Below are 57,671 nucleotides of genomic sequence, written 5' to 3'. Positions count from 1 at the left end.
ATAGGCTTTGACTTGGCGTACCTCGCGCGCAACCTCAAAGATCAGCAATTGCTGCGGAGCGAACCGGACCGCATCCCGCTCGCAACCGAAGAATTGCTGCGGGCCTATCCGCCCATTCAGTTGATCCGTGTGGCTACGAAAGATATCGACTTCGAAGGCGCGCCGATCCGGAAGGGAGACTATGTTTCCTGCGCCACGATGATTGCCAATCGTGACCCGGCGGAATTCGAATGCCCCAACACAATCGATTTGGAGCGGGAGGACAACCGCCACGCAGCGTTTGGCTATGGTCCCCACCGTTGCCTTGGCTCACACCTTGCGCGGCGGGAGATTGTCATTGGCCTGGAGGAGTGGTTGGCGCGCATCCCGGCTTTCAGGATCAAGCAGGGTACGGCACCCATAACCTCTGGCGGCCATGTGTTCGGGATCGAAAATTTGATCCTGGACTGGTCCTAGGCACGCCCCGAGCCGGGGCACAGACAATGGAGGCAGCGCCATGCGCATCATCGTCCAAAATGCCAAATGCCAGGGTCACGCGCGATGCGCGGCGCAAGCGCCGGACATCTTCAAGCTTGATGACGAGGGTTACATCCTGCCTGGTGACATTGAAGTTGCGGAAGGGGAGGAGCTGCCTGCATCGCGAGGCGCGCGATCCTGTCCTGAACGTGCGCTGGAACTCACCCGCTGACGCTTTGAACCGGACCTCATTCAACCGAGAGTCTGGCGGGCCTGAATGGGGTCGACCATTTGGCCGCACTGGAAAGAACAGCACGCGACCTCTGTCCCAGCACAGTCCACGTCCAACTCCGCGGGGGCATTTCCGGCGCCGAGGTCCCCATGAGGCGCAAACGGCAGGGCGGGGGTTCGCGAAACCCTCTTCCAATCATAGAATTTGCGACAGAGCCGAGGACCAGACGAAAATTACCGAACTACTCGACCGCGAGGCGATCCGCGACTGCCTCTACCCGAAGAACTCCCCGACCCATGTTGCGGCCGGCCGGGTCGCTGCATTACTTGATAGGACAACCCAGGAGAACGGCACCATATTTGCCCAACACTATGCCCGGCTCAGCACCGGCCGATGGCCGCAAATCGAGCTGGAGAGGAGGTTCGACCAGCATGTGCTTGCCTGTGTGCTTTCACGTGCGCTCGAGGAGATCGAGGCCGGCGAGGCGACGGCAACGGAGGCAACCGGCCTTTCGCGCGCCGAGCTGCGCGATGTCCTGGCCCGCTGTTTCCCTGCTATTCCTATCAACCCGTTTGCCTTGGAAGAGGTGAGCGAGCCCGAGCCGGATCTGGAGGAAGAACTTCTGCGCGGACTGCTGCTGGCGCATGCCCGGCCGGGCGACCCGGCGAGCGCCCGCTTCGCCAAGATCATCGCCCGGCGTGCCATGCGCAATGACCATCTCTGGCAGGACCTTGGCCTTTTTAATCGAACCGACCTCGGCCGCCTGCTCGCCTCGCATTTTCCCACGCTGGCGGCCGGCAACACCCAAAACATGAAATGGAAGAGATACTTTTACCGCAAGCTCTGCGAGGCCGAAGGTTTTTCGCTGTGCAGCGCGCCCAGTTGCCGGGAATGCAATGATTTCGAAAGCTGCTTCGGCCCGGAGGACGGCGAAAGCCACCTCACACGGATCAAGAACGGCATCGCCTCGGATTGAGAGCCGATTTCGTCAGTCGTACAGCCCCAGCTCTCGCGCCGCGCCATATGTCTGTTGTCGAATGTCGACGGACACCTTCGAGGATTTGAATGCTGTGCCTGCTGTCCGATTGCTCGCGATGCTCGCTTCGGCGGACGCCTTTGTCATGGCGGTGCAGGACCCGACCCGCACCATCGCCGCCGAGCAACTGGTGTTCTCCGGGCCGTTGCTGCTCGCCTGCCTGGCTGGGTGCTATTCGGAGCGGGCCGGCGTCTTCGACACCGGGATCGAGGGCAAGATGCTGGCCGGCGCCTTTGCGGCGCCTCGCGGCCGCGGTTACAGGCTCGGCCCGGCTCGGCCTGGGCGCCACCGTAGCCACCGCCGTCGATTTTTCGCGCTAGTGCACGGTTTCGCCTGGAACACCCATCGCGGCGACCAGATTGTCTTCGGCCTGGCCATCAATTTCATTGCTGCCGCTCCACCATCATTCTCGGCCAGGCTTAGTTCCGGCAGGGCGCGCGCCGGCGCCAACCTCCAGCTCCATCAGCCGCTCGGCGGCAAAGCCAATCATCTCGCGCAAGAGATCTAGCCATACGCATCGGCGGCGAAGCTCCGGGCGGTGGGCCCATTCTACAGCGCGGCGTCGTAAGCCATGTGAGCGACCGGGATCACCACCACCTCGGATCGTTATTGGCAGACGCTATTGCAGCTGCCAAACTTCAATGCTCGTCCTGTCGAACGCTCCTCCATGCTTTATACCGGACGCAGGGCTACTCCCGTCGGGATCTCGCCGGTCGTGACAAGTCGCCAGAAGGCAATCAGTAGCTTGCGCGCCAAAGCCACGATCATTGTCTTGCGCGTACCGCCACGGCCATCGGCGGTTCTCGCGCAAAACCAGTGCGCCAGCGCGCTGTTCTTTTGGAATTGGAGGAACCGCCAAGCCAATAGGATCATGCCGTAGCGGACGCGAGCGTTGCCGGCCCGCGCAAGACCTTTCTCGCGCCTGCGTTGGCCGCTCTCATCCGGCGCCCCGGTAAGTCCGGCATAGCGGGCGACGGCTCGCCGATCACGCAGCCCGCGTGAGAGAATCTCATTCACCACATGTCCGCAGTCTCGATACCGACACCGATGATCCGCGCAAGAAGGCGAACCATCGCGAGCGGACCCTTCTCCGTGTCCGGAACCACCGAGAGCTGCCGCAACCGCTCCTGTTCTATCTCGTGGATTTGTTTACGCAACAGGTGAAGCCGTCCGAGATTACGGCGCAACTCGGCTCGGCTTCGTTCCGGTAGGGGCATACCTTCCGCCGTATGCAGAGCCTCCAGTTTCTCGGCAGCTTTGCGCAGATTGGGTTTGAAGGCGCGAATGCCGAAGCGAGCGAGGATTGCCTTGATGCGGTTGACGATCCGTGTAGGTTCGCGGACGAGATTGTCTCGTTCACGGTTCGGACGGCGGGCCTCCTCCTCATTGATGGTTGGGATGGCTGCCATGCTGCAGTGGCGCTTCTCGCCCCGCAGCCAGCCAAGAAAGGCGCGCATCAGCAGTTCGGTATCGAGGCGATCGGTCTTGGCACGCCGATGTTCACGGGAAACCGCGACGCTCGACGGATGTATGACATAAGCTTCGACAGCGCGCGCCTGGAGCCAGCGCGCCAACCAAAAGCCGTCGCGTCCAGCCTCATAGGCGACAACGATGCGCCGGACTTCACGCCCGGCTTGGATGGCTTCGCTGCGCCAGCGGCGCAACAGCCTGAACACCGAATCCGGGTCGGCATCGAGCTTCTTGAGAGGGTTACGTTCAAAGCCAGGGACCGTCGCAGCAATGAGCCACTTTGTCTGGCTCATCTCAATCACTGCGACCAACGTGCTGTCCTGATCAAGGGCGGTAAGGGATTTGCTTGCATCAAAGGATGGTGACATGGGGCGCTCCTTAGGTAGCTGCTCAACAGCGTCGAGGGTGCCACACGCTCGCCGCCGCCCATAGCATCTACAGCGCCGTTGGAGGGCACGCTCGCGAGCGGCTTCGCTACCGCCGAGCTACACCACCTGTGGGGACGCGACCGATAACCCTCCAGAGGCGCACATGAAATACGTTTTGGCCGTGCTATTGGCCATCGCCTGTTCGGCTAGCAATGCAGCACCAGCGTGGTGCAATTCGATCAACGGAAAGGGCGAGCGCGTTCACGCAGCGAAGATACGTCAGCAGGCCTCAGAGCCATCGAGGTTCGATCCAAACAAGTCGGCACTCTACAAACCGAAAAATTTCAACGCAAATTCAACGCAGGCTTTGCGTAGCTATGTGAGTACCCGGACGACGTAAATAAATTTAGGAGCCTCATGGCAGCTAACGAACGGCAGGCGGCGCAGAATATGCAAGGCTGTGTCGCCACCGACGAAGTCACAGATGTTGTTCAGGTTGATAAAATCGGTGATCGTCTTATCCGGGTATCCTTTGTCAAAAACGGCAAGACATTAGATTTCTGGATTGAAAGCGCTCTTTTCAAACACCGAAACGATTGGCTGATGACCGAGTGTCGAAACGCAGGTGAGAGCTTCTCGGATTGTCTCGATAGCGTCTATCATTAGGTGCGCCTCAACGGTCTCTAACCTCCGATAATACCCACTTATCGCGACCTACATGGCGTATTTGAATGCTCGAAGTCCAAACTCTCCTTTATTGAGGAGCGAGAGTTCTAAACAAGATTTTGAGCCGCGCTGACGTTTTAGCGAAAGACGATTTGAACTCGTCTACCAACTTCGGATTCCGTTGGACGTCAGACTCAAGCTGCTCCAACCTCTGATAACTCGTTTTCAAATGCTCGCGAGTAGTATCGGAGATTCCTTTTCGAGCCCGGAGCTTGGTCAGCCACGCCTCTAGAGCCGACAACGCTGAAAGATATGACCGTTCGGGTCGAAATTTGTAGGTCATTATAGCTTTGTGATGAACTCCGAACATCCGCCGATCGCCGTCGCTTTGTCCATCCGCGTCCATTCCAACTGCGCCTAGCCAGCGGGAAACGAGTGTCCCGTTCAATCTCCATAGTTCCGATCTGTCGGATTGATTGTTATATGTGGCCAAAGCAGCACGAATGTTGTCAAGCCCAAGCGCATAGCTATCGCTTGCTTCTCTGTAGCGTCCCCCTCGTGCAAACTCGTCGCCAATGTGTGAGAAGGCTTTGTTTCTGAGCAAGCTGTACCGACAGCTTTTCAGCTTAGCCTCGGCAACGTCGCAGATTGAGACTATCCCGCGCCAGTCTTTTGAACGCTCACGAAGTGCCAGCCAGCCGTCGAAAAGGTCCCGTTTTTCGCATCCAAGTTCGAATGCGCGTTGAAATGCATCCTCCGCTCCTGGCTCTCGCGCTTCGGACAGGCAACGTCCAAACAGACAATGAAGGTCCGGACTGTCGGGAAGCGATTTAAGTGCCTGCTCGGCTGTGGCCTTCGCTTCTGAAACAGACCCGCCACGTAATAACCCTATCGTTCGAGATATCGCCTGCGCAATAAACGGCCTCTTATGTTGACGTAAGGAAGAAAGTCGATCGCATTCTGACTTAATTTGCTCCCAACCCGCTACCCTTGCTTCTAGGAGCGAGCTGACAAGAAGGAGGGCAACCGGAAGCTTAAACACAGGTCCGCCCGGCAAAGAAGTTTCTATCTCTGTCATGGAAAAGGCCTGCAGGCCTTCTAGAGCTGTCTGAACCTCGAAACGATTAAGCTTGAGAACGCCAGATAGTTCTGTGGACGAAGCCGAATCGAGATAGCTGAGTGCAAGCAAGACCCTACCTTGGTGCGCGGTAAGACGGGATATCTCTTGCTTGAAAGCTGCGACCCTCACGGCCTCTCCATCACTGCCTTTCCAATTCTTGATGGCGTCTCGATACGTATCGCCTAACGAGACAAGTCGAAGGAGAGAAAGTGCGAACAGCGGGGAGCCGCCACTTGCAGTTTCGAGATTCTGTAACTCCGTTGGGCTCGGCTCTTTGACGCGCACTAGCCGCGACTTGTCACCGACGAAAAGCTTAAAATGCTCCCCGTGAAGCCCTTCGATTTGGGTATAAACAGACCGTGATGCTCCAAGATTTCGGCGGGCGGTGACAATGGCCTTCGTTTTAGACATGGAACACATCTGAGTCAGCAGGTGAAATACAAGCTGCTGTTCCTCATCAGCCAAGGTGTCAACATTGTCGACTAAAAGAAGGTAACGGTATTCACTTAAGTGATTGATACAAAGAGACAGAAGTTGATCACGTGACGGTAGCTCTGGGATCTGCTCGGGAGGGCAGCCTGTCTGTCCCAAGAGCTCATACAACATTTTGTCAATATCGTTGAAGTCCACTCTCTGAAGCGGAATATATTCGTTCATTAAGCCAGAATACGTTTCTGCCTTTGCACCAAGCCAAATTACCCTATCAAATTCTGGCAGCGAGTTGAAAATGACACGTTCTGCAAATGTGTAAGCTATAGACGTTTTCCCCAACCCACCCAGACCACAAAGAATATGCACTGGGCTGAACTGATCTGAAAGCCACCGCCACAAGCTTGTTATCTCTGCATCTCGCCCTCGAAGTTCCCCGAGGTCTGGGTCCCTCGCAGGAAGGTTGTTGTCCAAAAAAGGTACAAGGCTTCCGACCTCTGAGACCTGGCGGTCTCCATACAAAAATTCAAAATCCTCTGGAGTCGCAGCCGGGCGACAGGTGTCTCTATCACGGAGATAGAAATCACTTTGGCTGAACGCCTTGCGTCCGTACTGACTTGCAGGCGCGGACTTCTTGAACTGGGCTGGATTCTTGCCGGCAGAACGCTTCGGAATGAAAAGCAACCCTATGTCGACAGCACCGTTCGCGGCAGGATAGGATACTGTGCGATATATAGTTTCTAAGCTGACGCCAGTCGCTCCAGAAATCCGCTTATTAAGGTCTGGCGCGTCAAAGCCTGAATCAAAGCCGGTGAGCGCGCCGCTAGCATCGTCGATCCCAACAACAAGATAGCCGCCGTAGGAATTGTAAAAAGAAACGCAATCCTTAACGATTTCAGAGAATCTCGCACCTGACAATTCTTTTTCCGAAGCAGATTGCTTCGTTTGTGAATTGCGTGGAAGTTCCCTCTTGAAATCCCAGAGAATGGCCTCTTCAGATGAAGCCATGCCGTCTTTGATCAATTCCCTAAGAACGGACACGTCTACCGTTCCGGACGCGATCATTTTCGACATGGTGGAACGACGCTGATATACGCTGTCAATTTTCATAAGCTGATCTCAACGGGGATATAAGTAGACGGCTTGCCGCCTCGGGTGGTGCGGCCTTGAGCATTTGATATTCTTGAGCGTCTCATGTCATGCGTCGATTTCCCCGGGTCGTGTATTCTTAGAGAGTTCCGCTCACCGTTCAATTGCGATAAATCACTGGCTCCGCGAAATACACGGTTATTTTGCGCGCTCGTTTCATTCGCAATTCCCATTCCGCAATATGAAAGATTCAGGATGGACGAAGACCGCGATTGGACTAGGACGGCATAGTGCGTCCTCAGCCAGCACCCAACTTCCTGTGGAATGCCCTGCAGAATTGGCCGGTTGAGCTCGCTTCCCTCCCGCTACCCGGGGAATTTCTTTGACAGCGGTAAACCGGCTTTGGTCCATAGCAAGTTGCCGCTGCCTTCCTGGGTCCCTTGGCCGGGAGGAGGGTGAACGGATTTGGAAGCTTCAACTAAGTATCGAGCGCGATCATCGGATAGCGGCAGAGGCGAGCGGCTTAATGCTGTGACCAATGGCGAGATCAAATGCGAAGCATGCGGGTTCTTCCATAGCGACAGGGCAATGTTTGACGCCCATCACCCCGCCCCGCTCGCCGTTGGCAAGCGGGTCACTCTGCCAGAGCACCTTCAAATTTTGTGTCCCACCTGGCATCGAAGGGCTCACCGAAATCTCGTAATCCCCCTTTCAGCTTCATGAACTTAGAGAATGAATCTCGCTCGGAAGACTGTGACGCATCAACTCGAACGACGACCATAAGTTGGGGCTGGCGACGATCAATGGGGAGGGAAGAAATTTGCAATTGCAAAATTACTTTCCAATGACAAGTTCTCGAGGCGGTCTCGCGGCGCTGCGGTGCTAGGAGGCAAACGCGGGGGACGTGATAGCGTCCCATGCCTAAGAAAGCTTGCGTCTAAAAACGCACGTTCACCGCCGATTGTGACGGGTTGATGCCCAAAATATATGAGACTGTTCGATTTTAGATTGCCTTCTAGCGGCCAGAGGTGGCTATTTCGACTAAACCCCCTTTACAGCTGCCAGCCGGGAGTTGGAATCGCCTATCTCCAATGGGCTGCTGATTCGCACATGCGTGATCCCGACTGTTTCCTATGCAATCCTGATCCTAAATTGCTCGTTGAGAACCATGGTCCAGTTTTCTCCATGGTTGGTCTAGGACCGATTACCAATACCTATGCGATGATTGTTGCGCGAGGACATTCTAAATCTTTCGCGGACTTTGTGTTAGAAAATCCAGAGGCTGAGCTCAGCATTAACTCGTTGAGAGCCCGTCTAGAGCTTATGCGAGGCACTCTCTTGCTGACCGAGCACGGACGAGTTCCGGTATGTCGTGACAATGGCGATCAGCACGACACGCACTGTTTCCACGCCCATGCCCTGCTGTTCGGTACATCTTACGCAATGATCGATGATGTGCGAAGCTTCTATACAAACGAAAGCTCATTTGGGACGCTTGGAGCAGCTCTTGAGTTTGCAAGATATGCATCCAATTATCTCTTAATATCGGGGCGGCCCGGAATCTATAGCGTCCTCACAGAACAACTCAACGCCCCACGGCAGCTGACCAGAACCCTCGTCGCGTTGAAATGCGGGACACCGTACCTGGCTGATTGGCGGAGACACCCTCAGCAAGGAGAAGCGGAAGCAATGGCCGATAGTCTTAGGGCTGGCTTGGAGAGCCATCATGACTGATATTGATGACCTGCTGGGCGCTGTCAAGCGATCAGCGACGAGCCTTCAGGACTCGCTTCGGACGGAACCTACTAACTATTCGTATGCGGGTTGGGGCAAGTTCGTCGATAGCAACTCTCCTGTGTTTCAGATTGGGCCCTATGGGACATGCTCCGGTGTGCTGGCAAACCAGATTGCTTTTCCCGCCACGGACGTAGAGGCGCGCATAAGGGCACAGCTACGGCACTTCTGGGATCAGAAGCCGCATGGAAAGCTTTTCCCACAGAATGTTCGACTGGCCTTCGTCGTTATGACACTCGCCAAATCTACCGACACCGAGTTGGTGGCACTGCGTGATGAGATTGTTGCCGAACTTTTGAATCGCCAAAACGGTGATGGGTCGTGGGGCGACGCCCTTCCTCATGCTAACGCGCCTGCAGGCGGTAGGCCTGATTCAACGGCTTGGGTGACGTTGGCATTTGCGCGAATGAACCGAAATCACTCCGCTGCTCGGAAGGGCGCCGAATATCTGGTGAGTCGGTTAGTTAGGGACAATAAAGCTGAGTTGCTTTCTCCGATAGCGATTGCCGCGGCTGTGTACGCCATTGGTGGTGAAAAAATATCTCCTGAACTCCGCCGACAAGCTATCGCGATCGTCGAAAGCACAAACGTCAATAAAGAAGAGAGGATCTGTTTTTTTGATTATGAAGAATCTGGTGCAGGCGGGCCAGCGGCTGCTCGTGACTACCTCTGCTTTCCAGCTTTTCTGCCGACCTCTTATCTCCTCAATAGTTTGGGTCGGGGTTCGAATTTCTTTGAAAGCATCCGACTTGGTGCGCTTCGAGCAAACGCGGTTACCCGGTTGACCGAGTTGATGAACGGAAATCTCTATCGGCTTCCTGGCGCTCGTTTTGCATCAACGGTTGATCAAGCAGCATATGCCTTGAGCTACGAGCAGATGGCGGAGGCGGAGCGTTTCTCAAGCCTAATTCACCGGATAGCTGCTCCAATTTATCGATGGTCAAAGAAGAGCATTGTCATCAATTTCATACTACCTCTACTGATATTGGTTTCAGCCGTTTTGACTGTTGCAGACCCTACAATTATTCCAAGGTTTTCCGGGATTTTTATTGGAGATAAAGCAAAATCGATGATCGAATTGTCAGCAAAGTACGACACTGTTCTGCAGGTAGGCACAGCGATAATCCTTTATTTACTACCAGGCATTCCTAGGTTGGGGTTCGCACTGGTGAAGCAAAAGCTATTTGGCGAATGATAATTCATGACGCACTTTACGGGAGATTTGAACTCCCTTCATTTCTGGAGGGTTTGCTCTCAACCCCAGAGTTTCGGAGGCTTGCGGAGATACGGCTAATCAACATCAACTCTCCTTCCCTCTCGACGTTGGCTGACGTACGCCGGTATTCGCACACCCTTGGGACAGTGCGACTGGCTCTTCAGAATCCGCTCACCAACTTCGGTCAGGATGAATATCGCGCACTTTTAGCGAGCATAATCGTTCACGACGCTGGTACGCCTGCGTTCGCACATTTGTTCGAGTATCAGCTTCATGACAGATACGAGTGGGATCACGAAAGGGTGGTCCCGGACATATTGCAAATGAGGCATCATAGTGACGCCAGAACCCACCAATTTTTTTCCGCCAGACGACTAGAGTTCGCAAAGTTATGTGAGAAGGCCGATATCGATTTTGATATCGTTCTCGCCATACTGGAGCGACGGCACACCGGGGCAAAGTTGATTTTCGGTTCGATTGATTTTGACAATTTAGACAACGTGACGCGCATGAACTGGATGTTGGGAAACCGCTTTGACATTCAACCCATCCTCGATCTCGCTGCGTCACTCGGTGCCAACGCGTCCCCCAATTTGCTGCTTCCGGAATCGCAGAGTTCGAATCTCGCTCATTGGGCGAAATTGCGCAGGATGGCCTATGAAGTCATCGTCTTCGATGAATTGACGGTGTCAGGTCAGGCCGTCTTGTCTGAGGTCATCGCGGACGCTTTAAGTGATGACACGCTGGCGCTAGAGGATTGGTTCTACACCGACGCCGAACTGATTTCGGTTCTGAGGGCGAGTTCCGCTAGCGCGAAAACGAAATTGGAACGAGATTTCTTCGGGCGTCTCCCGCGGCTGCGAATGATCGCTCAACTCGATTTTTCAGAACATCCTGCATTCAACCTGAGCATTATTCAATTAAACCAGATGATAAAACGGTTCCTTGGCGAAAATCGCGTTTCCAGACCCTATAGCTATGTCCTAAGAGATCGAGGTACCTTCGAAAAGCGCATCGACGCTATTGATCCGTCGACAGGAAATGGATGGTCCTTCGGTAGTCGATCCGATAGCTTGATCTTCTACGGCTTTGGAGGCGGATCAGGACGCACCCTCGTGCCAAAGAAATTGGGGGCTGAATTTATAGAATGGTTGGCGCGAGTGGCATGCTAGTGCGGCGGGATCGTTCTCTTTCGCTCACAGGGGAAGCGGCACTCCGCCGCTTGGGAGAGATTGACTGGGATTTCCCGGCTCAATCTAGTGAATCGGCATTCTCCTCTTTCCACTGGCACCCATGTAGGTTTCCGTCGCAGATTCCATCGATAAGCGTCGGGAGATTTAGCGAAACAAATTCAGTTGTCCTTGACCCGTTTATGGGTTCGGGCACTACGCTGGTGGAAGCTCAGCGCTTGGGGAGGCATTCCGTTGGCATTGACGTCAATCCTGTTGCCTGTCTGTTCGCATCCGCGAAGACGCTTACGCTGACTTCGCGGGAAGTGCGTATCGCCGTAGACAAGTTGCGGCTTCGGATAGCGAGGGATTGGGGAGAGCTCGGTGTAGCTCAACCATCTACAGTCCAATCCTCAAAGTGGTATATGCCTTCCACCGGGGAGGCTTTGAGCAAACTCTGGGCAATGACCTTAACGACTGAGGACGGCCCGGGACAGACGATCGCGAAGGCGTGCTTTTCGGCAATATTACTCCCTTCATGTCGCGAGGATCGTCATTGGGGATATGTGTGCGACAACAGTCAGCCAAAATCATTCAGAGAGCCGGATGCTAAAGCACTATTTCTCACTTCTCTACACAGGCTGGCAGCTGCATATGTGGACCGTGATGAACAGACCGGGTCCTCGGCATTTCCTGCTGCCCGGATTATCAAGGAGGATGCTGCCCAAGCATTGAGGCGCTTCGACCACGACACAGTTGACTGTGTGGTAACGTCACCACCTTATTTTGGGGTTGCAGACTACGTTAAGGCACAGCGGCTTTCAATGGAATGGTTCGGAGAAGATATTGAATCTGTGCGAAAAACGGAGATTGGAGCGCGGAGTAAACGGCATCGGAATCGTGCACTTGACGAATATATAGCCGAACTGACCGCTGTTTTTGTAGAGGTTCACAGAGTGATGCGTCCAGGAGGGATAGCAACAGTTGTCTTCGGGCAGTCACCATCCCGCGCTGACGCTCAAGAAACGTTTAAAGATGCGCTGCTTTGGATTGGCTTCTCCGTCGAAAAGGAGATGATCCGGCAAATCCCAGTAGGTCGACGGCAAATGCCAAGTGTCGTGCGTGAGACGGTTTTCATCCTCGGAAAAAATTGATGAAACTGAAAATGGGAGATCTGGGTGAACGTCGAATACTCAGAGAGATTATCCCAAAGTATGTATCTTCCGTTGGAGATGATTGTGCGTCCATTGCCGTCTCGCAGCCTTACGTAGTAATAACTACCGATCCAGTACCTAGGCCCGCTGCTCAGGTGATAGGCGGGAATGGCGATCTCTTCTGGATGGGTTGGTTGCTAGTAACGATAAATGCCTCTGACGTAGCCGCTGCTGGCGCACGTCCAAGCTCCTTCCTCGCAGCCCTTGATTTGCCTACTGAGCTGGCAATCGAAGACTTTGAACGACTTCTGCTAGGAATATCCAAATCATGCGGGGCAAATGGTCTCCGCTACGCTGGCGGAAATCTAAGGGAAGCTGACACAATTAGCGCCGTCGGCACTGCTATGGGGGTCTCCGAAACGCCTCCTCTGACAAGACGTGGGGCTCAACAAGGCGACCTTTTAGTGGTGGTGGGACACGGCGGGCGGTTCTGGGCTGATGTCGAAGCTATGCGCATGGGACGGAAGCTAGTTCCTGAGCACAGCCCTGTTTTTGCGCCTGTGTCGCAGTCAAACCACATGTACCTTCTGCATGAGCAGGGACTTATACGCTGCGCTACGGACACTAGCGATGGCCTAGCGCCGAGCCTAGTTGAACTTGCTCAAGTGAATGGCATGACACTTCAAGTACGACTTGAACCGATGAGGAGAGAATCCGCTATACCGCATATCCGAGAGGAACGTTTCTGGATGGGATGGGGTGATTGGACTGTACTCGCTGCTGTACCTCCGAGGGCGCTAACTGCTCTTGAACAGACCCTAAGGGGAATCGGGTCGGCCTGGACAGTGATCGGTCATTTCGAAGCAGGCGTCCCATCGGTGTGGCTTCACGACGGCAGCGATCGTTGTGCTCTCGGTCGGCTGGAGTCAGAGCGATTCGCCGCTGATTCCTGGTTCAAGCTTGGGATCGAGGAGTATAGACGAAGGCTGCTAGAATTTCCTTTGCCGGGCGATGTCGCTGCTTGACCGGGTTCGCCGCAGCGTAACGAGGCTTGGTGCAGTGATACCATCCCTGGCCGTCAATAGGTTTCAAGCATGCGCTGATAGAGGCTGTCGACGTGGTTCGTTGTTTGCGTAGCTGAATGCCCAGATTTCAATGATTGCAAACTCCATCACACTAACTTTGGAGCGGGCAGTTGATATGGCAGAGCCGGTGCAGGTTTTGTGGGAGAATTTGTAGCGGCACAATTGAATCCAAAGGCCGCCAATCCGAGCCCCGACCACGCAAGCGTCAGTCCTTGCAGTAACCTGCTGCGAATGGAATCGCGGCGAGGTCCGCGCCAGTAGGCAACGGTTTGATTTATTGGAAAACGGCCGCGTCTGCGGCAGCTGCACAAGCTCGTGGGGCTGTGTCATTGACGAGGTGACGTTGCCCCCAGTTTCTATCCAGTTTTGAGTTCGTTTCCGGCGTGGGTTGTGCCCTGCTGGGCGGGTGAAGCGACGGGCGCTGGCGCGGAGCCTTTGGCATAGCGCAGCGCGAGCGACCGTCGCGGATTGAAGGTGGTGGCGAACTCGGCCGGTGTCTGCCAGGCGATTTGGGAATGCGGCCGCGCGGTGTTGTAGTCGGCGCGCCACAGGGCGATGGCGACGCGTGCCTGAGCCAGCGAAGTAAACAGCGTCTCGTTGAGCAGTTCATCGCGCAGTCGGCCGTTGAAGCTCTCGATGAAGCCATTCTGCATCGGCTTGCCGGGCGCAATGTAATGCCATTCGACGCGGTTCTGATCCGCCCAGGAGAGGATGGCGTTCGAGGTGAACTCGCTGCCATTGTCGCTGACGATCATTCTCGGCCGGCCGCGCTCGGTGATGAGCTGGTCCAATTCTCGGGCAACCCGCATGCCCGAGAGAGACGTATCAACGATGAGTGCCAGGCACTCTCTCGTGCAGTCGTCGACGACGGCCAGGATGCGGAAGCGGCGCCCGTCGGTGAGCTGGTCCGATACGAAGTCGAGCGACCAGCGCTCGTCGGGCCTCAGCGGCACCAGCATCGGCGCCCTGGTCCCGATCGCCCGCTTGCGGCCGCCACGGCGACGAACGGCGAGCTTCTCCTCCCGATAGAGCCGGAACAGCTTCTTGTGGTTCACGACCAGGCCCTCCCGCCTCAGCATCACGAGAAGACGCCGGTAGCCGAACCGGCGACGCTCCTGCGCGATCGCCTTCATCCGCTCGCGAAGCTCGCGGTCGTCCGGCCTGCTGGTCTCGTAGCGAACCGTCATGCGGCAACAGCCGATGGCTTTACACGCCCGCCGTTCGCTCATCCCGAAGCCTTCCTTCAGGCGAGCGACAGCTTTCCGCTTGGCCGCGGGCGTCACCATTTCTTTCCCACAAGATCCTTCAACGCGGCATTGTCGAGCATGGCGTCGGCCAGAAGCCGCTTCAGCCGCGTGTTCTCGTCCTCCAGAGCCTTCAGTCGCCGAGCCTCGGAGACATCCATCCCGCCGAAGCGGGCCTTCCAGTTGTAAATCGAGGCGTCGCTGACCCCGTGCTTGCGGCACAGATCGGCAACCGATACCCCGGCCTCATGTTCCTTCAAAATTCCGATGATCTGCTCTTCAGAGAAGCGGCTACGTTTCATGTCCTGGTCCTCTCGATGGGCCAGAACGAACTTCAAACCGGATTAGATCAGAGGGGCAAGGTCAGAGTAGCTGCGAAGGATCCGGCTGGGCTGACCACCACTTGCCTTTGTCTTGGTTGCAAAGGCAGCCAATTGGGCACCCATCCCTTGGCGATCATGTACAAAACGATCTCGCTGATGAAAGTGGTAGGCGGAAAAACAGGTTCCGAAACGCTAATCACTTGCGGTCGCATTAGTATGGCTTGGTCGTGGAATGCAAAGGCTGACCCGATGTCGTCCCGCGATGCGGTACAATCAGAGATCAAGCAAAACGTCGCCTTGTGGGCGGCTGCAGCACGCCAGGACGTAGCCTGCCGATTTGTCCTCCAAGGTCAGCCCGCCTACGTCATCCATGACGACTTCGCCGGACAGCTTGGCGATCCGGCACGTACCGCAAACTCCCTGCTGGCAGGCGGTCGGGACGTAGACGCCACATTGGCGCGCCGCTTCGAGCAAGGTCTCTCCAGGCGCGCAGTGATGCGCAATGCCGGAGCGGGCGAAGCGGACCGAAGACGAAATCTCTGAAGCCAGTACCGAACGCGAATTGTTGCGGCCTCCGAAGCTCTCCTCATGATACTGTGAAGGGGCGAGGCCGATTGCGGCCAGGCAGCCGCGTGCCGCCTTCATGTAGGATTCCGGCCCACAGGCAAAAACGGTGCGGCTGTGGAGATCGCGAACCAGGTTCAGGAGCATCTGACTGTTAATGCGTCCGGTTGGACCGGTCCAGGCTGGGTCTTCCTGACTGCAAATGCAAGTCACTTGAAGATTGGGAAAGCGAGCGGCAAGTGCGTCCAGTTCGAGCCGAAAAATGATGTCGTCCGGCGTTCTCGCACTGTGAATGAAGTGGATATCCTGGTCGGCTGCGCGGTCGGTAAGTGCCCGCAGCATCGACATGACGGGAGTTATCCCGCTGCCACCCGAAAGGAAAAGGGACTTTCCGTGCGGCAGATCGTCGAGATTGAACGAGCCGAGCGGCCCTTCGATCTCGATCCCATCGCCGGGCTTCAAATTGTCATGCAGCCAATTCGAAACGAGCCCGCCCGGCGTTCGTTTCACGGTAATCTGCAGGTCGAGCGGTCGCGTCGGCGGTGACGAAACAGAGTAGGAGCGCGTCACTGCGGCACCGTCGATCGTAAGGTGCACCAGAACATACTGGCCAGCGCCGAAGCAGAACATCCGATCTGAAACGGCTGTGAGAACGAATGTTTTCACATCGTGCGTTTCGTCGATCACGCGCCGGCAGAGCACAAGTTGCGGCGTGCTCTGTGCCCACTGCCGATGACGCTTCGTCGGGACGAAGCCGGAAGGCCCAAAGGCGGCGTGTGCGTTCATCATTCAACTCGGGTTTGAAGTCGAGCCAAGATGCCATTTCAAAACCCGCTGAACAGCCGCGCAATCCTACCTTTATGATCGGCAATTTCGATTAAACTTCCAGTGACATGACAGCCACCTGGAGAGCTCGGATGCCTTTGCGAATAATGGGTTCGTGTTTGCGGCGCGCAAGTATCGCGGTATGGACTGGCTGGTGCAGCGTCGGCGCTTCCTCGACGAGGAACGATGGAAGTTCAGCTGTGAACCTGCGCGCATCATCGCTGCGCATGTAGCAGGTGCCGCCCGTTCGCCGCAGCATGATCTCCGCGAGAGTTTCCGATCCCGTCGAAAGCCGGCAGATCGCCAGCTGGGCAAGCAGTTCTGCGTGCGTCTTTTCTAGCACGGCGGTGTAGCCCGGGCGAATGTAGGTTTCAGGATCGACGTCGGACAGCGTTCTGGCAGCCGTCGAAACCATCACATATTCCTCGACCATCAGATGTTCGTAGGCGATCTCAGGCAGGTAGCGAGGCGCATAAAGCACGGCGATATCCAGATTTCCCATGCTTAGGTCGCTGACCATCTGGTTCGAATAATCCGACTCGACATGGATCGAGGATTTGGGAAGCGCTTGGCACAGTGTCTCTACCCATCCCGGCAGGACCGAGCGGGTCATGCCCACCTGTGCGGCGATGCGTAGCGTGCCCTCGAAACGGTTGAACGCTCGCACATCGTGTCGAGCTTGCGACCAGGTCGACAGCAGGGATCTGGCATAGGCTTCGAACCGCCGCCCTGCGGCTGTCGGCTCAGCACCGGCGCGCCCGCGCTGAAAGAGCTCCGACCCGATCGCACTCTCCAGATTCTTGATGCGGGTGCTGATCGTCGACTGGGTCAATCCCAACCGATCGGCGGTGCGGTTGAAGTTTCGCGACTCGATGATGTCGAGAAAGGTTTCGATGTGATCTAGCTGCACGCGACCTCCGATCGAAAAAGTCGATCATATTGCGCAGGATCATAAGCTTGATCAAACAATACTCAAGGCCGAAGCTGCACTCGATGAAATCGGCCGGCAGATCGACCAGGCTGAAGCTACGGAGCTGAGCAACGTGTTCATAGTCGACTGCGATTGTCACAATTACTGGTCAAGCGCGACCGTATTGGAGCCTTACCTTTCAGGCCTATGGAAGGACATGTTCGTTGAAGGTGAGAAGACAGGTCCCGTTGGCGCCTTTCCGCATGGCCATCGTCCCTGGTTTCATCCGCAGGACTTCTCCCGCAAGGACGTCCGTCCGAAAACGGAAGCCGACAACTATCTCATCATGAAGGAGAAGCACCTCGACAAGTATAAGGTCGATGTGGCGATCCTGACCGGCGATGAGCCGATCGAGGCTTCCACTCTCGCCAATCCCTATTATGCCAGCGCCCTCGTCAGCGCCTATAATGACTACCAGATCGACCAATGGCTGCCGAAGGACGATCGCTTCATGGGCTCGATCATCATCGCGCCACAGGATCCGAAGCTCGCGGCCGCCGAGATACGCCGCCTGAGCAATCATCCGCGCATGGTTCAGGTTCTTGCCTCGCAAGGCTCCGTCAAGCCCTATGGCGATCCGTTTTACCATCCGATCTACGAAGCATGCGCCGAGGTGGGGCTGCCCTTTGCCATACATCTGGGCGGCCATGGCGGCGTGAATTCGACTGCGATTGCTCCGGCCCCGACGACATTCTTCTGGGAGACCCATGCCATCCTGCACATGTCGGCGATTTCGCATGTCGCAAGCATGATTGCGCATGGCGTCTTCGAAAAATGGCCGGACCTCTACTTCGTGGTCATCGAATGCGGCGTCGCCTGGGTGCCGTCGGTGCTGTGGCGCCTGGACGCCGATTACAAAGCCCTACGCAAAGAGACGCCATGGCTGAAGATGCTGCCTTCCGAATATTGCCGGCGCAACATCCGCTTTTCCACGCAGCCGCTGGAGCAGCCCGCAAATATTCAGCATCTCTGGTCCACTCTCGAGGCGATGGACGGGGAAAACACGCTGATGTTTGCCTCTGACTATCCGCATTGGGACTACGACGATGCCAACACGCTGCAAATCCCTCCTGCCTGGAAGAGCAAGATCATGGGGCTGAACGCGCTGGAGGTCTACAAGCGCATCCCCCGCGCGCAAGCGGCGAATGCCGCCTGAGGAAGCACACGATGCCCGAGAAGACATACATCTGCAGAGTCGACGAGATCGAAACTGGATCTCCCTTCATCGCCAAGATCCGCAGCCTTTCGGTCGGCGTTTTTCGCATCGGAGATTCATTCCACGCGCTGCTGAATGTTTGTCCGCACCGTGGAGCTCCGCTTTGCGAGGGGCCGCAATGCGGAACAACTGCACCGGTCGAAGAGGCGCAATTCATCTATCACCGCGAAAACGAGATCGTGCGCTGCGCCTGGCATGGCTGGGAATTCGACATCAAATCAGGCGCGGCCCTGGTCGATCCGTCCGTTCGCGCGCGCACATTTCCAGTCACTGTCGAGGCGGGCAGCATCTATGTGACGGCCTGATTGAGGTGCGGATTTGAGCAGTCAGAAGAAAGGGTGATCGCAGCTAACAAGCAGATTTCTACACAGGGTGCGTGACGAACAATAACGCGGAAAATCCGCAATGGGAGAGTCAAATGTCAGAATCTGAATACAAGCTTGGTATCGCTCAAAGCCTGATTGGTCGCGGCAAGATTTCCCGTCGCGACTTCATTCATCTTGGGCTGGCCGCTGGGCTGACGCTCACCGCTGCGGACAAGCTCTTCGTCAGCACGGCGCGGGCCGAACCGCTTCAGGGCGGCTTCGCCAAGCTGGGCATGGCACATGGCGCAACGACAGATTCGATCGATCCAGCCGGCTACCTGGATACGTTCACACAGACCGCGTTCTCGGGCTCGATGTCCAACAGCCTCACCGAGGTCGACGCGAAAGGCAACGTCCAACCGGACCTTGCCGAGAGCTTTGAATCGTCGGACGGGGCCAAAACCTGGGTCTTCAAGCTACGCAAGGGCGCAACCTTCCACAATGGCAAGAATGTCACGGCGGACGACGTCGTGGCTTCGCTGCGCTATCATATGGGCGACGAAACCAAATCGGCGGCGAAGCCGCTGCTTGAGCCCGTGGCGAGCATCAAGGCGGATGGCCCGGAGACGGTTGTCTTCACGTTGAAGAGCGGCAACGCCGATTTCCCCTACATCATGAGTGACTACCATCTGGTCATCATGTCGGCCAAGGACGGCAAGGCGGATTGGGGATCGGGCGTTCGCACCGGAGCTTTCGTGCTCGAGAATTTCCAGCCCGGCGTTTCGGCCAAACTCAAGCGCAATCCGAACTATTTCAAGAACGGCAAACCCTACCTCGATGAGGTGGAGTTCATCGCCATCACCGATCTCGCCGCCCGCATGGCCGCGCTATCGACAGGGGAGGTGGACTATATTGGCCGCGCCGACCTCAAGACACTCGGCATGCTGAAACGCAACCCCAAGGTGGAGATCGTCGAGGTCACCGGCTATGGCCACTATACCTTACCGATGAATGTCACGATGGCGCCGTTCGACAATCCGGACGTCCGAATGGCTTTGAAATGGGCGATCAACCGTCAGGAGATCGTCGACAAAATCTTTCTCGGTCACGCCACCGTGGCCAACGACAACCCGATCGCGCCGGCGATCAAATTCGCCACCAATCCGCAGCCGCAGCACAGTTTCGATCCGGAAAAAGCCAAGCATTACCTGAAAAAGGCAGGAATGGAAAAACTGAAGGTGGACCTCTCGGTCGCCGATGCCGCTTTTGCAGGCGCGGTGGATGCGGCTGCGCTCATCCGCGAGACGGCAGCCCAGTGCGGCATCGACGTAAACGTCGTACGTGAGGCCGAGGACGCCTACTGGGACAACGTCTGGCTCAAGAAACCTTGGTGCGCTTCGTATTGGAGCGGTCGCGCGACAGCCGACTGGATGTTCACGCAAGCCTTTGCCGCAGACTCCAGCTGGAACGAGTCGTTCTGGAAGAATCCCCGCTTCAACGAGTTGCTTGTCCAGGCGCGCGCCGAAACGGACGAGGCCAAGCGGGCGGCAATGTATGCCGAGATGCAGCAACTGACCCATGATGATGGCGGCAGCATCGTGCTGGTCTTCAATAATTTCGTCAGCGCCAAATCCAACAAGCTCGCACATGGCGAAGTGGCGCCGAACTGGGAGAATGATGGATTGAAGATGGCCGAACGCTGGTGGATCGCCACTGCGTGAGATTGCGGGCCGGACCCGCGATGGCTATTGGGCTCCGGCTTGCAGCCGCGGGCCCTGCCTGGTGTGGCAGGGCAGCGACGGCAACGGGAAACGCGTGCAAATGAACCCCGTCGCAAGAACGGTCCTGCAACGCCTTGGCCTCGGCCTGGTCACGCTGTTCATCGTGTCCATCATTATCTTCTCTGCGATTGCAATGCTGCCGGGCGATTTCGCCAAGGCGATGCTCGGGCAATCCGCGACACCCGAAACGGTCGCCGCCTTCCAGCGAGAAATCGGCATCGACCGTCCGCCTGTCGAGCGCTACTTCGTCTGGGTCGGGCAAATGCTCCACGGTGATTTCGGCTCTTCATTCGCCAGTCGCACCGGGTACCGGCGTACCGTCGCCGAGATCATCGCGCCACGCCTCTACAATACGATGTTCCTTGCATCGATGACCGCGCTGATTGCAGTTCCGCTAGCCCTGGGACTGGGCATCCTCGCTGCGCTCTACCGCAATGGCTGGTTCGACCGGCTGGTGAACGCAGTGACGCTGACAACGATTTCGTTCCCGGAGTTTTTCGTCGCCTATATGCTTGCCTATCTCGTCATCTCGCGCGACACGTTCATCGGATCCGAGTTCGCACAATCACTGCCACACTGGCTTGCGGTCTCATTGAACTGGATACTCAATGCAGTTCCCAAGTTCCCGACATTGTCGAATGTGAACGACCAGACGCCGTTTTGGGAGCATGTTTGGAGAGTAGCCTTGCCGGCGATCACGCTTACGCTCGTCATCGTCGCCCATATGATGCGCATGACACGAGCGGCGATCATCAACATGCTGGCAAGCCCCTATATCGACATGGCGCGTCTCAAGGGAATGTCGCCCATGACAATCGTACTCAGGCATGCGTTGCCCAACGCATGGGCTCCGATCGTCACTGTGGTGGCGTTCAATCTGGCTTATCTCGTCGTCGGAGTGGTCGTGGTCGAAGTGGTGTTCGTCTATCCCGGCATTGGTCAGCTGATGGTTGATGCGGTCAAATCCAGGGATGTTCCGGTTGTCCAGGCCTGCGCCCTGATTTTCGCGGCGACCTATATCCTCCTCAATCTAACAGCCGACATCATTTCCATCGCCACCAATCCCAGGCTCCTGCATCCACGATGACCAGCTACGAACCCGTCGCTCAGGTTCACAGGCTGAGGCGCTCGCGCGTCACCCGGGCCAAAACGGCGCTGAAGAAGGCACCCTTCAGTGCCTGGTTCGGCATCCTCGTGATCATCGGCTATGTCATCGTTGCGATCTTCGCGCACTGGATCGCCCCATATGGCGAAACGCAGGTCTTCAGCGAAGCCTTCGCGCCGTGGAGCCAGCAGTTCAAATTGGGAACCGACCAGCTCGGCCGCGATATGCTCACACGCTTGATTTATGGTGCGCGCAACACCATCGGTATCGCCGTCGCGACGACACTGTTGTCCTTCGCAGTCGGCGTCTCGCTAGGCCTTCTAGCCGCATTGTACAGAGGATGGCTCGACCAGATACTGTCGCGTGCGGTGGACGTGTTGATGTCGATCCCAAGCCTGATCTTCGCCCTGGTGCTGCTTTCGATCTTCGGCTCGTCGATCACCAGCCTGATAATCATCATTGCGCTGCTCGATTCCACCCGTGTCTTTCGGCTCGCACGCGCTGTCGGGCTTAACGTGGCAGTAATGGAATACGTCGAAGTGGCGCGATTGCGCGGCGAAGGCCCGAAATGGATCATCGCCAAGGAAATCCTTCCCAACGTGATGCCCCCGCTGGTCGCGGAATTCGGCTTGCGATTTTGCTTCGTATTCCTCACGATCGCGGCACTGTCCTTCCTGGGCGTCGGTATTCAGCCACCGACCGCCGATTGGGGATCGATGGTGCGCGAGAATGCGACCCTGATCACCTACGGCGATGTCACGCCGCTGCTGCCGGCCGGCGCGATTGCCCTCCTCACTGTCTCCGTGAATTTCGTCGTCGACTGGTTCCTCCACGCAACAAGTGGGTTGCGGGATGAAAAATAGCGCCCCCGGATTGCGCGAAAAAGGCAAGGATCTGCTTCAGATCCGCAATTTGCATGTGGAGGGTTTCTCGGATGAGCGGTGGCACCCCATTGTCCGCGGGGTCGATCTGGCGCTGAAGCGGGGGGAGGTTCTTGGCCTGATCGGCGAGTCAGGTGCCGGAAAATCCACCATCGGCCTCGCCGCGATGGGCTACGCCAAGCCGGGCTGCCGGATCACAAAGGGCTCGATCCTGTTCGAGGGTATCGATCTTCTGGCAATCAGCGAAACAGGACGTCGCCGCCTCCGAGGCTCGCGCATCGCCTATGTCGCGCAAAGCGCCGCGGCCTCTTTCAATCCAGCCCACCGACTCCTCGATCAGACTGTCGAAACTGTGGTGGCTCATGGGATTGCCAGCCGAGAAAAAGCGAACCGGAGTGCGGTCGATCTCTATCGCCGTCTTCAGCTTCCAGATCCGGAGACCATCGGCTTTCGCTATCCTCATCAGGTTTCCGGCGGACAGTTGCAACGGGCAATGACCGCGATGGCAATGGCTTGCCATCCGGACCTCATCGTCTTCGACGAACCAACGACAGCGCTCGATGTGACGACACAGGTCGAAGTTCTCGCCTCCATTCGCAATATCGTGGAGGAATTCAACACAGCTGCAATCTATGTGACGCATGACCTGGCGGTGGTGGCGCAAATGGCGGACCGCATCATGGTTTTGCGCCATGGACTTACCGTGGAGGAGGCAGAAACGCGCCAGATGCTCGCCTCGCCCAGCCAGGAGTATACCAGAACGCTCTGGGCCGTGCGCAAGCTCGCAAAGCCCGAAGTTCCGGCCGATGACTATCTGCTCACGATAGACAACGTCACGGCGGCCTACGGCCGAGCGGTCAAGGTGCTCCAGGATGTCTCCATCAAAGTTCCACGTGGAAGAACAGTGGCCGTGGTCGGCGAATCCGGTTCCGGGAAATCGACGCTCGCCCGCGTCGTTACCGGCCTGCTGCCACCGCTTTCGGGGTCGATTTCCTTTGCCGGCCAGACCCTTTCCAAGACCCTGAAGACGCGCCCAAAAGAGATCCTGCGCCGCATACAGATGATTTATCAAATGCCCGACAACGCACTAAATCCGCGCCAGACGGTCGAAGAAGTCATAGCACGGCCGCTTGAGTTCTATCTTGGCCTCCAGGGTGCGCAGAGGGACCGGCGGATCGACGAACTCATGCACATGGTCGAGATGAGCGAAACTTACCTTGACCGTCTGCCGGCCGAACTATCGGGGGGTCAGAAGCAGCGCGTTTGCATCGCTCGGGCCTTGGCCGCCGACCCGGAACTCATTATCTGCGACGAAATCACGTCCGCGCTCGACCAGATTGTGCAAGAGGAAATCCTGAAGCTGTTAATGCGGCTTCAGCGCGACTTCGGCATGAGCTACATTTTTATCACCCATGACATTGCCACCGTGCGGGCCATAGCCGACGAAATTGTGGTCATGCACCAGGGTAAAGTCGTTGAGCAGGGATTAAAGAGCGAAATTCTCACGCCGCCGCATGCCCCCTATACCGAACGGCTTTTATCCTCGGTGCCGGAAATGGATCCGGACTGGCTTACAAGGCTGCTCGCCAGCCGGAGGATGTGATCGTCGGGCAGAGTGTTCTTCCATATCGCCAGGACTTATAGGCTTCGCGGTGGGCGCTGGGCGAAGCAGCGGTCGATCGCACAGCGCGCAGCACCCGTCCATACGAGGATGGCGAGCCTTTGCCGCCGTTCGGCTTTCTGAAACGATGGTTGAATACGCGCAATTCGGGAGCCAATAGTCCATGCCAACAAGAAGCGATGCTAGTGAAGCGCGCCGGTGGTTTGCCGAAGACCTGCGTGTCTCGTCACCGGTCTTGCACAACCCTGCGGTCATCGAGGCCTTCGCAAAGGTTCCGCGCGAACACTACCTTGGCAACGGGCCATGGCGTATCCATTCGAGATTGCAGATCGGGGCGGTCCATACCAGCCCTTCAGCCGCAGTTCATGAGATTTACCACGACGTTCTGGTCTCACTTGACGAAAAGCGCGGATTAAACAGCGGTTTGCCGTCGCTTTGGGCCTTGGTTTTCGACCATGTGAACATCGCTCCCGGCCAGACCGTCCTTCAGGTAGGCGCCGGTGTCGGCTATTTCACCGCCATCCTCGCTGAACTGACGGGTTCTGAAGGACGCGTGATTGCCTATGAGATCGACGAAGAACTCGCCCGGCGCGCGCAAAGCAATCTTGCTCATTATGCCCATGTCGAAGTGGTATCCGGTGATGCAACGCAGGCAGTTGATCTGCCGGACCTCGATGTCGTTGTCGCCTTTGCCGGAGTGACGCACGTGCCGGAACGGTGGCTTTCAAATTTGTCCGACGCTGGCCGGATGGCGCTGCCGTTCACGGGCGAAGACCAACGAGGCTTCATGATGCTTCTGGAAAGGGCTGGCGATACCTTTCCCGTACGGCCACTTGTGCCATGCGGGTTTTACCCCTGCAGCGGAGCCAGGCGCAGTGACGAAGAAAAGGCCTTGAAGGCTGCCCTGAAGGCAGCCCGAGGCAAAGTCACCGGTCTTGCGCAATATCATCGAGGCCGACCGGCAAACGGCATCGAGAACGCTTGGCTGGTGACTGAGACGTACTGGATTTCGAAGGCCTAGAGATCGACATCAATGTCGCGTGTCGCCGTCGTAGCGTGCGGCACGGCTTTCCAAGGGCGATCCATCCGTGGGGAGCAGTCCTGGGCATTGTCATTGCGTCCGAAATTTCCCCGGTCCGCGCGTGGGGATTGCAGCCGCGGTCCTGGCCGGCTGCAGCACAGGCTTCCTCTTGTCCGACGACCGACCAGACCCACGCGGGGTTGAAAGCGGCGGTGCTGTCTTGGTCAGGCCGGACGGCTTTGTCGCGTGGCGGTCATCGCACGGTGTGCCGGATCCCGTACAGGTGCTGATCGAAACACTTGACGGGTTTGGTTTCCGCACGCAGGCACACGAACACCATCGGTGAGCGGCGGATGCCTTCTGCGTTCCGACGCCCCGGGCGCGGACAGCCAGCGCACGAAGCCCGGCCGCTACGACTCCCTGCCGATGCCATCACCTGGAATGGCCGCGATCCTGTGGCTTCGCATGGTCCGGTCTCCCCCTTGCGGCGCTAAACTCCGATGGACCACCGTGGCCTTGGCAGACCGAATGTCGCCATTACCGCAAATGGTCAATCAAACCGTTCAGCAGGAGCAGCAACGCCGCAGCCACGACAGCCGCGGCAGCGTCGTCCAGCATGATGCCGGCCCCACCCCTTACCTTGTCATGCATGATTCGGATGGGCCAAGGCTTGACGACGTCGAAAAACCGGAAAGCAAGGAAGCCTGCTGTCCACCAGAGTGGGTCGATCGGAAGCATGGAAAGTGTCACGGCGGCGCCGAAGGTCTCATCGATGACGACGATCTGCGGATCCTCCGTCCCGGTACGGGAGATGACATGCGACGACGCCCATACGCCGACGGCGAACAGGGCCGCATAGGCAAGCACGGTCAGCCAAGGCGATGCAGCTATCAGAGCTGCGGCAACAGCCACTCCAACCATTGCGCCGGCCGTGCCCGGCCATATTGGAGATAATCCCGCGCCAAGAGAGGTCGCGAGCAGGTAGGCAAACTTGGGTGAGAATTTATGCATCGAGTTTCGGCCGGCTTCCGACGGATGGCAAGCGATCATAGTCACATCGTTCGGGTGCGGCCGCCAGACCGCCGGTCGATTTGCTCCGTCAGCTTTGGCGAGCGCCTTAATCCGCCGGCCGCATCCGCCAAAAGAAATCGCTGTTGCGGCCGGTTGAGAACGTTGCTGAGCCAGTTCTCCGTCTGCGTTGACCAAGTCGAACGGTGGCGACGGTGGAACAAACCCGCAAATTGCTGGTAAAGCTCGGCGAAACGACATCATCAGAGGAGCCGCCATGATCGCCGGTCTCATGAAAAGTCGCATCGACCCGCTATGGGAGCAGGCCGCCTCTCCGCTGATCGGGATCGGCATGACGCCGAACCAGGTTACGGCCAGCGGGCTCGTGCTCGTCGCTGTGTCGTCGGCGGCCTACGTCTACCACCAGTCAAGCCTTGCCTTTGGCCTTTGCCTGGCGTTTGCCTTCACCTTCGACGCGCTGGACGGTGCGGTCGCCCGCCGAACAAATATGAGCACCAAGGCCGGTGGCTATTTCGACGCTGTCGTCGACCGCTATCAGGAATTGGCCGTCTTTGCGGCTATCGGCTGGGTCGCCGATCTGTGGGCGATCGCAATGTTCGCGTTCGCCGGCGGGATACTCACAAGTTACGCCAAGGCGCGGACGGCGCTGGAAATCCCTGTGGAAAACCATGGTTGGCCGGATTTCTTCGAGCGGATGGAACGTTTGGTTTTCATTTGCGTGCTGCTCGCCGCCGACGGAGTCGCGGAGGCCATGGGCGCGGCTTCGCCCTGGATTCTGGCGGGTGGGTTCGCACTTTACGCAGTGCTGGCCAACGCCACAGCGCTGCAACGGATCAGTCGCGCATTCGCGATGCTGAAACGAGCCGACGGAAAGCAGCCGTGAGACCGCTAGGAACGCGGGCATCGTATCGACGCCGTGGCTTTTCCAACAAAGTCGCGTCAGCGCCAGCCCAAGCCAGGGGCGACATGGGTCAGGATCGCCTCGATGACGTGGGCATTATAGTCGACGCCGAGCTGATTGGGGACGGTAAGCAGCAGCGTATCGGCCTCGGCGACGGCTTCGTCGCCTTTTAGCTGTTCGATCAGGACGTCCGGTTCGGCGGCATAGGAGCGGCCGAACACGGCGCGTCTGTCTGCCTCGATGTAACCGAAATGATCTCCGCTCTGGTTGCCGCCGAAATAGGCCCGGTCGCGATCGTCGACCAGCGCAAAAATGCTCCGGCTGACCGACACCCGCGGCTCGCGCGTGTGTGCGGCCGCCTTCCAGGCCTCACGAAAAGCCCGGATCTGTTCGGCCTGCTGGATGTGAAACGGCTTTCCCCCCTCATCGAATTTGAGCGTGGAGCTCTGCAGGTTCATCCCCAATTTCGCCGCCCATTCGGCGGTGGCGTTTGTGGCGGCGCCCCACCAGATGCGCTCGCGCAGGCCCTCCGAGTGCGGCTCGACGCGAAGCAGGCCAGGCGGGTTGGGAAACATCGGCCGCGGGTTGGGCTGCGCAAAGCCTTTGCCCAGCAACACTTCGAGCAGCACTCCGGTGTGTCTGCGGGCCATGTCGGCATCGCTCTCGCCCTCTTGCGGGGCGTAGCCGAAGTAGCGCCATCCCTCGATTACCTGCTCCGGCGAGCCGCGGCTGATGCCCAGCTGCAGACGCCCTCCGGCGATTAGGTCGGCGGCACCGGCGTCCTCCGCCATATAGAGCGGGTTCTCGTAACGCATGTCGATCACCGCCGTGCCGATCTCGATTCGGCTGGTCTTCGCCCCAACCGCTGCCAGCAGCGGGAAGGGCGAGGCGAGCTGGCGCGCGAAGTGATGCACGCGGAAATACGCGCCGTCTGCACCCAGCTCCTCGGCCGCGACGGCCAGCTCGACGGACTGCAAAAGCGCGTCGGCTGCCGTCCGGGTCTGTGATTGCGGCGAGGGCGTCCAGTGCCCGAACGAGAGGAAACCAATCTTCTTCATGAAATAGCCAGCCTAGAGGGAAGACAGTGCAGACTATGCTTCGACGCGGAGCAAAGCACTTCAAAAATGTTGCCCTGACGGCACTCTTGAAAGCCGCTCCGGCCGATTTGGGAGTGAGGGCAGGCGACGAGTTTTGGCAATGCAGAAGCACATGTGCTACCCGAAAATGGACGCGTGGCGAGGTGTGACGCTGGTCGACACCAACGTTCTGCTCAATCTTGTCACCAATGATCCGAACTGGGCGGATTGGTCGATCGCCCAGCTTGAGGCGCAAAGCCTGAATGGACCGCTGTTGATCAACGATGCTGTCTATGCCGAGTTGGCTTTCCGATACGGGGCGCATCGAGGATCTCGACGCGTTTCTTGACAAAGCTGTCTCGAAATCGCTCCGATACCATAGGCAGCACTGTTCCTCGCGGGAAAGGTCTTTACCCAATACTACGCGAGATCGAGCGGGTTGAGCACCGGCGTGCTGCCTGACTTCTTCATCGGCGCGCCCATGCCGCGGTCAATGGGCTGCCGCTGTTCACGCGCGATGCTGGTCGCTATCGCACCTATTTTCCATCACTCAAGCTGATCGCACCGAACTCGTGAATAGCCCGCCGAATAGGGTCCGCTAGGAAGGCGCCGCGAATGCGAGCACTATCGAGATGATGATCAACAGCGGCCCCATCCATTTAATATGGGTTCCAAAGTTGGTCCACCATGCCTGCCGTTGGCCGGGGCGAGCTTGAGAGGGGTCCGAGAAAAATCCGAAGCCGACGCCAGCCATCCACAACCCGGCGCAGAACATGATGAACTCGTCGATGTAATCCGCGACCACGCTTCGAAGCTTTCGAATTATGCCGCCGCTACATGCGCCGAATTCGAGCCGATATAGTTACGGATCGTTTCGATGATCCGGTCCTGGTCAGCCTCGCTCAGATAGGGATGCATCGGCAGGCACAGGATGCGCTTCGGCAGCTCTTCCGAAACGGCAAGGCCGGTCGGGGTGCGCGGATAATCGCGATAGGCAATCTGGCTGTGCAGCGGTTTCACATAGTAGATGACCGACGGAATGCCCTTTTCACCGAGATGTGCCTTGAGCCCGTCGCGTTTCGGCGTTTCGATGGCGTATTGCGCCCAGGCCGAGCGGCCGCCGCCCAGATTGCGCGCCGCCTTGACGATATCGCCGAGACCTTCGGCATAGCGATTGGCGACCGCTTGCCGCGCCACCATCTCGTCCTCGAGGATGGCCAGCTTCTCTATCAGGATCGCCGCCTGAAGCGTGTCGAGCCGTGAATTGATGCCGACGCGGACATTGTCGTATTGCGTTTCGCCTTTGCCGTGAAAGGCGAACGAGCGCAGCTGTTCGGCCAGCGCATCGTCATTGGTGAACATCGCACCGCCGTCGCCATAGCAGCCGAGCGGCTTTGCCGGATAGAAGCTGGTCGAGCCGACGGTGCCGAACGAGCCGCACATTTTGCCGTCGGCCGAGCCCCCGGTCGCCTGGGCCGCATCCTCGATGACCATCAGGCCTTCGCGATCGGCGATGGCCATGATCGCCTCGTAATCGGCGGCGAGGCCGAACAGGTCGACGGGAATGATTGCCTTCGGCCTCAGCCGGCCTTCCGCCTTGATCATGGCGATTGCTGCCTCGAGGCTGGCGGTGTCGATATTGTAGCTGTGGGCATCGACATCGACGAACACCGGTTCGGCCTTGGTCAGCGCCACCACTTCGGCCGTGGCGGCAAAAGTGAAGCTCGGCACGAACACCGCGTCGCCCGGGCCGATACCGGCGGCAAACAGCGGCAACAGCAGCGCGTCGGTGCCGTTGGCGCAAGCGACCACGTGCTTGGTGCCGATATAGGCGGAGAGCTTGTTTTCGAATTCGGTGACCTGAGGTCCGAGGATATAGCGGCCTTCGTCGACGACCCGGTCGATTGCCGCTTTCAGCCTGTCGCGGATGCGTTCGCGCTGCGCGCCAAGATCGATGAACTGCATGTCGGCCTCAAACGGTTTAGTCAGATAACCGGCCGCTGGTAGCAGACTTGGCACGGCCGAGAAAGCCGCAGGGCAAAACCCTGAATTGCTCAAATGTCGCAGCCTGTTACCGCTGACTTCCGACCTGCTCTCTTAAACGCGGGGAAATCCGGGCTTCGGCCGGCTCGATATGGACCTTCACAGCCGGTCCCGCCGGGTCGACGAAACATAAAGTGATCGCGGCAGGCAGGTCCGTGAGCGTGTTGCCAGCCGGTCAGGCGATTTCATGCCGCCATGGCGGGTTGGCGCCGGCCCGCGAGACCGTCACAGCCGCGGCTTTCGCACCGAGCGTCAGCGCCTTATGGATGGCTTCTTCCGGCAGGCTGGCGATTGCCGTCTTCGACAACAGGCCCTGTTCGTGCAAGGAGGCAAGGATGCCGGCATTGAATGTGTCGCCGGCGCCGACCGTATCGACCACCTCGACCTTGTCCGGCACGACCGTGACCCGGTGCCGGCTGCTGTAACCGACCGCGCCCTCGCTGCCGTGGGTGACCACGATCAGCTTCGGACCGCGGTCCAGCCAGTTGCGCACGACGTCCTCATGCGAGCCGGCTTCGCCGAACCAGTTCAGATCCTCGTCCGACAATTTGACGATGTCGGCCATCGCCATCATGCCGCGGATGCGCCTGAGGTGCTTGGCCTTGTCGGGAATGAAGTTTGGCCGGATGTTGGGGTCGAGCATCATCACGCGGCGCTCATGCTCGCGTCGCATGAACTCTTCATAGGCCGACCCGGCCGGCTCCGAGATCAGGCTGATGGCGCCGAACAGCATGGCCTCGATCTCGCTGCCGAGTTCCGGCAGGTCCTCGATGGTCAGCATGCGCCCGGCGGTGTTCTCGTCATAGAAGGTGTAGGTCGCCTGGCCGTTGTTGAGCCGCACGAAGGCGAGCGTAGTCGGGCGCGGCGAGGTGTGTGCATAGGTGGAACTGATCTTGCTGGCTCCCAGCGCCTCCCTGAGCTGGCCCCCGAACAGATCCGACGACAGGCCGGAGAAGAAGGCAGCGGGCGCGCCGAGCCGGCCAAGCGCAATTGCCGAGTTGAAGACGGCACCGCCGACATAGGGCGCAAAGGCCGACTCGCCCTCCGTCGTGGTCCTCGGCAGCATATCGATGAGGGCTTCGCCACAGCAGAGGATCATGAAGTCTTGCTTTCCGGCGGGTAGATCACGCCCTTGCGAATGATGATGTTGGCATAAAGCCGCGGCTCGCTCGTCGCGACGATCGCGTGTGCGGCCTTGACCCGTGCATAAAAGTCGGCGCCGGCAAGCGCAACCAGCTTGCGGCCCGGCGCATGCCTGGCGCAGATCGCTTCCATCTCATGGTGAACCGGATCGGCGAGCAGGGGATCGCCTTTGGCCGAGGCGCGAAACAGCGCCTGCGGCACGGCGTCGTCGACCGGCAACACGCTCAGTACCGCATCGAGCACCGGGACGAGATGATGACCGTCGGCGCGGATCAGCCGCTGTGCCTGCTGCTCGGCCGGGTAGTTGCCGTCGACCAAGGCGATCTCGTCGCCATGGCCCATGGCGCGCAATATCGCCAGAAACTCCGGGCCGAGCAGCGCCGGGATGCCGATCAGCATGCTCAGAAGCTCCGGGAAATCGTGGTCGAACCGATGAGGAAGCGCTCCGACAGCGGCAGACTGGCGCCACCCAGCGCCCGCGCATGAATGCCGACGGTTCCCTCGCGAATGGCCGGCAGCCTCAGGCCCTCGCCGTCGATCCGGCCGATGGCCTGGATGACGGCATCGACAAGCCGCCTGCGCACGGCAATCGGCATCCACCCGTCGATCACCGCGGCTTCGAAATCAATGACGGAGGACGCCGAAACGATGGCATAGGCTAGCGCCTGCGAGGCGCTGGCGATCCAGTCATCGAGCTCGGCGCCGATCTCGCCCCAGTCCCCCGGTGATGTCCACAGATGCGAGGCCTCGATGCCGCGCGCGTTGAGCGCCTTTTCCAGCATGGCGATCGACGCCACGTCGATCAACTGCGTCGGCTTGCCGTCCGGCCCGGGCACCGGCATCGAGCCCAGCGCGCCGGCATTGCCGGTTGGGCCGCCAAACAACCGGCCGTTCAGCACGATGCCGCCGCCGGCAAAGGCGCCGATATAGAAATAGACGAAATCGCGTGCCGCGCCCGCCGCGTGGCCGAACACGAGCTCGGCACCGCAGGCCGAGGTGGCGTCGTTCTGCAGATAGACTGGAAATTCGCATTGCGCCTGGATGTCGGCGCGGATGTCGCGATGGCGCCATTCGTCCATGATTTCGCGCGGTGCGCCCGCGGTATCGGCCCAGTTCCACAATTCGAACGGCATGGCGATGCCAAGCCCGGCAATGCGCTTATCCTGCGCCGGGGTGAGCTCGCCGCGCATCTTGTTCATGCCGCCTGTGACGAATTCCACCGTCTCGCGCGGGGCAGGGTAGCGGTAGGAATGCTGCAGCATCGAGCGTACGTTGCCGAGGAAATCGATCAGCACCAATTCGGCGCTGCGGCGGCCGATCTTCAGGCCGATGAAATAGGCACCGTCGGGATTGAGCGCCATGGGTATCGAGGGCTGGCCGATCTTGCCGCGCAACGGCGCCTGGCGGACGAGCAGGTCATCCTCCTCCAGCTCGCGCATGATCACCGAGACCGTCTGCGCCGAAAGGCCGGTCATGCGTGCAATGTCGGATTTGGCCAGGCTGCCATGCTGGCGCACCAGCGACAGCACCAGCCGCTCATTGTGGTCCCGCATGCCGCTTTGATTGGTGCCGCGGTACAGACGGCTTTCGGCCGCATTGGGCGAACCGTGCCTCGTAACGCCGGTCTCCACCCTGTTCCTCCGTCGTTTCCCCTCAATGCTTTTGGTCTAGAGTGGGTGAACAATCCTGCGTTGTCAATAATAAATAAGAGTGATTTAATTATTGACAGTGCTGGCGGACTGGTGTCTCTTGGGATCGGCGCCGATGCTGGGAGATTTCGTCGGACGCGCTGCAGATGTCGGTTGGCCGGCATCCTAAATGGTTCCATGGGAGGAAAATCGTGACCACGTCAAAACTGTTGAAATCCACCGTGTTCGCCGCGGCCGGACTGAGCCTGATGGCCTTTGCGTCGACGGCGTCGGCCGCCGGGGTCGGCGCCTGCTTGATCACCAAGACCGACACCAATCCCTTCTTCGTCAAGATGAAGGAAGGTGCGACGGCCAAGGCCAAGGAGCTTGGCGTCGATCTCAAGACTTACGCCGGCAAGATCGACGGCGACAGCGAGAGCCAGGTTGCTGCAATCGAGAGCTGCATCGCCGACGGCGCCAAGGGTATCCTCATCACCGCGTCCGATACCAAGGGCATCGTGCCGACGGTGAAGAAAGCGCGGGACGCCGGGCTGTTGGTGATCGCGCTCGACACGCCGCTTGATCCGATCGATGCGGCTGACGCGACCTTCGCGACGGACAATCTGGAAGCCGGCAAGCTGATCGGCGCATGGGCCGCCGCGACACTCGGCGATAAGGCCAAGGATACCAAGATCGGCTTCCTCGACCTGACGCCGTCGCAGCCGACGGTGGACGTGCTGCGCGACCAGGGCTTCATGATGGGCTTCGGCATCGACGTGAAGGACCCCAACAAGATTGGCGACGAGGACGACCCGCGCATCGTTGGCCATGACGTGACGAACGGCAATGAAGAGGGCGGCCGCAAGGCGATGGAGAACCTTCTGCAGAAGGACAACACCATCAACGTCATCCACACCATCAACGAGCCGGCAGCTGTCGGTGCCTACCAGGCGCTCAAGGCCGTCGGTCTCGAAAGCCAGGTGCTGATCGTCTCGGTCGACGGTGGTTGCCCCGGCGTGAAGTCGGTCACCGAAGGCGTAATCGGCGCTACCTCGCAGCAATATCCGCTGCAAATGGCGGCGCTCGGCATCGAGGCGATCGCCACTTTCGCCAAGGACGGGACGAAGCCGAAGCCGACCGAAGGCAAGAACTTCTTCGACACCGGCGTCAACCTTGTCACCGACAAGCCCGCCAACGGTGTGAAGTCCATCGACACCAAGGAAGGCCTCGCCAAGTGCTGGGGCTGAGGCTGGCCTGACCGGCAACAGATCGCGATCGGCCGGGGCTTGATCCCCGGCCGCTCAGGGTGGACGATGTGCCGGTCTAAACGCAAATAGTCCCGGCGGCAGACCGGAAGGCGTGGACGGCGTTGGCTCTTGGCTGAAGCCCAGGGGAGGAAACATGTCTCAAGCACAAGAATTCGAAAAAGTTCTATCGAGCAGCGACACAAGCGTCGCCGCGTTCGACGAGCATAAATCGGCCGTCAAGCGCGCCCAGCATTTCCTGCATTCCACGCCGGCAGCGGTGCCGCTGATCGTGCTGGTTCTGGCGATAATTATCTTTGGCATCACCATCGGCGGGCGTTTTTTTTCATCCTATACGCTGACGCTGATCCTTCAGCAGATCGCCATTGTCGGCATTCTGGGCGCCGCGCAGACTCTGGTAATCCTGACCGCCGGCATCGACCTGTCGATTGGCGTGATCATGGTGATTTCGGCTGTGATCATGGGCAATTGCGCGGTCAGCTACGGTATGCCGGCCGTGCTCGCGGTGGCAATCGGGCTTGTCGCTGGTGGCGCATGCGGCCTGCTCAACGGGGTGTTGGTGGCCTACATGAAGCTGCCGCCATTCATCGTGACGCTAGGCACCTGGAACATCGTCATGGCCACCAACTTCATCTACTCGGCCAATGAGACGATCCGCGACACCGACGTCGACGTTCAGGCGCCTCTGCTGCACCTGTTTGCCTTGAGCTTCAAGGTCGGCACGGCCGTGCTGACGCTTGGTGTCATTGCCATGGTCGTTCTCGTGTTGGTCCTCTGGTACGTGCTCAACCACACCGCGTGGGGCCGCCATGTCTATGCGGTTGGCGACGATCAGGAGGCCGCGAAACTGTCGGGCATCCAGACGAAGAAGGTGCTGGTGACGGTATATGCTCTTGCCGGGCTGATCGCCGCCTTCGCAGCCTGGGTCTCCATCGGCCGCAATGGCTCGATCTCGCCTTCCGCCGCCGTGACCGACTACAATCTTCAGGCCATCACCGCGACGGTGATCGGCGGTATTTCGCTGTTCGGCGGGCGCGGCTCGATCCTCGGCACGCTGTTCGGCGCCATGATCGTCGGCGTCGTCTCGATGGGCCTCAACATGCTGGGCGCCGATCCGCAGTGGAAGGTGCTGCTCACCGGCGTGCTGATCATCGGCGCCGTGGCGATCGATCAATGGATCAGAAAGGTTTCGGCATAGCCATGACGCAGGAACCCATCCTCACCGCGCGCAGCCTGGTCAAGCGCTACGGTCGCGTCACCGCACTCGACAATGCCGATTTCGATCTCTATCCGGGCGAAATCCTTGCCGTCATCGGCGACAATGGTGCCGGCAAATCGTCGCTCATCAAGGCGATTTCCGGCGCGGTCGTGCCCGATGAAGGTGAGATCCGGCTTGAAGGCAAGCCCGTTGCCTTCAAGTCGCCGATGGAGGCCCGCGAGGCCGGCATCGAGACCGTCTACCAGAACCTGGCTCTGTCGCCGGCGCTGTCCATCGCCGACAACATGTTCCTCGGCCGGGAGATCCGCAAGCCGGGGTTCCTCGGCGAATGGCTGCGCATGCTCGATCGCCCGGCGATGGAAAAGCGCGCCCGCGACAAGCTCACGGAGCTTGGCCTGATGACCATCCAGAACATCAGCCAGGCCGTGGAAACGCTTTCCGGCGGCCAGCGGCAGGGTGTGGCGGTGGCGCGCGCCGCCGCCTTTGGCAGCCGGGTGGTGATCATGGATGAGCCGACGGCGGCACTTGGCGTCAAGGAGAGCCGCCGCGTCCTCGAACTGATCCTCGACGTGAAGAAGCGAGGCCTGCCGATCGTGCTGATTTCACACAACATGCCGCATGTCTTCGAGGTGGCCGACCGCATCCACATTCATCGGCTTGGCCGTCGCCTGTGTGTCATCGATCCCAAGCAGCATACGATGTCCGACGCCGTCGCCTTCATGACCGGCGCCAAGGTGCCGCCGGAAGCGGCGCTGGCAGCTTGAGCAAGAGCTTGAGGCCCATCGCCGAGGAACCCGAACGCGCTGTTTCCAAATGCCAAATTGCCGCAGGGCAACCCGGCTTTCGGTCGACTGAATCGATTGAACATCCTGTGGGATACACTAGCATTGGTAGAGATGGTGAAAGCCGCATGATCCTGGCAACGTCACGAGAGGCAGCATGACGCGCGCGATGACAACCGAAGCTCCTCCGCCCACGCTCGAAAACCCGGATCCCAAGACGCTCGCCGACGAAGTCTTGCAGGCCCTCAAATACAGGGTCGGCAAGGGCACCAACGTTGCAACCCAGTACGATTGGCTTACCGCCTCAATCAAGGTTGTGCGCGACCGCATCGTCGATCACTGGATGCAGGCAACCCAAGAGGCCTACGCCCAGCAGGAAAAGCGGGTCTATTACCTGTCGCTGGAATTCCTCATCGGCCGCCTGATGCGCGATGCCTTCTCCAATCTCGGCCTGATGGACAATATGCGCGAGGCGCTGTCGTCGCTTGGCGTCGACCTCGACATCATTGCAGCGCTCGAACCGGACGCTGCCCTTGGCAATGGCGGTCTTGGCCGGCTCGCCGCCTGTTTCATGGAAAGCATGGCTACCGTCGATATCCCCGCGCATGGCTACGGCATTCGCTATGCCAACGGCATGTTTCGGCAGGAGATTCATGACGGCTGGCAGGTGGAACTGCCCGAGACATGGCTCGATCACGGCAATCCCTGGGAGTTCGAACGCCGCGAGCGCTCCTTCGAGGTCGGCTTCGGCGGCTCGGTGGAATCGATCACCTCGAAGGACGGCAGGCTCGAGCGCCACGTCTGGAAGCCGACCGAACATGTTCTGGCCGTTGCTTACGATACGCCAGTGGTCGGCTGGCGGGCCAATCGCGTCAATACGCTGCGTCTGTGGTCCGGCATGCCGGTCGACCCGATCCTGCTCGACAAGTTCAACGCCGGCGATCACATCGGCGCGCTCGCCGAAAGCAACAAGGCCGATGCATTGTCGCGCGTCCTTTACCCGGCCGATTCCCACAAGGCCGGCCAGGAGCTGCGACTGAGGCAGGAGTATTTCTTCTCCACCGCCTCGCTGCAGGACATCGTCCAGCGTCATCTTAGCCAGTATGGCGACTTGCAATCGCTGCCCGACAAGGCGGCGATCCATCTCAACGACACCCATCCGGCGATCGCCGTAGCTGAGCTGATGCGCCTGTTGATGGATGTCCACGGCATGGATTTCGACCAGGCCTGGAGCATCACCAAGCGCACCTTCGGCTACACCAACCACACGCTGCTTCCCGAAGCGCTCGAAAGCTGGCCCGTGCCGCTGTTTGAGCGGCTGTTGCCGCGCCACATGCAGATCGTCTACGCCATCAACGCCGAAGTGCTGCTCGAGGCGCGCGCCTCCGACCAGTTCTCGGACGAGCAGATCAGCCGCATCTCGCTGATCCAGGAAAATGGCGATCGCCGCGTGCGCATGGGCAATCTGGCCTTTGTCGGCTCGCACTCGATCAACGGCGTCTCGGCCCTGCACACGGAATTGATGAAGGAGACGGTGTTTGCTGATCTCCACAGGCTCTACCCGGACCGCATCAACAACAAGACCAACGGGATTACACCGCGGCGCTGGCTGATCCAGTGCAATCCCGGCCTCACGACACTCACCCGAGGGGCGATTGGCGACGGTTTCCTCGACGACATCGACGAGATAAAGCGGCTTGATCCTTTCGCCGGGGACGCCGCCTTCCGCGACAAGTTCGCCGCCGTCAAACGGGCGAACAAGACGAGGCTTGCCAATCTTGTTGCCGACCGGCTCGGCATCAAGGTGGACCCCTCGGCGCTGTTCGACATCCAGGTCAAGCGCATCCACGAATATAAGCGCCAGCTCTTGAACATTCTCGAAGCGGTCGCGCTTTACGACCAGATCCGCTCACATCCAGAGCGCGACTGGATGCCCCGCGTCAAATTCTTCGGCGGCAAGGCGGCACCCAGCTATCACAATGCCAAGCTGATCATCAAACTTGCCAACGACGTCGCCCGTGTCATCAACCGCGACCCCGCGGTGCGCGGCTTGCTGAAAGTGGTGTTCGTGCCGAACTACAATGTCAGCCTGGCCGAGATCATGATGCCGGCCGCCGATCTTTCGGAGCAGATATCGACCGCCGGCATGGAAGCCTCCGGCACCGGCAACATGAAGTTCGCGCTGAACGGCGCGCTGACCATCGGCACGCTCGACGGCGCCAATGTCGAGATCAAGGAATGCGTCGGCGACGACAACATCTTCATCTTCGGCCTGACCACAGAGGAAGTCGCCGAGCGGCGCAACAATGGTTACGATCCGCGCGCCATGATCGAGGGCTCGCCCGAATTGGCGCAGGCGCTGTCGGCGATTTCATCGGGCGTCTTCTCACCTGACGATCCGGACCGTTATCGCGACCTGATCAACGGTCTTTACCAGAGCGACTGGTTCATGGTCGCCGCGGATTTTGATGCCTACGCCGCCACACAGCGCGACGTCGATGCCGTCTGGCGCAACAGCCCGGACTGGTACGCCAGGGCCATCCGCAATGTCGCCCGCGTCGGCTGGTTCTCGTCCGACCGCACGATCCGCCAATATGCGAAAGACATATGGCACGTGCCCGCCTGATATGATTGCATGAGACCACGGACAATGTGGTCCTAGTGGAGTGGATTTGACCCTCGCATCCTTTGGAGGGTCAGGCGGCATGCGAATGTCGAATTCAAAACTCCACTAGAAACATACACTTGGTGCCCGGGGAGGATCACTGCCTGATGAGCAAGCCGCGCGCGACCGTTGCGACAAGCGGGCCGGACGGACTGGCGCAAACCAGCGATGTCGCGGCGATTGTCGCGGGCACGCACGGTGACCCGTTTGCCGTGCTCGGCGTGCATGAGGCAGGGAAGGGATTTGTCGCCCGTTGCTTTGTTCCTCATGCCGAGTCCGTCACTGCCTATACGCTGACCGGCAAGAAGGCTGGCGAGCTGTCGAGGCGTGACGATCGCGGTTTCTTCGAAGGCAAACTGTCGCTGCGCAAACGCCAGCCGCTGCGCTATCATGCAAGGAATTCCGGCGGTGACTGGTGGCTGACCGATCCATATTCCTTCGGCCCCGTGCTCGGTCCGCTAGACGATTACTATATCGCCGAAGGATCGCATCTCAGGCTGTTCGACAAGCTCGGCGCCCATCTCATCGACCATGAAGGTGCATCGGGCGTACATTTTGCGGTGTGGGCGCCCAATGCAAGGCGTGTCTCGGTGGTCGGCGACTTCAACGAGTGGGACGGCCGCAGGCATACCATGCGCGTCCGCCGCGACACCGGCATCTGGGAGCTATTCATTCCCGACATCGGCGCTGGCCGCCCGTATAAGTACGAAATCATCGGGCCAGATGGCGTGAGATTGCCGCTCAAAGCCGATCCGTTCGCCTTCAAGTCCGAACTGCGCCCGGCCACCGCCTCGGTGACGGCTTTGCCGCCGGCGCATGAATGGGGTGACGAGGCGCACCGGAACTACTGGCGCAATGCCGACCACAGGCGCGAAGCCGTATCGATCTACGAGCTCCATGCCGGGTCATGGCGGCTTCACGACGACGGCAGCTTTCTGTCGTGGGATGAGCTCGCCGACAGGCTGATCCCGTACGTGGTCGAGACCGGTTTTACCCACATCGAATTCATGCCGATCTCCGAACACCCTTATGACCCGTCCTGGGGCTACCAGACGACGGGTCTTTATGCGCCGAGCGCCCGCTTTGGCGATCCGGACGGTTTTGCCCGCTTCGTCGACGGCGCCCACCGTGCAGGCATCGGCGTCATCCTCGATTGGGTGCCGGCGCATTTCCCTGTTGACGAACACGGTCTGGCAAAGTTCGACGGTACCGCGCTCTACGAACATGCCGATCCGCGCAAGGGCTTCCATCCCGACTGGAACACAGCGATCTATAATTTTGGGCGCCGCGAAGTGATTTCGTTTCTGGTCAACAATGCGCTGTTCTGGGCCGAGAAATATCACGTCGACGGACTGCGCGTCGATGCGGTCGCCTCGATGCTTTATCTCGATTATTCGCGCAAGGCCGGCGAATGGATCCCCAACGAGAAGGGCGGGCGCGAAAACCTCGAGGCGGTCAGCTTCCTGCAGCGTATGAACAAGGAGGTCTACGGCCACCATCCGGGCGTGATGACCATCGCCGAGGAATCGACCTCGTGGCCGAAAGTCTCGCAGCCAGTGCATGAAGGCGGGCTGGGCTTCGGCTTCAAGTGGAACATGGGCTTCATGCACGACACTCTGGAGTATTTCTCCAAGGAGCCGATCTTCCGCAAGCATCACCACAACGACATCACCTTCGGCCTGGTCTACGCCTTCAGCGAGAATTTCGTGCTACCGCTGTCCCATGACGAGGTGGTGCACGGCAAAGGCACGCTGCTCAACAAGATGGCCGGCGACGACTGGCAGAAATTCGCGACGCTGCGCGCCTATTACGCCTTCATGTGGGGTTATCCCGGCAAGAAGCTGTTGTTCATGGGCCAGGAGTTCGCGCAGCGCCGCGAGTGGAGCGAGGCGCGCGCGCTCGACTGGAACCTGCTCGATTTCCGGCTCCACCGTGGCGTCTGGCAGACGGTGCGCGACCTCAACTATCTCTACCGCTCGCGCCCGGCGCTGCATGCCCGCGACTGCGAGCCGGAGGGCTTTTCCTGGCTGATCGTCGACGACAGCGCGAACTCGGTCTTTGCCTGGCTGCGCAGCGCGCCAGGCGGCAACCCGGTCGCCGTCATTTCCAACTTCACGCCGGTGCCGCGCGACAATTACCGCGTGCCGTTGCCGCAGGCCGGAAAATGGCGCGAGATCATCAACACCGATGCCACGGATTATGGCGGTTCCGGCATGGGCAATAGCGGCGGCGTCGAGGCTCAGGCGGAAGGAGGAGGCATTTCGGCGACGATGCTTTTGCCGCCGCTGTCGACGATCATGCTCGAATTCGTCCCGGACTGAGCTATGTCTGGAGTATCTAACCTGGGAGGATAAGAATGGCTGAAATAAAACGAACACAGCCGCTGGCACGCGACGCCATGGCTTATGTGCTGGCCGGCGGCCGTGGCAGCCGGCTCAAGGAACTGACCGACCGCCGTGCCAAGCCGGCGGTCTATTTTGGCGGCAAGACCCGCATCATCGATTTCGCGCTCTCCAATGCGCTCAATTCCGGTATCCGCCGCCTCGGCGTCGCCACCCAATACAAGGCGCATTCGCTGATCCGCCATCTGCAGCGCGGTTGGAACTTCCTGCGGCCCGAGCGCAACGAGAGTTTCGACATCCTGCCGGCCAGCCAGCGTGTGTCGGAAACGCAATGGTACGAGGGCACCGCCGACGCCGTTTACCAGAACATCGACATCATCGAGGCCTATGGGCCGGAATACATGGTCATCCTGGCCGGCGACCATGTCTACAAGATGGACTACGAAATGATGCTGCGCCAACATGTCGAGGCCGGCGCCGACGTCACCGTCGGCTGCCTCGAAGTGCCACGCATGGAAGCTACCGGCTTCGGCGTCATGCATGTCGATCCCAAGGACACCATCATCTCCTTCATCGAAAAGCCAGCCGATCCGCCGGGCATTCCCGACAAACCGGATTTTGCGCTGGCCTCGATGGGAATCTATGTGTTCAAGACCAAGTTCCTGATGGAGCAGTTGCGTCGCGATGCGGCAGAGCCCGGCTCGAGCCGCGACTTCGGCAAGGACATCATCCCCTACATCGTCGAGCACGGAAAGGCGATCGCCCATCGCTTCGCCAAATCCTGCGTGCGCTCGACCGCCGAGAACGAGGCCTATTGGCGCGACGTCGGCACGGTCGACGCCTATTGGGAAGCCAATATCGACCTGACCGACATCACGCCGGAACTCGACCTTTACGACCGCGATTGGCCGATCTGGACTTATGCCGAGTTGAAGCCGCCGGCAAAGTTCGTGCATGACGAGGATGGCCGCCGCGGGTCGGCCGTGTCGTCTCTCGTGTCGGGCGATTGCATCGTTTCGGGCGCTTCGCTGAAGCGAAGCCTGATCTTCACCGGCGCGCGCATCAATTCTTATTCAATACTGGAGGAGGTCGTCATGCTGCCCGACGTCCATGTCGGCCGCAACGCCAGGCTGAAGCGCGTAGTCATCGATCACGGCGTCAGGATTCCGGAGGGGCTGGTGGTCGGCGAGGATCCCGTCCTCGACGCCAAGCGTTTCCGCGTTTCGGAAAAAGGCATCTGCCTGGTCACGCAGGACATGATCAACAGGCTGGGATCGTAGTGCATGCAGGTTCTGTCGGTGGCGCCCGAGATCTTTCCGCTGGTCAAGACCGGAGGGCTCGCCGACGTAACCGGCGCCTTGCCCATGGCATTGGCCGGCAAGGGCGTCACCATGCGCACGCTCGTCCCCGGCTACCCGCAGGTGATGGGCGCGTTCAAGAAAAAGAAGGCGGTTCAGCAATATCCGCTGCTGCAGGGCGGCAGGGCGTCGGTGCACGCCGTCCAGATCGCCGGCCTCGACCTGTTCGTGCTCGACGCGCCGCATCTTTTCGACCGCCCGGGCGGTCCATACGGCAACGCGACCGGCGCCGACTGGCCGGACAATTGGCGGCGATTCGCTGCCTTGAGCCAGGTAGGCGGCGACATCGCCGGGGGCTCCATCTCGGGCTACCTGCCCGATATCGTCCATGCCCATGACTGGCAGTCGGCAATGACGCTCGCCTACATGCGCTACGGCAAGGCGGTCGGCACGCCGTCGATGATCACCGTGCACAACCTCGCCTTCCAAGGCCAGTTCGGCGCCAGCATCTTTGGCGAGCTTGGCCTGCCGGCGGCGGCGATGGCGCTCGACGGCGTCGAATATTACGGCGGCGTCGGCTTCCTCAAAGCCGGCCTGCAGGCCGCCTGGGCGATCACCACGGTCAGCCCGACCTATGCGCAGGAAATCCGTTTGCCCGAATTCGGCATGGGCCTCGACGGCCTGATCAACATGCGCTCCGTCGATCTCCATGGCATCGTCAACGGCATCGATACCGAGATATGGAACCCGGAAACCGACAAGCATCTGGTCTCCAACTACACGGCAAAGACGCTTAAGGCACGAATGCCCAACAAGGCCGCGGTCGAGGACCGTTTCAGCCTCGATCGCGATGACAGCCCGATCGTCTGCGTCGTCAGCCGGCTGACCTGGCAAAAGGGCATGGACATATTGGCTGCGGCCGTCGACGGCATCGTCGCGGCAGGTGCACGGCTGGCAATCCTTGGGTCTGGCGACGCTGGGCTGGAAGGCACGTTGCTTGCCGCCGCAGCCCGCCATCGTGGCCGCATCGGCGTCGTCGTCGGCTATGACGAGGGACTCTCCCACACCATGCAGGGCGGCTGCGACGCCATCATCATCCCGTCGCGCTTCGAACCTTGCGGGCTGACGCAGCTTTACGGCCTGCGCTATGGCTGCGTGCCGGTCGTCGCGCGCACCGGCGGCCTTGCCGACACGGTCATCGATGCCAACGAAGCCGCCATCTCTGCCGGCGTGGCGACCGGCTTCCAATTCGCGCCCGCCAATGCCGGCGCCTTGCTGCACGCCGTCCGCCGCCTTGTCGAGGCGCATGCCAATCCCGCGGTGTGGACGTCGATGCAGCGGCAAGGCATGAAGGCCGACGTTTCGTGGGACAAAAGCGCCGAAAAATATGTTCAACTCTATCGCTTGCTGCTTTCGAAAAGGGCTGCCTGACTGATGATCCGCACCGTCGCCACCAAACCCTATCCCGACCAGAAACCCGGCACCTCCGGGCTGCGCAAGAAAGTCCCGGTGTTCCAGCAGGAGCACTATGCCGAGAACTTCATCCAGTCGATCTTCGACGCGCTGGATGGATTCGATGGCAAAACCCTGGTGATCGGCGGCGACGGCCGCTTTTATAACCGCGAGGTCATCCAGAAGGCCATCGCCATGGCCGCGGCAAACGGCTTCGGCAAGGTGATGGTCGGGCAGGGCGGCATCTTGTCGACGCCGGCCGCTTCGCATGTAATCCGCAAATACAAGACCTTCGGCGGCATCATCCTGTCGGCCAGCCACAATCCGGGTGGCCCACATGAGGATTTCGGGATCAAGTACAATGCCGGCAACGGCGGCCCGGCGCCGGAAAAGCTGACCGACGCGATCTTCGAAAAAACCAAGGCGATTTCAAGCTTCAAGATCGCCGATATCGGGCCGGTCGACATCGACACGATCGGCACGATCACGGCGGCTGACATGATCGTCGAAATCATTGATCCGGTTGCCGACTATGCCGATCTGATGGAAAGCCTGTTCGATTTCGAGGCCTTACGGGCGCTGTTCAAATCGGGCTTCCGCATGCGCTTCGATGCCATGCATGCGGTGACCGGCCCCTACGCCAAGGAGATCCTCGAAAACCGGCTCGGCGCGCCGAATGGCACCGCCCGCAATTTCATTCCGCTGCCGGATTTCGGCGGCCACCATCCCGATCCCAATCTGGTGCATGCAAAACACCTCTACGACGAGATGATGGGCCCGGATGCGCCCGACTTTGGCGCTGCCTCTGATGGCGATGGCGACCGCAACCTGATTATCGGCAAGGGCATTTTCATCACCCCGTCGGATTCGCTGGCGATGCTCGCCGCCAACGCCCATCTGGCGCCGGGCTACAAGGCCGGGCTGAAAGGCATAGCCCGTTCAATGCCGACCAGCGGTGCTGCCGACCGCGTCGCCGAAAAGCTCGGCGTCGGCATCTATGAAACGCCGACCGGCTGGAAATTTTTCGGCAATCTGCTCGACGCCGGCATGGCGACGATCTGCGGCGAGGAGAGTGCGGGGACCGGCTCCAACCATGTACGCGAAAAGGACGGCCTGTGGGCGGTGCTTTTGTGGCTCAACATCCTTGCCGTGCGCGGCGAAAGCGCCAAGCAGATCGTCACCCAGCATTGGGCAGCCTACGGCCGTAACTACTATTCGCGGCACGATTACGAGGAGGTCGAGACCGACCGTGCCAATGCGCTCGTCGACGAACTGCGCGCCAAGCTCGGCTCGCTGCCTGGCACCAGCGTGCGCGGCATGACGATCGCCAGCGCCGATGATTTCGCCTATCACGATCCGGTCGACGGCTCGGTCAGCAAGAACCAAGGCATCAGGGTGTTGTTCGAAGGTGGCTCACGCGTCGTCTTCCGCCTGTCCGGTACCGGCACCTCGGGCGCGACACTGCGGCTTTATGTCGAGCGCTACGAGCCGGACACGAACCGCCACGATCTCGACACCCAGGAAGCGCTTGCCGGTCTGATCGCGGCGGCCGACGACATCGCCGGGATTCGCAGCCATACCGGCCGCGCCAAGCCGAGCGTGATTACGTGACTTTGGTTGACAGCCGGCCGTCTGAGTTCGGCCTGCGTTGCGAGGCTCCCCCTTCTCCCCTTGTGGGAGAAGGTGGCCGAGCGAAGCTCGGTCGGATGAGGGGTGTTCCAGCTTGGCGCACACCTTTGCTCAAATCGCCCATGCCTCGTTTCTTCCAGCACCCCTCATCCGTCTCGGCGCTGCGCGCCGATCCACCTTCTCCCACAAGGGGAGAAGGAGACGCCGTATGAGCCAACTCGGCGCAACCATCACCAAAGAAGGCATCCGCTTCGCCGCATGGTCCTCGTCGGCTCGGCGCATCTGGGTCTCGATCTTCGACCAGCGCGGCAACCGCGAAATCGACCGGCTGCAACTCCAGTCGGAAGGCGAGGGCGTGCACGCGCTTTTTGTTGCCGGTCTCGCCGCCGGCAGCCGATACGGGTTCCGCGCCGATGGCGACTACGCGCCGGAGCAGGGCCTTTGGTTCGATCCCGACAAGATGCTGGCCGATCCCTACGCCGTCGAGGTCGACAGGCCTTATGCCTATGACGGCCGGCTGGCCGCGCGGCGGGGCGAGGGGGCCGATACCGCGCCGCTGATGCCGAAGGCGATTGCCGGCGCCTTGCCGGAACCCTGGCCCGCCTTGCCGCCGCTGTTTCGGCCCGGCGGCCTAATCTACGAAGTGCCGGTACGCGCCTTCACAAAGCTGCATAAGGACATCCCCGAGAAACAGCGCGGCACCATTGCAGCTCTCGCTCACCCCCTTGTTGTAGAGCATCTGCAAAAACTCGGTGTTGCAGCCGTTGAGTTGATGCCAGTGACGGCAGCGATCGACGAACGGCATTTGCCGCCGCTCGGGCTGCGCAACGCCTGGGGTTATAATCCCGTGACCTTCATGGCGCTCGATCCGCGACTGGCGCCCGGCGGTCTGGCCGAGTTGCGCGGAACGGTCGCCGCGCTGCGCGAGGCCGGCATCGGCACCATTCTCGACCTGGTGTTCAATCACACCGGCGAAAGCGACCGGCTCGGCCCGACATTGTCGCTGCGCGGCCTAGACAGCCGCGCCTACTACCGGCACGAGGCCGACGGCGCTCTGGTCAATGACACCGGAACCGGCAATACGGTGGCCTGCGACCATCCGGTCGTCCGGGACATGGTCCTCGACACGCTTCGCCACTTTGTCCAGCGCGCTGGTGTCGACGGATTCCGCTTCGACCTGGCGCCGATCCTCGGCCGCGGCGACGGCGTTTTCGACGCCGATGCGCCGCTGCTGAACGCCATTCGCAACGACCCTGTTCTTGGCGACCGGGTGCTGATCGCCGAGCCTTGGGATGTCGGACCGGATGGCTATCAGCTCGGCAATTTTCCGCCGCCCTTCCTAGAATGGAACGACAGATACCGTGACGATATCCGCCGCTTCTGGCGCGGCGACGGCGGCATGATCGGTGCGCTGGCGACGCGGCTTGCCGGTTCGTCCGACGTCTTTTCCAAAGCAGGCCAGACAGCGAGCCGAAGCCTCAATTTCATCGCTGCGCATGACGGCATGACGCTGGCCGATATCGTTGCCTACGAGCACAAGCACAACGAGGCCAATGGCGAACAGAACCGCGATGGTCACGATGACAACCTGTCCTGGAACAATGGCGTCGAGGGTCAGACGGATAACCAGTCAATCGTTACGGCCCGTTTCGATGACCAGTGCGCGCTGCTGGCGACGCTCTTTGCCTCGCGCGGCACGATCATGCTGACGGCCGGAGACGAGTTCGGCCGCACGCAGCGCGGCAACAACAACGCTTACGCGCAGGACAATGACATTACCTGGCTCGATTGGTCCGGGCGCGACCGGGCGCTGGAGCGGTACACGGCTCTGCTCGCCAAGATGCGTCGTGCCGCGCCGGCGCTTTCGGACACCAGGTTCCTGACCGGAGAACTGCCGGCCGGCTCGCAAATACCTGACGTCGTCTGGCTGACGGAAACCGGCGTGCCGCTGGATGAAGCAGCCTGGCACGATGCCAGGCGGCACCGGCTGGTCATGGTTCTCGGTAGCGGTGAGAACAGTCGCCTTGCGGTGGTCATCAACGGCGACCGCCGGGCCTGCGTGTTCACGCTGCCGGAACGGGCGGGTTTTCACTGGCGCCCAGCCATCGAAACGGACACTGGCGACATCTCACGGCCGGTGCCTGGGCGAACGGTCATGTTCATGATTGAACACTGGGCCGGGCAGGAGCGCGCAGGGGGAAGCTATGATGGCTGACAATGCCGAATGGTGGCGCGGCTGCGTCATCTACCAGATTTACCCGCGCTCCTTCCAGGACACGACAGGCGACGGCAGCGGCGATCTCAGCGGCATCACCTCGAGGCTGGCCCATGTCGCATCGCTCGGGGTCGACGCAGTCTGGCTGTCGCCTTTCTTCAAGTCGCCAATGGCCGATATGGGTTACGACGTTTCGGATTACTGCGCCGTCGATCCGATGTTCGGCACATCAGAGGACTTCGACGCGCTGGTTGCCGAGGCACACCGGCTCGGCCTGAAGGTGATCATCGACCAGGTCCTGTCGCACTCATCGGATCGGCACGAATGGTTCGTCGAAAGCCGCACGAGCCGCGACAACCCCAAGGCCGACTGGTACGTCTGGGCCGATGCGAAGCCCGACGGCACCGCCCCCAACAACTGGCTGTCGCTTTTCGGCGGCCCGGCCTGGGAATGGGACGCAACGCGCAGGCAATATTACCTGCACAATTTCCTCGCCTCGCAGCCGGACCTGAATTTCCACAACCCGCAGGTGCAGGACGCCTTGCTGGAAACGGTGCGGTTCTGGCTCGAGCGCGGCGTCGACGGTTTCCGGCTGGATACGGTCAACTATTACGTCCACGACCGCTGGCTGCGCAGCAACCCGCCTTTGGCGGAAAGCGTCGCCGGCTCCAATACGGCAACCAGCCCCTATCTCTATCAGGAGCATCTGTTCGACAAGAGCCAGCCGGAAAACCTTACTTTTCTCAAGCGCTTCCGGGCCTTGCTTGACGAGTATGAAGGCCGCGTCGCTGTCGGCGAGATTGGCGACGAAACTCGTTCCTTGCAGACACTCGCCGCCTATACCGGCGGTGGCGACAAGCTCCAAATGTCCTACACGTTCGATCTGCTCGGCCCGCAATTCTCGGCGTCGCATGTGCGTGGCTGTGTCGAGGCCTTCGAGAGTAAGGTGTTCGACGGCTGGGTTTGCTGGGCGTTCTCCAACCACGATGTCGTGCGCCACGTCAGTCGATGGACAAGGCCGGGCGGCGATCCGGACAGGGTGGCGAAATTCTCGATCGTGCTGCTTTCCTGCTTGCGCGGATCGATCTGCCTTTACCAGGGCGAAGAACTCGGGCTGGAGGAGGCCGAACTGGCGTTCGAGGATTTGCGCGATCCCTTCGGCATCCGCTTCTGGCCGGCAATCAAGGGGCGGGACGGGTGCCGAACGCCGATGGTCTGGGAGGCTGTCGCCGACAATGCCGGCTTTTCAACCGGCAAGCCGTGGCTTCCGGTCCCGGCAAGCCATCGCGCCCGGGCGGTCGACGTCCAGAATGGCGAGCAAACCTCCGTCCTGGCGAGCTACCGGGCGATGCTGGCCTTGCGCAAGCAGCATCCGGCGCTGGTTCGAGGCTCGATCCGGTTCCTCGATGCCGAAGGCGACGTCCTTGCTTTCATTCGCGAAGGCGGTGACGAAAAGCTGCTGTGTGTCTTCAATTTCGCCGACGAGCCGGCCGGCTGGCAATTGCCACCGGATCTGGAAGCGATTGAGCCGAGAGATCTTGGCGGTGCTGCCGGCGTCTTGCAGGAAAGAACTCTGTCGCTGCCGCCGCTGGGCTGCTTCTTCGGCCAGATCGGCTGAGCTCTATTTCATCATCTCATTGAACAAGCACGGAGCGCCCGCAAGTCGCGCCGACAACCCGCACATCGGCCTCGCCGACATGCACGCCGACCGCCGCAAGCACGTTGTAGACCAGTGCGTCGACCGGCGCCGTCACGCCGTTCAGAACCGTTACCACCGCCGGCTTAACCGTTCCGAGCAGGGCCGTCACGTCCAGCCCGAGGCCCAGTGCATTGACGGAGAGCGAGAGGCCACTGACCAGCGATGTCGTGAGCGATTGCGTCAGGTTTTTTGTGGCGGCAGTTTTTATCGTCTTGTTGGCGATATCGGTGCTGTCGAAGGTCAATGTGGTCGGATCGTTGTTGGTGATAGCAAGTGATGAAGAACCCTTCACATCAAGCAGATTGAGGGTTAGCAGCAGAAGCTTCACGCTTACCTGGGCAATCGTGGTGTCGGAGAACGATTGCGGATTGCTGAAATCGGCGAAGGCCGATGGATTGTTGTCTGCGTCGCTGGCGGCAAGGTGCAGCGAGGCCACGCCAGGCTGCGCGGCGATCGAGACCTTGATGCTATCCGGCCGGCCCGTCGGGCAGCTGATGTCAGTCAGCTTGGCTTCCGCATAGGCGACTTCGACATGCAGAGGCAGATTGACGGACAGCAGACTGATGCCGCCGCCGAGATTGGAATTGCCGATGCCGACTGTGGTGACCAGCTTGATTCGTGTCTGCGCGGTGCGCACCACGGTGCCTTTTTCACCTACAGCCAGCCAGGGTGAATATTGCAACGGTTCACCGATGGCGATGGCGAGCGTAGTGGAGGTAAGTCCCGGAATAGTGGCGCCGAGATCGACCTGGACCTGGTTTGAGCCATTGGCCAGCGAGGCGGCGGCACCCAGCATGCCCATCGCGCTTGCGTCGACGGAAAAGCCGGGAGACTTTTGCCCGAGGCCGAGCTTACCGATCGGGCCAAGATCGATAAGATGACTGAGGGGTATCTTGACCGTGTTCGTGGCCCTTGACGCGATCGTCTGCAGCACAAGTTTGCTGGCGCTGCCCGACCCGGACGCATTGGCCATGGCGGTCGCGATCTGGCCTACCGTCGCTTTTGACGCCAGCACGTCGGCATAGCTGACACCTGTCAGTTGCAACTGTACGGCGAGGGCATCGACGAACGAAAGCACGTTGACGTCGGCCGAGATCAGCGCGTTGTAGTCCATGACGCTGAGCGAGATGTTGCCGCCCAGCAACTTGCTTAGAAGCGCGTTAAGGATGCCGCCATTGACGCTGAGAAGCCTGGATCCGACCGAGAACATCGCTTGCGGGGTCACGCTGGCAATGGCTTCGGTGCCGATAACCGGAGTAGGGATGAGCGAACTGGCGAAATACCGGGCGGGGATTTTGTGCAGAGTGACGCGAACGGCGTTGTACGGCGTTTTACCGGCTTCGAAGCGCTTGTCGACACCAACGGAGGAGGCCGCTGAGTATCGACCGCCGGTGACGGACACGACGGTTTTCCCAGCCGTGGGGACGATTGTCTGACCTGGCTTTTGAACAATGATGCCGGGCATTCGGTTGTCACTGAGCGTGGTTACTGCCGCGGCTTCCATATTGTTGATGTTCGACGCCGCGGTGATCGCCGCCAGATCCGTCATCGCCTGGGCTTCCCTACGCTCCGTGTAGATCGAACCTTCGTCGACAGCGAAGGCCGCCAGCCCCAGCGCAAACGGTGCTATCAGGGCCGTCATGACGGCAAAGTTCGCCTTCACGTCGCCAAACATCGATCGTGCAATCCGGCCGATGCCCCTCAGCAAGAACTGCGACATTTCAAATGCCTCCAATCCTGATGGTCGACCTGCGTGAGATCGTGGTTTGCGGCATCGCAAGGCTTGGTAACAGGTTCCAGATCGGCAGGTTGCTGGCATCGTACTGGATCGACACGACGAACTGATTTCCGTCGGCCGTGCTGTCCGTCGCCTGATAGGTCAGCTTGCCGGAATCGACGAACGGGTATCCACTGGCATTGTTTTTGACGAAACTCGCCACCAGCGCCTGGCGCTCGGTTTGGTTCAATCCGGCAATCGCAGTGCGGGCGGCATCGGCGGCGATCTGCTGTAAGGAGTTGCTTGCACCAAAATAGATACCATATGCAACCATTCCGAGCAGGAGCAGGATGAAGACCGGTGAAAGCAGGGCAAATTCGATCGCGGAAGTTCCGGACTCATCTCCAATTTTGCGTAGATTTGTCCTTATTCGACACGTGTTTTTTGCCGCTAATGAGACAGCTTTACTGTCTGTCTTATCCATTGCCCTTGTCCACGGAACTTAAGAGGGATGTGCCGAACCCGTCCAAATATGTAACCCGTGGTTGACTAAGAACCAATTAAGACATTCCCGCAAACTGAAATGATCCGCCAGCTTATCTCCCACGCACGGGCGTTTTCTGGGCGATGAAACGCAGCCAAGCCCATGGTTCGATCATTGATTGGCCGTTCGCAAGGCGACTATCCCGGCGCCTTACTTTGGGTGACCCCGAGAGACTGTTGAAATAAAAAATCTCCACGTTACTGTTTGGCCACCAGCTGCCGGAAAGGGAACCGGCTGCGCGCTCGAAAGGAACCAGCCAATCGGTTTCGGGGCGTCAACGCTTAGAGACGTGGCTGAAGGGCGACGTCATTAGGGAGAACTCCATGTTGAAACATGTGCTGAAGGCGACGGTACTCGCCACGACTATGGCCTTGGCCGCCGGTACGTTCTACACGCCGGCTTTCGCCGAGACCGTCTACAACCGCGGAGCCGCCGCCGAAGCGGAGACGCTCGATCCACACAAGACCTCGACGGTCTACGAAGCCGATATCATACGCGACCTGTTCCAGGGCCTCGTCATGCATGACCAGAAGACGAACCTCATTCCGGGTGCCGCCGAAAGCTGGACGGTCTCCGACGACGGCACTGCCTACACCTTCAAGCTGCGCAAGGACGGCCTCTGGTCGGATGGCAGCCCGGTGACGGCGGACGACTTCGTTTATTCGTTCCGTCGGCTGGAAGATCCGGCCACCGCTGCCGAATACGCTTCCATGCTCTATCCCGTGAAGGGTGCCGAGGAAGTCAACACCAAGAAGGGCAAGCCGGAGGATATGGGCGTCAAGGCGATTGACGCAAATACTCTCGAAGTCACGCTCAAGGCGCCAACGCCTTACTTCCTGGAGATGCTGACCCATCAGGCGACCTATCCGGTTAACAAGGCGTCCATCGAAAAGCTTGGCGCCGACTGGATCAAGGCAGGCAAGCTGGTCTCCAACGGGGCCTTTACAGCGGCGGAGTGGATTCCCAACGACCATCTGAAGCTGGTCAAGAATCCGAAATTCTGGGACGCCGCGAGCGTCAAGTTCGACGTGGTCAACTACATCCCGACCGAGGATCGCTCGTCTGCGATGAAGCGGTTCGAGGCCGGCGAACTCGACAGTTACGGTGACCTGCCGACCGAACAACTCGCCGATCTCAAGGCCAAATTCGGCGACCAGGTCCGCGTCGGGCCATATCTCGGCATCTACTATTATGCGATCAAGACCGACAAGGCGCCGTGGGACAATGTCGAACTGCGCAACGCCATCTCTATGGCGATCGATCGCGACTTCCTGGCCGAAAAAGTCTGGCAGAATTCGATGCTGCCCGGCTATTCGATGGTACCTCCGGGCATCGAAGGCTACACGCCGGCACTGGCAAAATACGCCGACATGCCGCAGATCGACCGCGAAGATGAAGCCAAGAAAATCCTGGAGAAGCTCGGCTATACGCCCGAGCATCCGCTGAAGATGCAGATCCGCTACAACACTTCGGAGAACCACAAGAACACCGCTGTCGCCATCCAGGAACAGCTGAAGCCGCTCGGCGTCGAGGTCACGCTGCTCAACACCGACACCAAGACCCACTACTCCTTCCTCGAGCAAAAGGGTGACTATGACGTGGCGCGTGCCGCCTGGATCGCCGACTACAAGGATCCGGAGACCTTTCTCGGCATCTCTCGCAAGGCCAGCGGCAACAACTATTCGGTTTACAACAGTCCGAAATTCGAGGCAGCCATGGACGAGGCGGCCGCCGCGGGCGGCAAGCCCGAAGAGCGTATGAAGAAACTCGCCGAAGCCGAGCGCATGCTCGTCGACGATGTCGGCGAGATCCCACTTCTCTACTACAGCTACCACGATATCGTTTCCTCGAAGCTGCATGGCTTCGACGACAATGTGATGGACATCCATCCGTCCCGCTTCATCAGCAAGGACTGATCCTTCGCTGGGCCGCCGCGCAACTCAATGCGCGGCGGCGCTGGTTTGCTATCGCATCGGCCCGGGAACCGGAATAGATTTTCGGCAATGTCGGTGCGAAGATTTGAAGGCTAGAGCGCAATCGTCCAGCTGGACGCGCGCTCTGGATCAAGCGGGGCACCGATGCTGCGTTACGTATTCCGGCGGCTTCTGACCGCCATTCCGACGCTGTTCGTCATCGTGACCATAGCGTTCTTCCTGATACGTGTCGCGCCGGGCGGCCCGTTCAACCAGGAGCGGGGTCTGAGCCCCGAGATCAGGGCCAATCTCGAAGCCCAGTTCGGCCTCAATGATCCGCTCTGGTTGCAGTACGTCCACTATCTGGGCAATCTTCTGCGCGGCAATTTCGGTCCCAGCTACAACATGCCGGATTTTACCGTCGGCGAGTTGTTCAGGGAGGGCCTGCCGATCTCGATCCAACTCGGCGCTTCGGCACTCGTTCTGGCGCTGCTGCTCGGCAGCGTGCTCGGCACTGTTGCGGCGCTCAACCAGAATAAGCTTGCCGACTATTCGGTGATTGCGCTGGCGACCGCCGGCAGCACCATTCCGACCTTCGTCATCGCCCCGGTAATCCAGCTTGTATTCGGATTGACCTGGAAGCTGCTGCCGATCGGTGGCTGGGGCGATGGAGCCCTTATCAACAAGGTCGGCCCGGTACTGACGCTCGCTCTGCCGCAGATCGCCATCGTTGCCCGCCTGATGCGCGGCTCGATGATCGAATCGCTGCACTCGCATCACATCCGTACCGCGCGCGCTCTCGGCCTGTCCGACTGGTCAGTCGTCGTCAAGCATGCGCTGCGCGGCGCCATCCTGCCGATCGTCTCCTTTACCGGTCCGGCAGCTGCAGCCCTTCTCACCGGCTCGATCATCGTCGAGACCATCTTCTCTATACCGGGCATCGGCCGCCATTTTGTCGTTGCAGCGCTCAACCGCGACTACACTCTGGTTATGGGGACGGTGGTGGTCATCGCGCTCTTCACCATTGTCTTCAACCTGATCGTCGACGTCCTCTATGGGGTCGTCGACCCGAGGGTGCGCTATGACTGATATCGCAGTTGCCGCACCGGTCGTCGGCCGGTCCCTGTGGGGTGACGCCTGGGCGCGCCTCAAGGCCAATCGCGCGGCCATGTTCAGTCTGTATTATCTTGCCTTCATCACCGTCATCAGTGTGTTTGGGCCCTATTTCGTGCCGCACCAGTATACCACCATCTATGCCGACTATGTGCGCACGCCGCCGAGCTTCTCCGCCTATCCGCAGGCCGACATGATCGAAGGCGCTCTCGATGAGGCGATCAGGCGTATGCGCGTCGACATCAAGGATTGGCGGCAGGAGGGCAGCCGTGTGTTCGTTACCGTCAGATCGTCCAAGCCGATCGACGACCGCAACATTCGCTACCTTGATCGTTCCGATACCTTCGATGACACAAAGATCGAGAGCAAATCGCCGGATGGTCTCGAAATGGTGATGAGTGCCTCGATCAAGCAGCAATATTTCCTGTTCGGTACCGACAACACCGGCCGCGATCTGCTGTCGCGAACGCTGATGGCCGGGCGCATATCGCTGGCCATCGGATTGCTTGCCGGCATTGTGGCCGTGGTCATCGGCGTGCTCTACGGCGCCACCGCAGGCCTTGCCGGCGGCAGGGTAGACGAGGTGATGATGCGTGTCGTCGACGTGCTCTATTCTTTGCCGTTCATCTTCTTCGTCATCATGCTGGTTGTGTTTTTCGGCAGGAACTTCGTGCTGATGTTCCTGGCCGTCGGCGCGGTGCTGTGGCTCGACATGGCGCGCATCGTGCGCGGACAGGCGCTGTCGATCCGTCGGCAGGAATATGTCCAGGCGGCGGAGGCGATGGGCGTCGGCCAGCGTGGCATTTTGCTGCGCCACGTTATCCCCAATTTGCTCGGGCCGGTGGTGATCTACATGACGCTGCTGGTGCCGCAGGTCATCATCCTGGAAAGCTTCCTGTCGTTCCTCGGACTCGGCGTCCAGGAGCCGATGACAAGCTGGGGCGTGCTGATCTCAGTCGGCGCCCAGAACATCGGCTCGGCCAACTGGCTGCTTCTGTTCCCGGCCTTCTTTCTCGTCTCGACGCTGTTCGCGCTGAATTTCGTCGGCGACGGCCTGCGCGACGCACTCGACCCGAAGGATCGTTGAGAGATGGCTGCTTCCGAAACCATCCTCAGCGTCAAGGACCTTCGGGTCCGCTTCCGCACCCTCGACGGGGTGGTGGAGGCGGTGAAGGGCATCAATATCCACGTCAAATCAGGCGAGACCGTCGCCGTCGTCGGCGAATCCGGTTCCGGCAAGAGCCAGACGATGATGGCGGCGATGAGCCTGCTCGCCTCGAACGGCGAGGCCACCGGCACAGTCGATTATCGCGGCCGCAATCTTTTGACCTTGAGCAAGCCCGAGCTCAACAAGATCCGCGGCCGCAAGATCAGCATGATCTTCCAGGAGCCGATGACGTCGCTCGACCCGCTCTATTCGATCGGCAACCAGTTGATCGAGCCGATCCGCAAGCATCGCGGACTTGGCGCCGCCGCGGCGCGCGAGGAGGCGCTCAAGCTGCTGCGGCTGGTCCATATTCCCGATCCGGAGCGGCGGATGAAATCCTACCCGCACGAGTTGTCGGGCGGTCAGCGCCAGCGTGTCATGATCGCCATGGCGCTGGCCAACGACCCCGACATACTGATCGCCGACGAGCCGACGACCGCGCTCGACGTCACCATCCAGGCGCAGATCCTCATGCTGCTCGCGGAATTGCAGCGCAAGCTCGGCATGGCGATCGTTTTCATCACCCACGATCTCGGCATCGTCCGGCGCTTTGCCGATCGGGTCTATGTGATGCGCTATGGCGAGGTGGTCGAGGAGGGCGAGGCGGAAGCGATCTTCGCCAACCCGCAGCACGCCTACACCAAGATGCTACTTGCCGCCGAACCGACCGGCACCAAGGCGCCGCCGCCGCCGAATGCCCCTGTCCTGCTTGAAGGCAGGAACGTCGAGGTGACCTTCAAGATCGGCGGCGGATTTCTTGGCGGCGAGCCGCTGCTGCTGCGCGCCGTCGATCGCATTTCGATACGGCTGAAGCGCAACCAGACGATCGGCATCGTCGGCGAATCCGGCTCGGGAAAATCGACGCTCGGCCGCGCCTTGCTGCGGCTCCTGCCCAGTGACGGCATCGTCCGGCTTGGCGACCGCGACATTTCACACGCCGACCGCCAGGCGATGCGGCCGCTGCGGCGCGAATTACAGCTGGTCTTCCAGGATCCATTCGGCTCGCTGTCGCCACGCATGACCGTCGGCCAGATAATCACCGAGGGGCTTCTGGTCCACGAGCCCAATCTGTCGGGCAGGCAGCGCGATCTCCGCGCGGTCGACGCCTTGCTCGAAGTCGGGCTCGACCCGAACACGCGTAACCGCTATCCGCATGAATTCTCCGGCGGTCAGCGGCAGCGCATCGCCATTGCGCGCGCCATGATACTCAAGCCTAAAGTGGTGGTGCTGGACGAGCCGACCTCGGCGCTGGACCGCTCCGTGCAGAAGCAGATCGTCGAATTGCTACGCAAGCTGCAGGCCGACCACGAGCTGTCCTATCTGTTCATCAGCCACGATCTCGCCGTCGTGCGCGCCATGGCCGACTACATCATCGTCATGAAGCAGGGCAAGATCGTCGAGGAGGGACCGGCCGAGGCGATCTTCAGCAATCCGCAGGCAACCTACACACAGACACTGATGGCCGCGGCCATCGATGTCACGCGATTTCGCCTGAGCGCATAGCGCGATTGGTCAGAACTGCGGCGGATAGTGGTTGTTTCGGGAACAAAAACAGCTAAGCCGCTGTTGAGCGGCCCGAGACATAGGTGACGATTTGTACCGGACACATAGGTAACACTTTTCGGTTTTTGCCGGGAGGTGTTGATGCCGT

45 protein-coding genes and 4 pseudogenes (1 of these 49 running past the window's edge) are annotated in these 57,671 nt (G+C 59.7%); 35 read left to right on the top strand and 14 right to left on the bottom strand.

Annotation, left to right across the window (positions count from 1 at the left end):
- The 4 genes and pseudogenes from NKJ17_RS07250 to NKJ17_RS07235 form a co-directional block, all read left to right on the top strand.
- Window positions 1-456 carry the 3' end of a cytochrome P450 gene (locus tag NKJ17_RS07250; protein WP_352687727.1) on the top strand. 762 nt of this gene lie to the left of the window's left edge, so only the last 456 of its 1,218 coding nucleotides appear in the window; the start codon falls outside the window, past its left edge; it ends in the stop codon at window positions 454-456.
- A gap of 40 nt (window positions 457-496) precedes the next feature.
- The gene (locus NKJ17_RS07245) at window positions 497-688 is read left to right on the top strand and encodes a ferredoxin (protein ID WP_023802013.1); all 192 of its coding nucleotides are present in this window, start codon (window positions 497-499) and stop codon (window positions 686-688) included.
- 355 nt (window positions 689-1,043) lie between these two features.
- Window positions 1,044-1,664, top strand: a complete 621-nt coding sequence (locus NKJ17_RS07240; RefSeq protein WP_352687921.1) for a nitrogen fixation protein NifQ — start codon at window positions 1,044-1,046, stop codon at window positions 1,662-1,664.
- Window positions 1,665-1,809: 145 nt separating this feature from the next.
- A pseudogene (locus NKJ17_RS07235) lies at window positions 1,810-2,144 on the top strand (ABC transporter permease subunit); the annotation flags it as partial.
- 252 nt (window positions 2,145-2,396) lie between these two features.
- Here the strand turns inward: NKJ17_RS07235 and NKJ17_RS07225 are convergent.
- Window positions 2,397-3,562: pseudogene (locus NKJ17_RS07225) on the bottom strand (IS110 family RNA-guided transposase).
- A 417-nt stretch (window positions 3,563-3,979) separates the two neighbouring features.
- Here NKJ17_RS07225 and NKJ17_RS07220 point away from each other — a divergent pair.
- Entirely contained in the window at window positions 3,980-4,228 is a 249-nt protein-coding gene (locus NKJ17_RS07220; RefSeq protein WP_352687722.1) for a hypothetical protein, read from the top strand.
- An 88-nt stretch (window positions 4,229-4,316) separates the two neighbouring features.
- Here the strand turns inward: NKJ17_RS07220 and NKJ17_RS07215 are convergent, their stop codons facing one another.
- Window positions 4,317-6,887: an RNA-binding domain-containing protein gene (locus tag NKJ17_RS07215; protein WP_352687720.1), complete on the bottom strand. Its 2,571-nt coding sequence runs from the start codon at window positions 6,885-6,887 to the stop codon at window positions 4,317-4,319.
- A gap of 1,089 nt (window positions 6,888-7,976) precedes the next feature.
- Here NKJ17_RS07215 and NKJ17_RS07210 point away from each other — a divergent pair.
- The 6 genes and pseudogenes from NKJ17_RS07210 (at window position 7,977) to NKJ17_RS07185 (ending at window position 13,224) form a co-directional block, all read left to right on the top strand.
- The gene (locus NKJ17_RS07210; protein WP_352687718.1) at window positions 7,977-8,600 is read left to right on the top strand and encodes a hypothetical protein; all 624 of its coding nucleotides are present in this window, start codon (window positions 7,977-7,979) and stop codon (window positions 8,598-8,600) included.
- Window positions 8,593-9,855 carry a prenyltransferase/squalene oxidase repeat-containing protein gene (locus NKJ17_RS07205; protein WP_352687716.1) on the top strand — a complete coding sequence of 421 codons (1,263 nt, stop codon included), beginning with the start codon at window positions 8,593-8,595 and terminating at the stop codon, window positions 9,853-9,855. The genes NKJ17_RS07210 and NKJ17_RS07205 overlap by 8 nt, the downstream gene beginning before the upstream one ends.
- 167 nt (window positions 9,856-10,022) lie before the next feature.
- On the top strand, window positions 10,023-11,048 hold the full coding sequence (locus NKJ17_RS07200; protein ID WP_352687714.1) for a hypothetical protein: 1,026 nt from the start codon (window positions 10,023-10,025) through the stop codon (window positions 11,046-11,048).
- Window positions 11,024-11,317 (top strand): annotated as a pseudogene (locus NKJ17_RS07195) (DNA methyltransferase); the annotation flags it as partial. The gene NKJ17_RS07200 and the pseudogene NKJ17_RS07195, both read left to right, overlap by 25 nt.
- Window positions 11,318-11,491: 174 nt before the next feature.
- Entirely contained in the window at window positions 11,492-12,199 is a 708-nt protein-coding gene (locus tag NKJ17_RS07190; protein ID WP_352687930.1) for a DNA methyltransferase, read from the top strand.
- Window positions 12,199-13,224 (top strand): thiamine-phosphate kinase, encoded by a 1,026-nt coding sequence (locus NKJ17_RS07185; RefSeq protein WP_352687712.1) that lies wholly within the window; start codon window positions 12,199-12,201, stop codon window positions 13,222-13,224. The genes NKJ17_RS07190 and NKJ17_RS07185 overlap by 1 nt, the downstream gene beginning before the upstream one ends.
- 416 nt (window positions 13,225-13,640) lie before the next feature.
- Here the strand turns inward: NKJ17_RS07185 and NKJ17_RS07180 are convergent.
- The 3 genes from NKJ17_RS07180 to NKJ17_RS07170 form a co-directional block, all read right to left on the bottom strand.
- Window positions 13,641-14,830 (bottom strand): IS3 family transposase gene (locus NKJ17_RS07180; RefSeq protein WP_352687710.1). Its coding sequence is split into 2 segments (ribosomal slippage): window positions 13,641-14,581 and window positions 14,581-14,830, totalling 1,191 coding nucleotides; the frame shifts between segments, so codons are not numbered across the junction.
- A 294-nt stretch (window positions 14,831-15,124) separates the two neighbouring features.
- Complete coding sequence (locus NKJ17_RS07175) at window positions 15,125-16,201, bottom strand: FAD-binding oxidoreductase (RefSeq protein WP_352687708.1); 1,077 nt, start codon at window positions 16,199-16,201, stop codon at window positions 15,125-15,127.
- A gap of 91 nt (window positions 16,202-16,292) precedes the next feature.
- Window positions 16,293-17,150, bottom strand: a complete 858-nt coding sequence (locus tag NKJ17_RS07170) for a LysR family transcriptional regulator (protein ID WP_352687706.1) — start codon at window positions 17,148-17,150, stop codon at window positions 16,293-16,295.
- Window positions 17,151-17,283: 133 nt separating this feature from the next.
- Between NKJ17_RS07170 and NKJ17_RS07165 the strand changes: the two genes are divergently transcribed.
- The 8 genes from NKJ17_RS07165 (at window position 17,284) to NKJ17_RS07130 (ending at window position 25,486) form a co-directional block, all read left to right on the top strand.
- A complete protein-coding gene (locus NKJ17_RS07165; protein WP_352687704.1) occupies window positions 17,284-18,366 on the top strand; it encodes an amidohydrolase family protein in 1,083 nt (360 codons plus the stop codon).
- Between the two features lie 11 nt (window positions 18,367-18,377).
- A complete protein-coding gene (locus tag NKJ17_RS07160) occupies window positions 18,378-18,731 on the top strand; it encodes a Rieske (2Fe-2S) protein (protein ID WP_292653661.1) in 354 nt (117 codons plus the stop codon).
- Window positions 18,732-18,844: 113 nt separating this feature from the next.
- Window positions 18,845-20,452, top strand: a complete 1,608-nt coding sequence (locus NKJ17_RS07155; protein ID WP_352687702.1) for an ABC transporter substrate-binding protein — start codon at window positions 18,845-18,847, stop codon at window positions 20,450-20,452.
- A gap of 100 nt (window positions 20,453-20,552) precedes the next feature.
- Window positions 20,553-21,599, top strand: coding sequence for an ABC transporter permease (locus tag NKJ17_RS07150; RefSeq protein ID WP_352507561.1), 1,047 nt, complete (start codon window positions 20,553-20,555; stop codon window positions 21,597-21,599).
- Window positions 21,596-22,480 carry an ABC transporter permease gene (locus tag NKJ17_RS07145; RefSeq protein ID WP_352687700.1) on the top strand — a complete coding sequence of 295 codons (885 nt, stop codon included), beginning with the start codon at window positions 21,596-21,598 and terminating at the stop codon, window positions 22,478-22,480. Before NKJ17_RS07150 ends, NKJ17_RS07145 begins: the two co-directional genes overlap by 4 nt.
- Entirely contained in the window at window positions 22,470-24,101 is a 1,632-nt protein-coding gene (locus NKJ17_RS07140; RefSeq protein ID WP_352687698.1) for an ABC transporter ATP-binding protein, read from the top strand. The genes NKJ17_RS07145 and NKJ17_RS07140 overlap by 11 nt, the downstream gene beginning before the upstream one ends.
- Window positions 24,102-24,354: 253 nt before the next feature.
- Window positions 24,355-25,140 (top strand): protein-L-isoaspartate O-methyltransferase family protein, encoded by a 786-nt coding sequence (locus NKJ17_RS07135; RefSeq protein ID WP_352687697.1) that lies wholly within the window; start codon window positions 24,355-24,357, stop codon window positions 25,138-25,140.
- Between the two features lie 67 nt (window positions 25,141-25,207).
- Window positions 25,208-25,486, top strand: a complete 279-nt coding sequence (locus NKJ17_RS07130; protein WP_352687695.1) for an aromatic-ring hydroxylase C-terminal domain-containing protein — start codon at window positions 25,208-25,210, stop codon at window positions 25,484-25,486.
- 191 nt (window positions 25,487-25,677) lie between these two features.
- Here NKJ17_RS07130 and NKJ17_RS07125 read toward each other — a convergent pair whose 3' ends face one another.
- Entirely contained in the window at window positions 25,678-26,427 is a 750-nt protein-coding gene (locus tag NKJ17_RS07125; protein WP_352687693.1) for a phosphatidylglycerophosphatase A family protein, read from the bottom strand.
- Between NKJ17_RS07125 and NKJ17_RS07120 the strand changes: the two genes are divergently transcribed.
- On the top strand, window positions 26,426-27,052 hold the full coding sequence (locus NKJ17_RS07120; protein WP_352687691.1) for a CDP-alcohol phosphatidyltransferase family protein: 627 nt from the start codon (window positions 26,426-26,428) through the stop codon (window positions 27,050-27,052). The genes NKJ17_RS07125 and NKJ17_RS07120 overlap by 2 nt on opposite strands.
- A gap of 56 nt (window positions 27,053-27,108) precedes the next feature.
- Here the strand turns inward: NKJ17_RS07120 and NKJ17_RS07115 are convergent, their stop codons facing one another.
- Complete coding sequence (locus NKJ17_RS07115) at window positions 27,109-28,128, bottom strand: LLM class flavin-dependent oxidoreductase (protein ID WP_352687689.1); 1,020 nt, start codon at window positions 28,126-28,128, stop codon at window positions 27,109-27,111.
- A 184-nt stretch (window positions 28,129-28,312) separates the two neighbouring features.
- On the opposite strand from NKJ17_RS07115, the pseudogene NKJ17_RS07110 reads away from it, so the two are divergent.
- Window positions 28,313-28,722: pseudogene (locus tag NKJ17_RS07110) on the top strand (type II toxin-antitoxin system VapC family toxin).
- Window positions 28,723-28,744: 22 nt separating this feature from the next.
- On the opposite strand, the gene NKJ17_RS07105 reads toward NKJ17_RS07110, so the two are convergent.
- The 5 genes from NKJ17_RS07105 to NKJ17_RS07085 form a co-directional block, all read right to left on the bottom strand.
- Window positions 28,745-28,951 carry a hypothetical protein gene (locus NKJ17_RS07105; protein WP_352687687.1) on the bottom strand — a complete coding sequence of 69 codons (207 nt, stop codon included), beginning with the start codon at window positions 28,949-28,951 and terminating at the stop codon, window positions 28,745-28,747.
- Window positions 28,952-28,968: 17 nt separating this feature from the next.
- Window positions 28,969-30,111, bottom strand: coding sequence for a DegT/DnrJ/EryC1/StrS family aminotransferase (locus tag NKJ17_RS07100; protein ID WP_352687685.1), 1,143 nt, complete (start codon window positions 30,109-30,111; stop codon window positions 28,969-28,971).
- Window positions 30,112-30,364: 253 nt separating this feature from the next.
- Window positions 30,365-31,288, bottom strand: coding sequence for a carbohydrate kinase family protein (locus NKJ17_RS07095; protein ID WP_352687683.1), 924 nt, complete (start codon window positions 31,286-31,288; stop codon window positions 30,365-30,367).
- Window positions 31,285-31,731 (bottom strand): RbsD/FucU family protein, encoded by a 447-nt coding sequence (locus tag NKJ17_RS07090; RefSeq protein WP_352687681.1) that lies wholly within the window; start codon window positions 31,729-31,731, stop codon window positions 31,285-31,287. The genes NKJ17_RS07095 and NKJ17_RS07090 overlap by 4 nt, the downstream gene beginning before the upstream one ends.
- Before the next feature lie 2 nt (window positions 31,732-31,733).
- Complete coding sequence (locus tag NKJ17_RS07085; protein ID WP_352687679.1) at window positions 31,734-32,963, bottom strand: ROK family transcriptional regulator; 1,230 nt, start codon at window positions 32,961-32,963, stop codon at window positions 31,734-31,736.
- 266 nt (window positions 32,964-33,229) lie between these two features.
- Between NKJ17_RS07085 and NKJ17_RS07080 the strand changes: the two genes are divergently transcribed.
- The 10 genes from NKJ17_RS07080 to bglA all read left to right on the top strand — a co-directional run bounded on the left by NKJ17_RS07080 (window position 33,230) and on the right by bglA (window position 49,445).
- Window positions 33,230-34,207 carry a sugar ABC transporter substrate-binding protein gene (locus NKJ17_RS07080; RefSeq protein ID WP_502906530.1) on the top strand — a complete coding sequence of 326 codons (978 nt, stop codon included), beginning with the start codon at window positions 33,230-33,232 and terminating at the stop codon, window positions 34,205-34,207.
- 154 nt (window positions 34,208-34,361) lie between these two features.
- On the top strand, window positions 34,362-35,423 hold the full coding sequence (locus tag NKJ17_RS07075) for an ABC transporter permease (RefSeq protein WP_352479482.1): 1,062 nt from the start codon (window positions 34,362-34,364) through the stop codon (window positions 35,421-35,423).
- 2 nt (window positions 35,424-35,425) lie between these two features.
- Complete coding sequence (locus NKJ17_RS07070; protein ID WP_254819893.1) at window positions 35,426-36,208, top strand: ATP-binding cassette domain-containing protein; 783 nt, start codon at window positions 35,426-35,428, stop codon at window positions 36,206-36,208.
- 175 nt (window positions 36,209-36,383) lie between these two features.
- A complete protein-coding gene (locus NKJ17_RS07065; RefSeq protein ID WP_352507576.1) occupies window positions 36,384-38,852 on the top strand; it encodes a glycogen/starch/alpha-glucan phosphorylase in 2,469 nt (822 codons plus the stop codon).
- Window positions 38,853-38,998: 146 nt separating this feature from the next.
- On the top strand, window positions 38,999-41,212 hold the full coding sequence (gene glgB / locus NKJ17_RS07060) for a 1,4-alpha-glucan branching protein GlgB (protein WP_352507577.1): 2,214 nt from the start codon (window positions 38,999-39,001) through the stop codon (window positions 41,210-41,212).
- A gap of 35 nt (window positions 41,213-41,247) precedes the next feature.
- A complete protein-coding gene (gene glgC, locus NKJ17_RS07055) occupies window positions 41,248-42,513 on the top strand; it encodes a glucose-1-phosphate adenylyltransferase (protein WP_352687677.1) in 1,266 nt (421 codons plus the stop codon).
- Window positions 42,514-42,516: 3 nt separating this feature from the next.
- Window positions 42,517-43,962 carry a glycogen synthase GlgA gene (gene glgA, locus NKJ17_RS07050; protein WP_352687675.1) on the top strand — a complete coding sequence of 482 codons (1,446 nt, stop codon included), beginning with the start codon at window positions 42,517-42,519 and terminating at the stop codon, window positions 43,960-43,962.
- A 3-nt stretch (window positions 43,963-43,965) separates the two neighbouring features.
- On the top strand, window positions 43,966-45,594 hold the full coding sequence (locus tag NKJ17_RS07045) for an alpha-D-glucose phosphate-specific phosphoglucomutase (RefSeq protein WP_352687673.1): 1,629 nt from the start codon (window positions 43,966-43,968) through the stop codon (window positions 45,592-45,594).
- A 226-nt stretch (window positions 45,595-45,820) separates the two neighbouring features.
- Entirely contained in the window at window positions 45,821-47,827 is a 2,007-nt protein-coding gene (gene glgX, locus NKJ17_RS07040) for a glycogen debranching protein GlgX (RefSeq protein WP_352687671.1), read from the top strand.
- Window positions 47,817-49,445 carry a beta-galactosidase BglA gene (gene bglA, locus NKJ17_RS07035; protein WP_352687669.1) on the top strand — a complete coding sequence of 543 codons (1,629 nt, stop codon included), beginning with the start codon at window positions 47,817-47,819 and terminating at the stop codon, window positions 49,443-49,445. Before glgX ends, bglA begins: the two co-directional genes overlap by 11 nt.
- A gap of 16 nt (window positions 49,446-49,461) precedes the next feature.
- Here the strand turns inward: bglA and NKJ17_RS07030 are convergent, their stop codons facing one another.
- Window positions 49,462-51,201 (bottom strand): pilus assembly protein TadG-related protein, encoded by a 1,740-nt coding sequence (locus NKJ17_RS07030; RefSeq protein WP_352687667.1) that lies wholly within the window; start codon window positions 51,199-51,201, stop codon window positions 49,462-49,464.
- A 46-nt stretch (window positions 51,202-51,247) separates the two neighbouring features.
- On the bottom strand, window positions 51,248-51,727 hold the full coding sequence (locus NKJ17_RS07025; protein WP_352479491.1) for a TadE/TadG family type IV pilus assembly protein: 480 nt from the start codon (window positions 51,725-51,727) through the stop codon (window positions 51,248-51,250).
- Between the two features lie 383 nt (window positions 51,728-52,110).
- Between NKJ17_RS07025 and NKJ17_RS07020 the strand changes: the two genes are divergently transcribed.
- The 4 genes from NKJ17_RS07020 to NKJ17_RS07005 all read left to right on the top strand — a co-directional run bounded on the left by NKJ17_RS07020 (window position 52,111) and on the right by NKJ17_RS07005 (window position 57,523).
- Window positions 52,111-53,703, top strand: coding sequence for a peptide ABC transporter substrate-binding protein (locus tag NKJ17_RS07020; protein ID WP_352687664.1), 1,593 nt, complete (start codon window positions 52,111-52,113; stop codon window positions 53,701-53,703).
- Between the two features lie 162 nt (window positions 53,704-53,865).
- Window positions 53,866-54,789, top strand: coding sequence for an ABC transporter permease subunit (locus tag NKJ17_RS07015; protein WP_352479493.1), 924 nt, complete (start codon window positions 53,866-53,868; stop codon window positions 54,787-54,789).
- On the top strand, window positions 54,782-55,900 hold the full coding sequence (locus NKJ17_RS07010) for an ABC transporter permease (protein ID WP_254819905.1): 1,119 nt from the start codon (window positions 54,782-54,784) through the stop codon (window positions 55,898-55,900). Before NKJ17_RS07015 ends, NKJ17_RS07010 begins: the two co-directional genes overlap by 8 nt.
- Window positions 55,901-55,903: 3 nt before the next feature.
- The gene (locus NKJ17_RS07005) at window positions 55,904-57,523 is read left to right on the top strand and encodes an ABC transporter ATP-binding protein (RefSeq protein WP_352687662.1); all 1,620 of its coding nucleotides are present in this window, start codon (window positions 55,904-55,906) and stop codon (window positions 57,521-57,523) included.
- Window positions 57,524-57,671: the final 148 nt, after the last annotated feature.

The organism is Mesorhizobium sp. M0208 (assembly GCF_040322015.1).
Classification (GTDB): domain Bacteria; phylum Pseudomonadota; class Alphaproteobacteria; order Rhizobiales; family Rhizobiaceae; genus Mesorhizobium.
The sequence above is the reverse complement of the archived record's forward strand: the minus strand, read 5'-3'. Positions and strand labels throughout refer to the sequence as shown.

Coding starts and splice junctions, on each gene's coding strand:
- NKJ17_RS07210 (WP_352687718.1), top strand. CDS start 7,977: ATGCGTGATCCCGACTGTTTCCTATGCAATCCTGATCCTAAATTGCTC.
- NKJ17_RS07075 (WP_352479482.1), top strand. CDS start 34,362: ATGTCTCAAGCACAAGAATTCGAAAAAGTTCTATCGAGCAGCGACACA.
- NKJ17_RS07140 (WP_352687698.1), top strand. CDS start 22,470: ATGAAAAATAGCGCCCCCGGATTGCGCGAAAAAGGCAAGGATCTGCTT.
- glgA (WP_352687675.1), top strand. CDS start 42,517: ATGCAGGTTCTGTCGGTGGCGCCCGAGATCTTTCCGCTGGTCAAGACC.
- NKJ17_RS07090 (WP_352687681.1), bottom strand. CDS start 31,731: ATGCTGATCGGCATCCCGGCGCTGCTCGGCCCGGAGTTTCTGGCGATA.
- NKJ17_RS07120 (WP_352687691.1), top strand. CDS start 26,426: ATGATCGCCGGTCTCATGAAAAGTCGCATCGACCCGCTATGGGAGCAG.
- NKJ17_RS07175 (WP_352687708.1), bottom strand. CDS start 16,201: ATGAACGCACACGCCGCCTTTGGGCCTTCCGGCTTCGTCCCGACGAAG.
- NKJ17_RS07185 (WP_352687712.1), top strand. CDS start 12,199: ATGAAACTGAAAATGGGAGATCTGGGTGAACGTCGAATACTCAGAGAG.
- NKJ17_RS07025 (WP_352479491.1), bottom strand. CDS start 51,727: ATGGATAAGACAGACAGTAAAGCTGTCTCATTAGCGGCAAAAAACACG.
- NKJ17_RS07145 (WP_352687700.1), top strand. CDS start 21,596: ATGACCAGCTACGAACCCGTCGCTCAGGTTCACAGGCTGAGGCGCTCG.
- glgX (WP_352687671.1), top strand. CDS start 45,821: ATGAGCCAACTCGGCGCAACCATCACCAAAGAAGGCATCCGCTTCGCC.
- NKJ17_RS07115 (WP_352687689.1), bottom strand. CDS start 28,128: ATGAAGAAGATTGGTTTCCTCTCGTTCGGGCACTGGACGCCCTCGCCG.
- NKJ17_RS07125 (WP_352687693.1), bottom strand. CDS start 26,427: ATGGCGGCTCCTCTGATGATGTCGTTTCGCCGAGCTTTACCAGCAATT.
- NKJ17_RS07015 (WP_352479493.1), top strand. CDS start 53,866: ATGCTGCGTTACGTATTCCGGCGGCTTCTGACCGCCATTCCGACGCTG.
- NKJ17_RS07080 (WP_502906530.1), top strand. CDS start 33,230: ATGGCCTTTGCGTCGACGGCGTCGGCCGCCGGGGTCGGCGCCTGCTTG.
- NKJ17_RS07045 (WP_352687673.1), top strand. CDS start 43,966: ATGATCCGCACCGTCGCCACCAAACCCTATCCCGACCAGAAACCCGGC.
- NKJ17_RS07020 (WP_352687664.1), top strand. CDS start 52,111: ATGTTGAAACATGTGCTGAAGGCGACGGTACTCGCCACGACTATGGCC.
- NKJ17_RS07070 (WP_254819893.1), top strand. CDS start 35,426: ATGACGCAGGAACCCATCCTCACCGCGCGCAGCCTGGTCAAGCGCTAC.
- NKJ17_RS07065 (WP_352507576.1), top strand. CDS start 36,384: ATGACGCGCGCGATGACAACCGAAGCTCCTCCGCCCACGCTCGAAAAC.
- NKJ17_RS07100 (WP_352687685.1), bottom strand. CDS start 30,111: ATGCAGTTCATCGATCTTGGCGCGCAGCGCGAACGCATCCGCGACAGG.
- NKJ17_RS07160 (WP_292653661.1), top strand. CDS start 18,378: ATGCCCGAGAAGACATACATCTGCAGAGTCGACGAGATCGAAACTGGA.
- NKJ17_RS07030 (WP_352687667.1), bottom strand. CDS start 51,201: ATGTTTGGCGACGTGAAGGCGAACTTTGCCGTCATGACGGCCCTGATA.
- NKJ17_RS07095 (WP_352687683.1), bottom strand. CDS start 31,288: ATGATCCTCTGCTGTGGCGAAGCCCTCATCGATATGCTGCCGAGGACC.
- glgB (WP_352507577.1), top strand. CDS start 38,999: ATGAGCAAGCCGCGCGCGACCGTTGCGACAAGCGGGCCGGACGGACTG.
- bglA (WP_352687669.1), top strand. CDS start 47,817: ATGATGGCTGACAATGCCGAATGGTGGCGCGGCTGCGTCATCTACCAG.
- NKJ17_RS07005 (WP_352687662.1), top strand. CDS start 55,904: ATGGCTGCTTCCGAAACCATCCTCAGCGTCAAGGACCTTCGGGTCCGC.
- NKJ17_RS07010 (WP_254819905.1), top strand. CDS start 54,782: ATGACTGATATCGCAGTTGCCGCACCGGTCGTCGGCCGGTCCCTGTGG.
- NKJ17_RS07245 (WP_023802013.1), top strand. CDS start 497: ATGCGCATCATCGTCCAAAATGCCAAATGCCAGGGTCACGCGCGATGC.
- NKJ17_RS07215 (WP_352687720.1), bottom strand. CDS start 6,887: ATGAAAATTGACAGCGTATATCAGCGTCGTTCCACCATGTCGAAAATG.
- NKJ17_RS07155 (WP_352687702.1), top strand. CDS start 18,845: ATGTCAGAATCTGAATACAAGCTTGGTATCGCTCAAAGCCTGATTGGT.
- NKJ17_RS07220 (WP_352687722.1), top strand. CDS start 3,980: ATGGCAGCTAACGAACGGCAGGCGGCGCAGAATATGCAAGGCTGTGTC.
- NKJ17_RS07150 (WP_352507561.1), top strand. CDS start 20,553: ATGAACCCCGTCGCAAGAACGGTCCTGCAACGCCTTGGCCTCGGCCTG.
- glgC (WP_352687677.1), top strand. CDS start 41,248: ATGGCTGAAATAAAACGAACACAGCCGCTGGCACGCGACGCCATGGCT.
- NKJ17_RS07205 (WP_352687716.1), top strand. CDS start 8,593: ATGACTGATATTGATGACCTGCTGGGCGCTGTCAAGCGATCAGCGACG.